Source organism: Streptococcus cristatus (assembly GCF_003944225.1).
Lineage (GTDB): Bacteria > Bacillota > Bacilli > Lactobacillales > Streptococcaceae > Streptococcus > Streptococcus cristatus_K.
Window position 1 is genome coordinate 1 of the sequence record NZ_RJPN01000009.1, and the last position, 57,671, is coordinate 57,671.

At 45.6% G+C, this 57,671-nt stretch carries 48 protein-coding genes, 1 tRNA gene and 1 rRNA gene (1 of these 50 running past the window's edge); 46 read left to right on the plus strand and 4 right to left on the minus strand.

The window, feature by feature from the left end:
* Nucleotides 1-133 precede the first annotated feature (133 nt).
* The 11 genes from rrf to D8797_RS08420 all read left to right on the plus strand — a co-directional run bounded on the left by rrf (nucleotide 134) and on the right by D8797_RS08420 (nucleotide 8,998).
* Nucleotides 134-249, plus strand: a 5S ribosomal RNA gene (rrf, locus tag D8797_RS08370).
* A gap of 5 nt (nucleotides 250-254) precedes the next feature.
* Nucleotides 255-328 (plus strand) — tRNA-Asn (locus D8797_RS08375).
* 168 nt (nucleotides 329-496) lie between these two features.
* A complete protein-coding gene (locus tag D8797_RS08380) occupies nucleotides 497-940 on the plus strand; it encodes a zinc-dependent MarR family transcriptional regulator (RefSeq protein ID WP_125380163.1) in 444 nt (147 codons plus the stop codon).
* A complete protein-coding gene (locus tag D8797_RS08385; protein WP_125380165.1) occupies nucleotides 937-1,647 on the plus strand; it encodes a metal ABC transporter ATP-binding protein in 711 nt (236 codons plus the stop codon). The genes D8797_RS08380 and D8797_RS08385 overlap by 4 nt, the downstream gene beginning before the upstream one ends.
* Nucleotides 1,640-2,446 carry a metal ABC transporter permease gene (locus D8797_RS08390; protein ID WP_125380168.1) on the plus strand — a complete coding sequence of 269 codons (807 nt, stop codon included), beginning with the start codon at nucleotides 1,640-1,642 and terminating at the stop codon, nucleotides 2,444-2,446. Before D8797_RS08385 ends, D8797_RS08390 begins: the two co-directional genes overlap by 8 nt.
* A 9-nt stretch (nucleotides 2,447-2,455) precedes the next feature.
* Entirely contained in the window at nucleotides 2,456-3,958 is a 1,503-nt protein-coding gene (locus tag D8797_RS08395) for a zinc ABC transporter substrate-binding protein AdcA (protein WP_125380171.1), read from the plus strand.
* A 146-nt stretch (nucleotides 3,959-4,104) separates the two neighbouring features.
* Nucleotides 4,105-4,548, plus strand: a complete 444-nt coding sequence (locus D8797_RS08400) for a CopY/TcrY family copper transport repressor (RefSeq protein ID WP_125380173.1) — start codon at nucleotides 4,105-4,107, stop codon at nucleotides 4,546-4,548.
* Complete coding sequence (locus D8797_RS08405) at nucleotides 4,548-6,791, plus strand: heavy metal translocating P-type ATPase (RefSeq protein WP_125380176.1); 2,244 nt, start codon at nucleotides 4,548-4,550, stop codon at nucleotides 6,789-6,791. Before D8797_RS08400 ends, D8797_RS08405 begins: the two co-directional genes overlap by 1 nt.
* 29 nt (nucleotides 6,792-6,820) lie before the next feature.
* On the plus strand, nucleotides 6,821-7,036 hold the full coding sequence (locus tag D8797_RS08410; protein WP_125380179.1) for a heavy-metal-associated domain-containing protein: 216 nt from the start codon (nucleotides 6,821-6,823) through the stop codon (nucleotides 7,034-7,036).
* 68 nt (nucleotides 7,037-7,104) lie between these two features.
* Nucleotides 7,105-7,668 carry a DUF6287 domain-containing protein gene (locus D8797_RS08415; protein ID WP_125380182.1) on the plus strand — a complete coding sequence of 188 codons (564 nt, stop codon included), beginning with the start codon at nucleotides 7,105-7,107 and terminating at the stop codon, nucleotides 7,666-7,668.
* Nucleotides 7,669-7,867: 199 nt separating this feature from the next.
* On the plus strand, nucleotides 7,868-8,998 hold the full coding sequence (locus tag D8797_RS08420) for an ABC transporter ATP-binding protein (RefSeq protein WP_125380183.1): 1,131 nt from the start codon (nucleotides 7,868-7,870) through the stop codon (nucleotides 8,996-8,998).
* Between the two features lie 69 nt (nucleotides 8,999-9,067).
* On the opposite strand, the gene D8797_RS08425 is transcribed toward D8797_RS08420, so the two are convergent.
* Nucleotides 9,068-9,916 carry a methyltransferase domain-containing protein gene (locus D8797_RS08425; RefSeq protein ID WP_125380184.1) on the minus strand — a complete coding sequence of 283 codons (849 nt, stop codon included), beginning with the start codon at nucleotides 9,914-9,916 and terminating at the stop codon, nucleotides 9,068-9,070.
* 151 nt (nucleotides 9,917-10,067) lie between these two features.
* On the opposite strand from D8797_RS08425, the gene D8797_RS08430 reads away from it, so the two are divergent.
* Nucleotides 10,068-10,346, plus strand: coding sequence for a DUF6110 family protein (locus D8797_RS08430; protein ID WP_000910910.1), 279 nt, complete (start codon nucleotides 10,068-10,070; stop codon nucleotides 10,344-10,346).
* Between the two features lies 1 nt (nucleotide 10,347).
* Complete coding sequence (locus tag D8797_RS08435; RefSeq protein ID WP_125380185.1) at nucleotides 10,348-12,411, plus strand: heavy metal translocating P-type ATPase; 2,064 nt, start codon at nucleotides 10,348-10,350, stop codon at nucleotides 12,409-12,411.
* 77 nt (nucleotides 12,412-12,488) lie between these two features.
* Here D8797_RS08435 and tyrS read toward each other — a convergent pair whose 3' ends face one another.
* Nucleotides 12,489-13,745: a tyrosine--tRNA ligase gene (tyrS, locus tag D8797_RS08440; RefSeq protein ID WP_125380188.1), complete on the minus strand. Its 1,257-nt coding sequence runs from the start codon at nucleotides 13,743-13,745 to the stop codon at nucleotides 12,489-12,491.
* A 196-nt stretch (nucleotides 13,746-13,941) separates the two neighbouring features.
* On the opposite strand from tyrS, the gene pbp1b reads away from it, so the two are divergent.
* The 17 genes from pbp1b (at nucleotide 13,942) to D8797_RS08525 (ending at nucleotide 34,637) form a co-directional block, all read left to right on the plus strand.
* Nucleotides 13,942-16,362, plus strand: a complete 2,421-nt coding sequence (pbp1b, locus tag D8797_RS08445) for a penicillin-binding protein PBP1B (protein WP_376739411.1) — start codon at nucleotides 13,942-13,944, stop codon at nucleotides 16,360-16,362.
* Between the two features lie 415 nt (nucleotides 16,363-16,777).
* A complete protein-coding gene (gene rpoB / locus D8797_RS08450; protein ID WP_045498139.1) occupies nucleotides 16,778-20,350 on the plus strand; it encodes a DNA-directed RNA polymerase subunit beta in 3,573 nt (1,190 codons plus the stop codon).
* A gap of 38 nt (nucleotides 20,351-20,388) precedes the next feature.
* A complete protein-coding gene (gene rpoC / locus D8797_RS08455; protein ID WP_015604273.1) occupies nucleotides 20,389-24,033 on the plus strand; it encodes a DNA-directed RNA polymerase subunit beta' in 3,645 nt (1,214 codons plus the stop codon).
* A gap of 254 nt (nucleotides 24,034-24,287) precedes the next feature.
* Nucleotides 24,288-24,959, plus strand: coding sequence for a CPBP family intramembrane glutamic endopeptidase (locus D8797_RS08460; RefSeq protein WP_125380191.1), 672 nt, complete (start codon nucleotides 24,288-24,290; stop codon nucleotides 24,957-24,959).
* Nucleotides 24,960-25,104: 145 nt separating this feature from the next.
* A complete protein-coding gene (locus D8797_RS08465; RefSeq protein ID WP_125380193.1) occupies nucleotides 25,105-25,734 on the plus strand; it encodes a hypothetical protein in 630 nt (209 codons plus the stop codon).
* 186 nt (nucleotides 25,735-25,920) lie between these two features.
* Complete coding sequence (folP, locus tag D8797_RS08470) at nucleotides 25,921-26,871, plus strand: dihydropteroate synthase (protein ID WP_185780861.1); 951 nt, start codon at nucleotides 25,921-25,923, stop codon at nucleotides 26,869-26,871.
* Nucleotides 26,872-26,873: 2 nt separating this feature from the next.
* On the plus strand, nucleotides 26,874-28,217 hold the full coding sequence (locus D8797_RS08475) for a bifunctional folylpolyglutamate synthase/dihydrofolate synthase (protein ID WP_125380197.1): 1,344 nt from the start codon (nucleotides 26,874-26,876) through the stop codon (nucleotides 28,215-28,217).
* Nucleotides 28,198-28,752 carry a GTP cyclohydrolase I FolE gene (gene folE, locus D8797_RS08480; RefSeq protein WP_125380199.1) on the plus strand — a complete coding sequence of 185 codons (555 nt, stop codon included), beginning with the start codon at nucleotides 28,198-28,200 and terminating at the stop codon, nucleotides 28,750-28,752. Before D8797_RS08475 ends, folE begins: the two co-directional genes overlap by 20 nt.
* 87 nt (nucleotides 28,753-28,839) lie before the next feature.
* The gene (gene folK / locus D8797_RS08485) at nucleotides 28,840-29,652 is read left to right on the plus strand and encodes a 2-amino-4-hydroxy-6-hydroxymethyldihydropteridine diphosphokinase (RefSeq protein ID WP_125380201.1); all 813 of its coding nucleotides are present in this window, start codon (nucleotides 28,840-28,842) and stop codon (nucleotides 29,650-29,652) included.
* A 94-nt stretch (nucleotides 29,653-29,746) separates the two neighbouring features.
* Nucleotides 29,747-30,454 carry an ABC transporter ATP-binding protein gene (locus tag D8797_RS08490; protein ID WP_125380203.1) on the plus strand — a complete coding sequence of 236 codons (708 nt, stop codon included), beginning with the start codon at nucleotides 29,747-29,749 and terminating at the stop codon, nucleotides 30,452-30,454.
* Between the two features lies 1 nt (nucleotide 30,455).
* Nucleotides 30,456-31,244 carry a lantibiotic ABC transporter permease gene (locus D8797_RS08495; protein WP_125380205.1) on the plus strand — a complete coding sequence of 263 codons (789 nt, stop codon included), beginning with the start codon at nucleotides 30,456-30,458 and terminating at the stop codon, nucleotides 31,242-31,244.
* The gene (locus D8797_RS08500; protein WP_125380207.1) at nucleotides 31,244-31,966 is read left to right on the plus strand and encodes an ABC transporter permease; all 723 of its coding nucleotides are present in this window, start codon (nucleotides 31,244-31,246) and stop codon (nucleotides 31,964-31,966) included. Before D8797_RS08495 ends, D8797_RS08500 begins: the two co-directional genes overlap by 1 nt.
* Nucleotides 31,967-31,978: 12 nt before the next feature.
* Nucleotides 31,979-32,677: a response regulator transcription factor gene (locus D8797_RS08505; RefSeq protein WP_125380209.1), complete on the plus strand. Its 699-nt coding sequence runs from the start codon at nucleotides 31,979-31,981 to the stop codon at nucleotides 32,675-32,677.
* A complete protein-coding gene (locus D8797_RS08510; protein WP_125380211.1) occupies nucleotides 32,644-33,681 on the plus strand; it encodes a sensor histidine kinase in 1,038 nt (345 codons plus the stop codon). The genes D8797_RS08505 and D8797_RS08510 overlap by 34 nt, the downstream gene beginning before the upstream one ends.
* Nucleotides 33,682-33,829: 148 nt before the next feature.
* Nucleotides 33,830-34,033 (plus strand): type II toxin-antitoxin system RelB family anti-toxin, encoded by a 204-nt coding sequence (relB, locus tag D8797_RS08515; RefSeq protein WP_002927075.1) that lies wholly within the window; start codon nucleotides 33,830-33,832, stop codon nucleotides 34,031-34,033.
* A complete protein-coding gene (locus D8797_RS08520; RefSeq protein ID WP_125380213.1) occupies nucleotides 34,030-34,212 on the plus strand; it encodes a hypothetical protein in 183 nt (60 codons plus the stop codon). Before relB ends, D8797_RS08520 begins: the two co-directional genes overlap by 4 nt.
* Entirely contained in the window at nucleotides 34,203-34,637 is a 435-nt protein-coding gene (locus tag D8797_RS08525; protein WP_125380215.1) for a DUF2178 domain-containing protein, read from the plus strand. Before D8797_RS08520 ends, D8797_RS08525 begins: the two co-directional genes overlap by 10 nt.
* A 54-nt stretch (nucleotides 34,638-34,691) precedes the next feature.
* Here D8797_RS08525 and D8797_RS08530 read toward each other — a convergent pair whose 3' ends face one another.
* Complete coding sequence (locus D8797_RS08530; protein ID WP_005591255.1) at nucleotides 34,692-36,176, minus strand: DUF1846 domain-containing protein; 1,485 nt, start codon at nucleotides 36,174-36,176, stop codon at nucleotides 34,692-34,694.
* Between the two features lie 119 nt (nucleotides 36,177-36,295).
* Nucleotides 36,296-37,360: a glutamyl aminopeptidase gene (pepA, locus tag D8797_RS08535; protein WP_125380217.1), complete on the minus strand. Its 1,065-nt coding sequence runs from the start codon at nucleotides 37,358-37,360 to the stop codon at nucleotides 36,296-36,298.
* A 126-nt stretch (nucleotides 37,361-37,486) separates the two neighbouring features.
* Here pepA and D8797_RS08540 point away from each other — a divergent pair, with 126 nt between their 5' ends.
* From D8797_RS08540 to D8797_RS08610, 16 genes are all read left to right on the plus strand, one after another.
* Nucleotides 37,487-37,771 (plus strand): DUF4651 domain-containing protein, encoded by a 285-nt coding sequence (locus D8797_RS08540; protein ID WP_061423405.1) that lies wholly within the window; start codon nucleotides 37,487-37,489, stop codon nucleotides 37,769-37,771.
* Nucleotides 37,771-38,085 carry a thioredoxin family protein gene (locus D8797_RS08545; RefSeq protein WP_125380218.1) on the plus strand — a complete coding sequence of 105 codons (315 nt, stop codon included), beginning with the start codon at nucleotides 37,771-37,773 and terminating at the stop codon, nucleotides 38,083-38,085. Before D8797_RS08540 ends, D8797_RS08545 begins: the two co-directional genes overlap by 1 nt.
* 29 nt (nucleotides 38,086-38,114) lie before the next feature.
* Nucleotides 38,115-38,741, plus strand: coding sequence for a YtpR family tRNA-binding protein (gene ytpR / locus D8797_RS08550; RefSeq protein WP_125380220.1), 627 nt, complete (start codon nucleotides 38,115-38,117; stop codon nucleotides 38,739-38,741).
* Nucleotides 38,742-38,782: 41 nt separating this feature from the next.
* Nucleotides 38,783-39,544: an SDR family NAD(P)-dependent oxidoreductase gene (locus tag D8797_RS08555; protein WP_037586376.1), complete on the plus strand. Its 762-nt coding sequence runs from the start codon at nucleotides 38,783-38,785 to the stop codon at nucleotides 39,542-39,544.
* A 78-nt stretch (nucleotides 39,545-39,622) separates the two neighbouring features.
* Nucleotides 39,623-40,018 (plus strand): single-stranded DNA-binding protein, encoded by a 396-nt coding sequence (locus D8797_RS08560; RefSeq protein ID WP_125380222.1) that lies wholly within the window; start codon nucleotides 39,623-39,625, stop codon nucleotides 40,016-40,018.
* 293 nt (nucleotides 40,019-40,311) lie between these two features.
* Nucleotides 40,312-40,452, plus strand: a complete 141-nt coding sequence (locus D8797_RS10180; protein ID WP_185780862.1) for a hypothetical protein — start codon at nucleotides 40,312-40,314, stop codon at nucleotides 40,450-40,452.
* A gap of 273 nt (nucleotides 40,453-40,725) precedes the next feature.
* A complete protein-coding gene (locus D8797_RS08565) occupies nucleotides 40,726-42,945 on the plus strand; it encodes a RelA/SpoT family protein (RefSeq protein WP_061423401.1) in 2,220 nt (739 codons plus the stop codon).
* Between the two features lie 47 nt (nucleotides 42,946-42,992).
* Entirely contained in the window at nucleotides 42,993-43,436 is a 444-nt protein-coding gene (gene dtd, locus D8797_RS08570) for a D-aminoacyl-tRNA deacylase (protein WP_125380224.1), read from the plus strand.
* A gap of 358 nt (nucleotides 43,437-43,794) precedes the next feature.
* Nucleotides 43,795-44,385: a CDP-archaeol synthase gene (locus tag D8797_RS08575; protein WP_125380226.1), complete on the plus strand. Its 591-nt coding sequence runs from the start codon at nucleotides 43,795-43,797 to the stop codon at nucleotides 44,383-44,385.
* A 14-nt stretch (nucleotides 44,386-44,399) separates the two neighbouring features.
* Entirely contained in the window at nucleotides 44,400-46,895 is a 2,496-nt protein-coding gene (locus D8797_RS08580) for a PEP/pyruvate-binding domain-containing protein (RefSeq protein WP_125380228.1), read from the plus strand.
* A complete protein-coding gene (locus D8797_RS08585; protein WP_125373431.1) occupies nucleotides 46,882-47,514 on the plus strand; it encodes a CDP-alcohol phosphatidyltransferase family protein in 633 nt (210 codons plus the stop codon). The genes D8797_RS08580 and D8797_RS08585 overlap by 14 nt, the downstream gene beginning before the upstream one ends.
* Nucleotides 47,507-48,379 (plus strand): phosphatidylserine decarboxylase, encoded by an 873-nt coding sequence (locus D8797_RS08590; RefSeq protein WP_125373430.1) that lies wholly within the window; start codon nucleotides 47,507-47,509, stop codon nucleotides 48,377-48,379. Before D8797_RS08585 ends, D8797_RS08590 begins: the two co-directional genes overlap by 8 nt.
* Nucleotides 48,364-49,263 carry a UbiA family prenyltransferase gene (locus tag D8797_RS08595; protein ID WP_125380230.1) on the plus strand — a complete coding sequence of 300 codons (900 nt, stop codon included), beginning with the start codon at nucleotides 48,364-48,366 and terminating at the stop codon, nucleotides 49,261-49,263. Before D8797_RS08590 ends, D8797_RS08595 begins: the two co-directional genes overlap by 16 nt.
* Entirely contained in the window at nucleotides 49,263-51,746 is a 2,484-nt protein-coding gene (locus D8797_RS08600; protein WP_125380232.1) for a phosphoenolpyruvate synthase, read from the plus strand. Before D8797_RS08595 ends, D8797_RS08600 begins: the two co-directional genes overlap by 1 nt.
* The gene (locus D8797_RS08605) at nucleotides 51,733-52,809 is read left to right on the plus strand and encodes a hypothetical protein (RefSeq protein ID WP_125380234.1); all 1,077 of its coding nucleotides are present in this window, start codon (nucleotides 51,733-51,735) and stop codon (nucleotides 52,807-52,809) included. The genes D8797_RS08600 and D8797_RS08605 overlap by 14 nt, the downstream gene beginning before the upstream one ends.
* A gap of 180 nt (nucleotides 52,810-52,989) precedes the next feature.
* Nucleotides 52,990-57,671, plus strand: the 5' portion of a protein-coding gene (locus tag D8797_RS08610; protein ID WP_125380236.1) for an SIALI-17 repeat-containing surface protein. Its footprint extends 3,886 nt past the window's final position; only the first 4,682 of its 8,568 coding nucleotides appear in the window; it begins with the start codon at nucleotides 52,990-52,992; its stop codon lies off the right edge, out of view.

Sequence of the window (57,671 nt, forward strand, 5' to 3'; positions counted from 1 at the left end):
GGACTAATACTAATAGCTCGAGGACTTATCCAATTTTCATTGAGCGCAGCTTTTGGCAAGTATTGTGAGCTTTGAGTAGTTATTCAATTTTGAGTTGACAAGGCAATAAGATATTGTAAGTTAATTCAGTAAGTTAAGTGACGATAGCCTAGGAGATACACCTGTACCCATGCCGAACACAGAAGTTAAGCCCTAGAACGCCGGAAGTAGTTGGGGGTTGCCCCCTGTGAGATATGGTAGTCGCTTAGCTATTATCCGCCATAGCTCAGTTGGTAGTAGCGCATGACTGTTAATCATGATGTCGTAGGTTCGAGTCCTACTGGCGGAGTAAATGAACATATGAGAAAAGAGCAGTTAGCTCTTTTTTCTTTCTCTCTATCGATGCTTTTGCATTGTTTTAGAATCAGAGTGTTACTATAGTTGGAACTTGACTCTTTTCTTTTTTGTGGTATAATTAACCGGTAAAGTTTCAACCAGTTAAGAAAGGGAGCGAAGAATGGGGCATTTAGCAGAAAAAATTAATCATTTTTTGAATGAGGTTATATTGACAGCTGAGAATCAACATGAAATCTTGATCGGCTCTTGTACGAGCGATGTGCGGCTAACGAACACGCAGGAGCACATTTTAATGCTTTTGTCTCAGGAATCTTTGACAAATTCTGATCTAGCTAAAAGGCTGAATGTTAGCCAGGCTGCTGTAACTAAAGCTGTTAAGGCTTTGGTGGAGCAAAAGATGTTGGAGACATTCAAGGATAAGAAGGATGCTCGTGTGACTTTTTATCGATTGACTGATTTGGCACGACCGATTGCGGAAGAGCATCAACATCATCATGTTCATACTTTGGAGACTTACCAGAGATTGGCAGAGCAATTTTCTTCTGATGAGCAGGAAGTGATTGTGAGATTTTTGGATGGTTTGATTGGAGAAATTGGGAAATGAGATATATCACAGTGGAAAATCTGTCCTTTTACTATGACAAGGAACCTGTGTTGGAGCATATTCATTACTTTTTGGATAGTGGCGAGTTTGTAACCTTGACAGGGGAGAATGGGGCTGCTAAGACGACACTTGTCAAGGCTAGTCTGGGGATTCTGCAGCCTAAGCATGGCGAGGTCAAGATTTCCAAGACCAATGAGAAGGGCAAGAAATTGAGAATTGCTTATCTTCCTCAGCAGATTGCTAGTTTTAATGCAGGTTTTCCTAGCACGGTTTACGAGTTTGTTAAGTCGGGACGTTATCCGCGCAAGGGCTGGTTTCGTCGTTTGAATGAACACGATGAGGAGCATATCAAGGCTAGTTTGGAGTCGGTTGGAATGTGGGAACATCGAGATAAGCGGATTGGTTCTCTCTCTGGTGGTCAAAAGCAGCGGGCTGTGATTGCTCGTATGTTTGCTTCGGATCCGGATATTTTTGTCCTAGATGAACCGACAACTGGGATGGATGCAGGCAGTAAGGATGAATTTTACAAGCTCATGCACCATAGTGCTCACAAGCATGGAAAAGCGGTCTTGATGATTACGCACGATCCAGAGGAAGTTCGCAAATATGCTGACCGCAACATTCATTTAGTTCGGAATCAGGACTCACCTTGGCGCTGCTTCAATGTGCATGAAAGTGATAGCGGACAGGAGGTGAGTCATGCTTAATCTATTTTCCTATGATTTTATGCAGCGAGCCTTCTTGGCAGTTATTGCCATGAGCCTCTTCTCACCGATTCTGGGGACCTTCCTGATTTTACGTCGACAGAGCCTTATGAGTGACACGCTCAGCCACGTTTCACTGGCAGGTGTGGCTTTTGGCTTGGTTCTTGGACTATCGCCCACCCTCACAACGGTGCTTGTCGTCATTATCGCAGCAGTCTTCTTAGAGTACCTACGCACAATCTATAAGAATTTCATGGAAATCGGTACAGCTATTCTCATGTCAACTGGCTTAGCAATTTCCCTGATTGTTATGAGTAAGGGTAAGAGTTCTAGCTCGATGAGTCTGGACCAGTATCTATTTGGCTCCATTGTGACTATCAGTAGGGAGCAGGTGATTTCCCTCTTTGTCATTGCTGCTGTGGTGCTTGTCTTGACCTTCCTCTTCATTCGGCCTATGTACATCTTGACCTTTGACGAGGATACGGCCTTTGTGGATGGGTTGCCCGTGCGGACCATGTCTATTCTCTTCAATATCGTGACGGGTGTTGCGATTGCCCTCATGATTCCGGCTGCGGGAGCCTTGCTGGTATCGACCATTATGGTCCTGCCGGCTAGTATTGCCCTGCGGATTGGGAAAAATTTCAAGTCGGTTATTTTGCTGGCAAATGTCATCGGCTTCTTTGGTATGATTGCCGGACTTTATATTTCTTACTATGCAGAGACGCCAGCTAGTGCCAGCATTACGATTATCTTCGTCAGCTTGTTCTTGCTGGTCAATCTGGTCAAAAAATTTATAAAATAGGAGCAGAGAATGAAAAAAATTAGCTTACTATTGGCAGGCTTACTGAGTATTTTCTTAGTAGCTTGTTCCAATCAAAAAAATGCAGATGGCAAGCTCAATATTGTCACGACTTTTTATCCGGTTTATGAGTTTACCAAGCAGGTGGCTGGAGACGAGGCTAATGTTGAACTTCTAATCGGGGCTGGTACAGAGCCGCATGATTATGAGCCTTCAGCTAAGGCAGTTGCGACGATTCAGGATGCAGATGCCTTTGTCTATGAAAATGAAAACATGGAGACTTGGGTTCCAGATACGCTAAAAACTTTGAAAAATAAGGAAGAAAAGGTTATCAAAGCGACTGGAAATATGCTTTTGCTGCCTGGGGGTGAAGAGGAAGAAGACCACGACCATGGGGAAGAGGGGCATCATCACGAGTATGACCCCCATGTTTGGCTGTCTCCGAAGCGAGCTATTAAAATGGTGGAACATATCCGAGATAGTCTGAGCAAGGCCTATCCTGACAAAAAAGCTGCTTTTGAGAAAAATGCAGCGGCTTATATCAAGAAGCTGGAAGCCTTGGACAAAGAATTTGAAGCTGGTTTGGCCAACGCTAAGCAAAAGAGCTTCGTCACTCAGCACGCTGCCTTTAACTATCTGGCATTGGACTATGGTTTGAAGCAGGTGCCAATTTCTGGACTTTCACCAGACAGTGAGCCATCCGCTTCACGCTTGGCTGAATTGACCGAGTATATCAAGAAAAATAAAATCAAGTATATTTACTTTGAAGAGAATGCTTCCCAGGCTTTGGCTTCTACATTAGCTAAGGAAACAGGTGTAGAGCTTGATGTCCTGAATCCGCTGGAAAGCTTGACCGAAGAGCAGACCAAGGACGGAGCAGACTATGTTTCTATCATGCAGGACAATCTAAAGGCTCTCAAGAAGACAACTGACCAAGAGGGAGCGGAGATTGCAGCCGAGAAAGAAGAAGACGATAAGACAGTCCAAAACGGCTACTTTGAAGACAGTGCCGTCAAGGATCGTACTTTGTCGGACTATGCTGGCGAGTGGCAGTCTGTTTACCCTTATCTGAAGGACGGTACCTTGGATCAAGTCTTTGACTACAAGGCTAAGCTGACTGGAAAAATGACGGCAGCTGAATACAAGGACTACTATGACAAGGGCTACAAGACAGATGTTTCCAATATCAATATCACAGACAAGACCATGGAATTTGTGGTAGATGGAAAATCCAAGAAATATACTTATAAATACGTTGGTAAGCACACACTGACTTACTCTAAGGGAAATCGTGGAGTTCGCTTCATGTTTGAAGCGACAGACGAGGATGCTGGGGAGTACAAGTATGTTCAGTTTAGCGACCACAACATTGCACCGACCAAGGCAGCTCACTTCCATATCTTCTATGGCGGTGAGAGCCAGGAAGCGCTCTTTAACGAGCTGGAAAACTGGCCAACCTACTATCCAAGTAAGTTGACAGGTCAAGAAATCGCCCAAGAGATGTTGGCACACTAATAGAATAAAGCAAGAAGACGGGATTATCCCGCCTTCTTTTTTGTATATCGGAAAATGACGATAAAAATACTTGACAAATTACGATTACAATTGTAAACTAATAAAGAATCGAATTACAAATGTAAATATTAAGGAAGTGTTAGACAATGGAACAGCAAAATATGAGCCAAGCAGAATGGCAAGTGATGCGTGTGCTGTGGGCCTATCCACACAGTCGCAGTACAGAGATTATAGCGCGGTTGGAAGCTGATTTTTCCTGGAAACCGGCAACCATCAAGACCCTTCTGAATCGTCTGAAGACCAAAGAATTTATTGCCATGGAAAAAATTGAGGGTAAGTTTTACTACGATGCTCGGATTTTAGAAGCGGATCATCTGGAAAGTACTTGGCAGGCTCTTTTTGACAATATCTGTAATACTAAACACGGAGACCTTTTGATTTCGATGATTGAGAGAAGTCAGTTCAGTCAAGGGGACTTGGAGCGGCTCAGCCAAGTCATTGATAAGAAAAAAGCCTCGGCTCCTATAGAAATCAAATGCGACTGCCCACAAGGCCAGTGTCGTTGCGGTCACGGAAAGGAGGCGCATTGATGAGTGAGAAGAAAGAATATAAGCTCTCAGGCATGACCTGCGCTGCCTGTGCTATGACGGTAGAGATGGCGGTCAAGGACTTAGAAACGGTCGAGGAGGTCAGTGTCAATCTAGCGACAGAACGTCTCAGCTTGCTTCCTAAGGCGGGATTTGACAGCCAGCAAGTGCTGGATGCTGTAGCTGAGGCTGGTTATCAGGCAGAAGAAAAAGGAAAAGACAGACCGTCTGATGTGAGTGAAGAGGCTGCAATGAAAGCTCAAGAATTGCAAAAAAAGAAACAGCAATTACTGATTCTTTTGCTTACGGCTCTGCCCTTGCTTTATATCTCTATGGGAAGTATGATTGGTCTTCCTCTGCCTAGCCTCTTGGACCATATGAAGGATCCCTTAGTCTTCGTTCTTTCACAACTGCTTTTGACTCTGCCTGCTGTGTGGATCGGTCGTGGCTTTTATCAGAGAGGATTTCGCAATCTTATCAAGCGACATCCTAATATGGATAGTTTGATTGCGGTGGGAACCAGTGCAGCATTTCTTTATAGCCTCTACTCGGTCAGTCAGGTTTTTCTAGGTCATCATCCCTTTGTCCATCAGCTCTATTTTGAGTCTGTTGCAGTGATTATTGCCTTGGTTCTTCTAGGCAAATATCTGGAAAGTTCAGCCAAGGGGAGAACGTCTCAGGCGATTCAGTCTCTACTTGAGCTAGTGCCTAGTCAGGCGACAGTGATTCGTTATGGAGAGGCTGTAACCATTGATACGGAGGATATCCGAGTTGGAGACATTATCCGTATCAAACCAGGAGAGCGTATGCCGGTAGATGGTTTTGTGACGGAGGGGCAGACCTTTGTGGATGAGTCCATGATGACTGGTGAAAGTGTCCCGATTGAAAAGAAGGTCGGTGATACCATTACCAGTGCAACAATCAATCAAAATGGTAGTATTGACTACCAAGCAACTAGGGTGGGTTCAGATACGACCTTAGCTCAGATTGTTAGATTGGTGGAGGAAGCACAGGGGTCTAAGGCACCGATAGCGGCTTTGGCCGATAAGATTTCACTCTATTTTGTCCCAATCGTGCTAAGCTTGGCTACTTTGTCTGCTCTGGGCTGGTATTTTCTGGCTGGTGAGAGTCTTAGCTTTTCCCTGTCAATCTTTATCGCAGTTCTGGTCATTGCCTGCCCCTGTGCGCTGGGATTAGCCACTCCGACAGCCATCATGGTTGGGACTGGCAAAGGGGCTGAAAATGGAATTCTAATTAAGTCTGGTCAGGCTTTGGAAGCTGCTTATCAGCTGGATACCATTGTTCTTGACAAGACGGGGACGATTACGGTTGGCAAGCCCAGCCTGACGGATCTGTTGCCATTGAGTGATTTTAATCGGTCTGACTTGCTGCGGCTAATAGCCAGTGCTGAGCAGCATTCTGAGCACCCTTTGGCTCAGGCTATCTTAGAAGCTGCTAAAGAGGAGGGGCTTAAATTACTGCCTGTCAGTCATTTTGAGGCCTTAGTTGGCCGAGGCTTGTCAGCTCAGGTTGAGGACAGACAGCTTCTAGTGGGAAATGAGTCTCTGATGACAGAAAAGAACATTGACAGCAGTGCCTTTCAAGAACAGTTGTTGGAACTATCCCATGAAGGAAAAACAGCCATGTTTGTCGCAATAGATGGACAGCTAGCAGGTATTTTAGCGGTAGCAGATGAGATGAAATCCAGCAGCTTGAAGGCGGTGCAAGAGCTCCAGTCTATGGGGCTGGAAGTTATCATGCTGACAGGAGATCGTGAAGAAACAGCGACAGCTATTGCCCAGAAAGCTGGAATCCAAAAAGTTATCGCAGGAGTATTACCAGATGGTAAGGCCACTGCTATCAAGAACTTGCAAGAAGCTGGCAAAAAACTAGCCATGGTCGGAGACGGTATCAATGATGCACCAGCTTTGGTCCAGGCAGATGTAGGAATTGCCATCGGCTCAGGCGCCGATGTAGCTATCGAGTCGGCAGATGTAGTGCTCATGCATAGTGATTTGCAGGATGTAGTCAAGGCTATCAAGCTCAGCCAGGCGACCATCCGCAATATCAAGGAAAATCTCTTCTGGGCTTTTGCCTACAATACACTAGGCATCCCGATTGCTATGGGGCTATTGCATCTTTTTGGCGGCCCCTTGCTCAATCCGATGCTGGCTGGTCTGGCCATGAGCTTAAGCTCAGTGTCAGTTGTGGCCAATGCCCTGCGTCTAGGACGCTTTAAATTTTAAAATGAAGGAATATACGGAGGAATAAATCTATGAAACAAACAGTTCAATTAGAAAACTTATCTTGTCAAAACTGTGTTAAACACGTTACCCGGCATTTCCTGTCTATGGAGGGAGTGTCAGATGTGACAGTAGATCTGGACAAGCAGACAGCAGCAGTTATTGCGGATAGATCCTTGAGTGCAGAGGATTATCAGGCGGCTTTGAGCAAAACCATCTATAAGGTCTTAGCGGTGCAGGATAGCTGAGCCAACTTGTAAAATATGCTGCAAAAGTCTATAATATTAGTAATTATTTATTGGATAAGGAGAAAGCCATGAAGCAGAAAATAGTCTATCCTTTGTTATGTTGCTTAGCTCTATCGACTTTGGCAGCCTGCTCTAGTAAGGCAGTTAATTCTACTCAGACAAGTTCGAGTACTACTCAGGAATCTTCTCAAGTAGCTTCTAGTCAGAGTGTTGCAGAATCGTCTTCTTCTGCCACAAGCAGTCAAAGCTCAGCAGAAGCTAGTTCAGAAAAGACGCAAGAGGAGAAAAAAGCAATGGATATTTCGGCCTTGGCCAATGGAGACTACTCTAGTGTGAAAGGAACCTGGCAAAATGCTGCTGGTCATCAGCTGGTGTTCAATGACAAAGGGTTGGTTTCCGATAGCTATGAGCTGTACGGAGCATCGTTAACGGATTATGGAACAGCTTCTGGCGGTGTGTACGGTGGTGAGACCGGCGGTTTCTTGCTAGAATTCATTCCAAAAGGNATCAAGCTTGCGAATAAAGAAAATTTCCAAGATAGCTCAGATGCCAGCCAAGATCGTCTGTGGACGGGAGTTGGGATGAATAGCTTTGATGAACAAGGCCAATTTTATTATCGTGTCAATGACTAGTCGTGTAGGATAGAAAATTTTCTATCCTCTTTTTTATTTTGAAAGAAGGATTTTTCAAGAAATGATAAAAAATTGTGCAAACGTTTGAATAAATGCTTGAAATAATAATTAAAAAAGGATATAATATTTTTATGAAAGCGCTTTGAAATTTTTAGGGGTTTCAAAGGCAACTATTTTCACATAAAGTAAAGGGGAACTTATGGTTGAATTAAATCTGAAAAATATTTATAAGAAGTATCCAAATAGTGAGCACTATTCTGTTGAAGACTTTAATTTGGACATTAAGGACAAGGAATTTATCGTTTTCGTTGGTCCGTCAGGATGTGGGAAATCCACAACGTTGCGTATGATTGCAGGTCTTGAGGATATCACAGAAGGAACAGCGTCGATTGACGGCAAAGTTGTCAATGACGTGGCGCCGAAAGACCGCGATATCGCCATGGTCTTCCAGAACTATGCCCTCTACCCACACATGACAGTCTATGACAACATGGCTTTCGGGCTTAAACTGCGCAAGTACAGCAAGGAAGATATCGATAAACGGGTGCAAGAAGCAGCTGCCATCCTTGGTTTGAAAGAATTCTTGGATCGCAAGCCGGCGGACTTGTCAGGTGGTCAACGTCAGCGTGTTGCTATGGGGCGGGCTATCGTACGTGATGCAAAGGTTTTCTTGATGGACGAGCCTTTGTCAAACTTGGATGCGAAGCTGCGTGTTTCCATGCGTGCTGAGATTGCCAAAATCCACCGCCGTATCGGAGCAACAACCATTTACGTTACCCACGACCAGACAGAAGCGATGACGCTTGCAGACCGGATTGTTATCATGTCAGCAACCAAGAACCCTGCTGGAACTGGAACGATTGGTCGAGTAGAGCAGATCGGTAGTCCACAGGAAGTCTACAGAAATCCAGTCAACAAGTTTGTGGCGGGATTCATTGGCAGCCCAGCGATGAACTTTATCACTGTGACACTTGAGGGGAATGAAATCGTTGCCGATGGCTTGCGTTTGACAGTGCCAGAAGGAACGCTGAAAGTTCTGCGTGAGAAGGGTTATGACGGCAAGAAATTGATCTTCGGTATTCGTCCAGAAGACATCAATACAGAACCTGCCTTCTTAGAGACCTTCCCAGACTCTGTGGTTCATGCGACCATCTCTGTCTCTGAGCTTTTGGGTTCTGAGTCTCACCTTTACTGCCAAGTTGGTGATAGCGAGTTTATCGCACGGGTAGATGCTCGTGACTACTCAGAAACAGGTGCAGGAATTGACCTTGGCTTTGACCTAAACAAGGCACATTTCTTTGATTTTGAAACAGAGAAAACAGTTTATTAAAATATGAGTTATAAAAAAGATAGTCAGCAAGCCAAACGGAATACATTTGGTCTGCGGACTATCTTTTCTTTATTTTGCTTTTCCGATAAGAATGGTAGCTGCAATGGTCACTTGGGTGAGGTTAGTCCAGTCGATCTGGTCTTGCTCGACATGAAAGAGCAGCGGTGTCATCGCTAAAAGAGCGGCTCTACTTTCGGCAGTCAAGGAGTGGCTAGACTCAACATTGATTTCAGAGATTATATCGAAGTGCTCTCGGAAATGCTGGATGACTTCTTGGTTAGAGTAATCCTTGTTGCTGAGCTGTCTAGCGGCTTTTTGGCGAATTTCTTGAAGATGGCGCTCGGTGGGGATGACCTTGATGAGGAGGGCATTGTCAGACATGACTCGCCGAAATTCCTGATAATTGGCTGGAGAAAAGATGTCTAAAATGATGTCCATGCTGGCATCTTGTAGCGGTAGCTTGGCCAAATCACCGACGAACCAATTGACTGCGAAAGAGCTGTCGCTCTTGGCCGCCAACTGAATGGAATCTTTTGAAATATCGAAAGCATAGAAGGTTTTTTGGGGATGGGTTTCTTGGAGTTTACGAGAGTAGAAGCCCTCACCGCATCCAATATCTAAGACTGTTTTAGCAGATTCTGAGCTTGCAAGCAAGTTTGAGACAGCCTCTAAGATAGCTTGGTAGAATCCTGCTTCTAAGATCAACTGCCGATTTTGAAAACTGGCCTTATCGTAGTCTTTGGGCTGCTTGATTTGAGGTGCTAGATTTACATAGCCAAACTTAGCCAAGTCATAAGAATGCCGATGTTGGCATTTAAGGCTGCTATCCATCAGCTGCAGCTCTTCCTTGCAGATGGGACAGGCAAAAGCGGTCGCTGTGGCAAAACGCTGGAGTTTGGGTTTGAGGTTTGTATTCATAGTTTAAGTGTATCAAAAGAGACAAGTGAAAGCAACTTTAGGAGTAAGTAGATGGGAGATTCAGTAGAAATAAAACTAATTCTCCAATTTATAAAATGAAATTGCTTTTATATCTAAATTTCTATATAATAATGATAAGGAGGAAATAAGTATGTTAAAAGAAGTATTAACCGTTGCAAAAGTTGCGAAAAAATCTTCACTATTTTTGGGTGGTGTCGCATTTGGTACCCTTGGCTTGAAAATCTTAGCAAGTAAGGAAGCTAAAAAAGGTTATTCTAAAGCTTTGGCTAAGGCTTACAAGTTGAAAGACGGGCTAGATGCATCTGTTTCTGTTGTGAAACAACATGGAGACGATGTCTTGCAAGATGCCAAATATTTGTACGAGCAAGAGAAAAAAGAAGAGCAATTAGATAGCCTTATAGGGGAATAATATGTCTTTTAAAGTGCTACATAGAGGATACCAACATATCCGACTATCATCTTCTTTTTCACTCACCTTGGATATTCAAGACTATCTTCGTTCCTTGGCGAGAGATGAAAAGGGGATTGAGTCCATCCAGTTTTACATGGATCAACAGCACTTTACTCTACGTATAAAAGAAGGCTTCTCTGTATTAGACAATGCAGAAGCCTTTTTAAAAAGAATTGATAAAGGGAAAGTTTCTGAGTTGATGACTCTTCCCATTCGTAGAGAAGAGAGTGCTTATTCTATTGTTTCAGGTGCAGCGATTAAGCGTATACTTTTTCGTAGTTTTGTGCCGTATCCTATTCGCTATATATGGACTTGTTATCAGGCTTTTGGCTATATTAGAGAAGCTTATCAAACACTAGCGCGCAAGGAACTAACGATGGAGGTCCTGGACTGTTCGGCGATTTTATTGTCCTTGTTTATGAACCAATCTAAGACGGCTAGCAATATCATGTTTATGCTTGATTTGGGGAATCATTTAGATCAGTGGTCCTTGAAAAAAACTGCAACAGATTTAGAACAAAGCCTTCTTGCAAAAGAGAGCGATGTATTTCTAGTACAGGGGGATACGGTTGTTAGTATCAAGAGTTCCGATGTTCAAATAGGAGATGTCTTGGTCCTATCTCAAGGAAATGAAATTCTGTTTGATGGACAAGTAGTTTCAGGTTTAGGTATGGTCAACGAAAGCTCCTTGACAGGAGAGAGTTTTCCAGTTGAAAAAAGAGAGTCTGATTTGGTTTGTGCAAATACAGTATTAGAAACTGGAGAGTTACGCATTCGTGTAACCGATAATCAGATGAACAGCCGTATTTTACAGCTAATTGAGTTGATGAAGAAATCTGAAGAAAACAAGAAAACGAAACAACGCTATTTCATCAAGATGGCGGATAAGGTCGTCAAATATAATTTCTTGGGTGCTGGTCTGACTTACCTATTAACAGGTTCTTTTTCTAAGGCTATTTCTTTCTTATTGGTCGATTTCTCCTGCGCTTTGAAAATCTCTACTCCTGTAGCTTATTTAACGGCTATCAAGGAGGGTTTGAATCGTGAAATGGTGATTAAGGATGGGGATGTTCTGGAGAAATATCTGGAAGTCGATACCTTCTTATTTGATAAGACGGGGACAATCACAACTAGCTATCCTATAGTTGAAAAGGTGTTACCTTTTGGAGACTATAGTGAGGAAGATATTCTCAGAATCAGTGCCTGTCTTGAGGAGCACATCTATCATCCTATCGCTAATGCCATTGTCAAGCAAGCTGAGATAGAGGGAATTGAACATGAGGAAATGCATGGGAAACTCCAATATATTGCAAGCAAGGGAATTAAGTCCCATATTGATGGTGAATCGGTTGTCATCGGAAATTTTGTCCTGATGCAAGACGAGCAAATCAATATTAGTCCTGAACAAAATGCCCTGATCGAAGAATATAAGAATCACTACAATCTACTGTTCTTGGGCTATCGCAATGATCTTATTGGGATGTTCTGTATCCATACTCCTTTGAGAAAAGAAGCAAAAGTTGCCTTAGAAAAGCTCAAAGCTCAAGGAAAGAAACTGATTTTAGCAACAGGTGATACCTTGGTTAGAACGGAAGAACTTGTAAAAGATTTGCCGTTTGATCAAGTTTATACAGATTTGAAACCTGATGGAAAATTTGAATTGGTGCAGGAGTTACAGCAATCTGGTCATGCTGTCTTAATGGTCGGAGATGGCCTGAATGACTCGGCAGCTCTAACCCTTGCGGATATTGGTGTTGTGATGAATGAAAGTGCAGATATTTCTAAGCAGATGAGTGATATCTTATTGTTAGATAATCGCTTGGATTTCTTCCAAGAGTTGGATTCGCTATCATCATCTTTGCAAATACTCATCAAGAAGAATATTCAAGATACCATTGTCGTAAATAGTAGTTTGATTGGCTTTGGCTTGTTTAATTGGCTCAGTCCTTCAAATCTCTCTATCTTACATAATCTAACAACCTTGCGCATTGTCTTGCGTAGTCTGTCTATTAAAAATAGATAGATGAGAGTTATTAACAGCAAAAAGGAGTTACCTTTCTCGAGGTTAACTCCTTTGTTTATAGATAAATGTTGAACAGTTTAGTAAGTCAATACAAAGTATTTTTTCTTACCGCGGCGGATAACAGTCAGTTCGTTTTCTAACTTATCTGCGTCACTCAAGATATAGTCAAGGTCTTGGATGCGGTCGCCATTTACGTAGATGGCTCCATTCTGGACATCTTCACGGGCTTGGCGTTTTGAGTTGACCACGCCAGATGACACGAGGATTTCCACGATATTGTGGTTTTCGTCTGCTTGAACTTGGTAGTTTGGCACACCACGAAGTCCTTGCTTGAGTTCTTTGACAGAAAGGTTTTTGATATTTCCTGCAAAGAGTTGCTCGGTAATATTGAGGGCTTCCTTGTAGGCCTCTTCGCCGTGGACAAGAGTTACAACTTCACGAGCGAGGACTTTTTGAGCCAAGCGTTCGTGTGGAGCTGCTTCAAACTGTTTACGGATGTCTTCAATCTCATCGAGTGACAAGAAAGTAAAGATCTTCAAGAAGCGAACAGCGTCAGCGTCCATAACATTCATCCAGAATTGGTACATTTCGTATGGAGAAGTCTTGTCAGCATTGAGCCAAACAGCATTTCCTTCTGATTTACCAAATTTCTTACCAGTCGCATCCGTGATAAGGGGAACAGTGATGACGTGACCTGTCTTGTCAGCCTTACGACGAAGCAATTCGGTACCAGCTGTCATATTTCCCCACTGGTCAGAACCACCGATTTGCAGGGTAACATTGTGGTCTTGGTTAAGGACAAAGAAGTCGTAACCTTGCATGATTTGGTAAGCAAACTCTGTGTAAGAAATCCCTGTTTCAATCCGTTTTTTTACGGATTCCTTGCTCATCATGTAGTTGACAGTGAAGTATTTACCAACATCACGGAGGAAGTCAATGAAGCTGATGCTGCCAAACCAGTCGTAGTTGTTGACCATGACAGCTTTGTTTTCGCCATTTTCAAAGTCAAGAAAGCGTGACAGTTGGCCTTGGATAGACTGAACCCAGCCATCGACAGTTTCCTTGGTTTGCAGGCTACGCTCCGCATCTTTAAAGGATGGGTCACCAATCAGACCCGTTGCACCACCGACGAGGGCATAAGGTTTGTGACCAGCTAACTGTAAGCGGCGACTGGTCAAAATAGCTACCAAGTGACCTAAGTGCAGACTGTCCGCTGTTGGATCGTATCCAGTATAATAAGAGACCTGCCCTTCTTCTAAGGCTTTACGCAAAGCTTCTTCATCAGTCGTTTGAAAAATCAAACCACGCTCTTGCAGCTCATCAAAAATGTGCATAGTTGTCTCTCCTTTTCTAAGATAGCAAAGGATTTTGCCCTTGCTCAAGTATTTTTTTGTTTTATCCCTCTATTGTATCACAAACGCGACAAATAGCAATGAGTAGCCAGAAAATAATTCCTGTAAAAGCGCTAGAATTAGCTCTTTCTTGATATAATCTGCTGATGTTTGCTATAATAGTCGATAAGGAGAATCTATGTTGAAACCATTTATAAAAAAGTTAAAACAGTTTGGTAAGGGGGAACCCTCACCTGCTAAGACGTCTAAGCCAAAAGGAGAGACATGGTCGGTACTTGATATTGTTTCCGTTATTTTTCGGACAGTAAAACTACTCTTAAATGTCGCTTTTGTATTTATCTTTTTTGGAATAGTATTGGGGGCTGGACTCGGATTGGGCTATGCCGCCAGCCTTTTTAGTGATGTCTCCGTGCCGAAGCAGGAGGAGCTGGTAAGTCAGGTCAATAAGATTTCTGGGATTTCGAAGCTGACCTATGCTAACGGAGAGTTGATTTCTGAAATCGATAATGATTTGTTGCGGATCCCAGTTGCCAGCGATGCGATTTCGGATAATGTCAAAAATGCTATCATTGCGACGGAAGATGAAAACTTTGAAACTCACAATGGTGTTGTGCCCAAGGCGGTTCTGCGGGCAACCTTGGGTTCTGTAGTTGGAGTTGGTTCATCCAGCGGGGGCTCGACCTTAACTCAGCAGTTGATCAAGCAGCAGGTTGTGGGAGATGCTCCGACTTTCAAGCGGAAGGCAGTAGAGATTGTTGATGCCTTGGCTTTGGAACGCTATATGTCTAAGGATGACATTCTGACTGCTTATTTGAATGTGGCACCTTTTGGCCGGAATAACAAAGGACAAAATATTGCTGGAGTGGAAGAAGCAGCTCAAGGGATTTTTGGTGTATCAGCCAAGGATTTGAGCATTCCGCAGGCTGCGTTTATTGCAGGATTGCCTCAGAGCCCGATTGTCTATTCGCCCTATGCCTCTGATGGTAGCATGAAGAGTCCAGATGATATGGCTTTAGGTCTAGAGCGGGCTCGGAATGTTTTGTATAATATGTACCGTACAGGTCGACTGAGTGAGGCAGACTATCAGCAGTACAAAGACTATGATCTGACGCAAGATTTTAAGCCGACTGAGAGCCTTCAAAAGAGCTCGCATAGTTACCTCTACCATACAGCTTTTTCAGAAGCACAGACGGCCATGTACCAGTATTTAATTCAGCGGGACAATGTATCCCAGCAAGAATTAAAAAATAATGCAACGGTTGAAGCTTATCAAGAGTTAGCTCGAAAAGAGCTGAGCGAGGGTGGCTATACGGTCACAACAACCATCAATCATTCTATTCATCAGGCGATGCAGAATGCTGTTGCCAACTACGGTGGTCTCTTGGATGATGGGACAGGAATGGTCGAGGTTGGAAATGTCCTTCAGGACAATAAAACAGGAGCCATTATTGGTTTTGTCGGTGGTAGAGACTATAGTTCTAATCAAAACAACCATGCTTTTGATACGGAAAGATCTCCTGGTTCGACTATCAAGCCGATTTTAGCTTATGGGATCGCCATTGACCAAGGGCTGATGGGAAGCGCGAGCGTACTTTCCAATTATCCGACGAACTTCTCTAGCGGTGAGCCGATTATGCACGTGGATAGTCGCGGGACAGGCATGATGGACCTGCAGGAAGCCCTCAATACTTCTTGGAATATTCCAGCTTATTGGACCTATCGTGCACTTCGTGAGAAGGGTGTAAATGTCCGAGGCTATATGGAAAAAATGGGCTACCATATTGACAACTATGACATTGAAAGTCTACCAATGGGTGGGGGAATCGAGGTTTCGGTTGCCCAGCACACCAACGGTTTCCAGACCTTGGCGAATAACGGTTCTTATCAAGAAAAATATATGATTGAAAAGATCACAGCTCCTGACGGCAAGGTGGTTTATGAGCATAAGGCAAAACCAGTTCAGGTGTATTCGCCTGCTACTGCAACGATTATGCAAAGCTTGATGCGAGGTGTGCTCAACTCTGGTGCAACTACGACCTTTAAATCAAGGATTGGTCAAGTCAATGGTACCTTGGCAGGTGCAGACTGGATTGGTAAGACAGGTACAACTAACAGCAATGGTGATATGTGGCTCATGCTTTCTACTCCTCGGATGACCCTTGGAGGCTGGATTGGTCATGACGACAATACTTCTATGGCTGCCCTGACAGGCTACAATAATAATGCGGCCTATATGGCCTATCTAGCCAATGCCATTTATGAGGCGGATCCAAGTGCCTGGGGAATCGGAGAGAAGTTCAATCTTGATTCGAGCGTTATCAAGTCTGATGTTCTCAAGTCTACTGGAGAAAGACCAGGAACCGTCACAATCAATGGCCGTTCCATCAATCTAAGCGGTCCGACTGTTCCTAGCTACTGGGCTAAGAATGGCGCTCCAACGACGAGCTATCGCTTTGGTATCGGCGCATCAGATGCGGATTATCAGAAAGCTTGGGGAGCAATTTTGGGTGGTTATACCTCTAATTCTGGTTCTAACTTTAGCTCTAATCCGAATTCCAATAATGGGACTAATTCCAGCAGTAACCGACAGGGAAACTAGGACATCAAAAACGGCTTTTCAACTTTTCAGAAAGAAGAGGAAAGCCTTGCAATTTCTAGATAAATACGGTATAATAGTATCAATAATTTGTCGTGTGCTTTAATTGAAATATTGTCCGATTAAAGCTTGCAGCAGTTAAATCAAACTTTTTATAAGTCAGATTTAGCTGCTCTTTTTGTGTCTATTTTTCAGAATTCTAGGATTTGTAACGCAAACTTAAAGATTCTAAAAACTTAGCAAAAAGGACTGATTGTAGCTGTTTTGACGAGAGTCAATGGCGTAGAAGGGGTCTCCCCTTGGTAAGAGTGAAGAAGAGTGTGATATGAGAGGCAAATGGTTAGTATTTCAATAATCAGAAAATCTCAATTTTCTCCGATTCCCTCCCTCTGTACTTTATAAAAAAGGAGTTAGAAACTTGGCAGGACATGACGTTCAATACGGGAAACATCGGACCCGTCGTAGTTTTTCAAGAATTAAAGAAGTTCTTGATTTACCAAACTTGATTGAAATTCAAACAGACTCGTTTAAAGATTTCTTGGACCATGGTTTGAAAGAAGTCTTCGAGGATGTGCTTCCTATTTCAAACTTTACCGACACCATGGAATTGGAATTTGTCGGCTATGAAATCCGTGAGCCTAAATATACGCTGGAAGAAGCTCGTATCCACGATGCTAGCTACTCAGCGCCAATCTTTGTGACCTTCCGTCTGATTAACAAGGAAACTGGTGAAATCAAGACTCAGGAAGTCTTCTTTGGTGATTTCCCTATTATGACTGAAATGGGAACCTTCATCATCAACGGTGGTGAGCGGATTATCGTATCCCAGTTGGTGCGTTCGCCAGGGGTCTACTTCAACGATAAAGTTGATAAAAACGGTAAAGTTGGCTACGGCTCAACCGTTATTCCTAACCGCGGAGCTTGGTTGGAGCTAGAAACAGACTCAAAAGATATCGCCTATACTCGTATTGACCGGACTCGTAAAATTCCGTTTACTACTTTGGTTCGTGCGCTTGGTTTCTCAGGTGATGATGAGATCTTGGACATCTTTGGTGACAGCGACTTGGTGCGCAACACCATCGAAAAAGATATCCACAAGAATCCAATGGACTCTCGTACGGATGAAGCTCTGAAAGAAATCTATGAGCGTCTTCGTCCAGGTGAGCCTAAGACGGCTGAAAGTTCTCGTTCTCTGCTTGTGGCTCGTTTCTTTGATCCACATCGTTATGACTTGGCAGCCGTTGGTCGTTACAAGATTAACAAGAAGCTCAACATCAAGAACCGTCTGCTCAATCAAACATTGGCAGAACATCTGGTAGATGCTGAAACAGGTGAAATTCTTGTCGAAGCTGGTACGGTTATGACTCGCAGTGTGATTGACAGCATTGCAGAGCAACTGGACAATGGTTTGAACAAGATCACTTATATTCCAAACGACTCAGCTGTCTTGACGGAGCCTGTAGAATTGCAGAAGTTCAAGGTCGTCGCACCAAGCGATCCAGACCGTGTTGTGACGATCATTGGCAATGCGAATCCATCTGACAAGGTTCGAACTGTAACGCCAGCTGACATCTTGGCTGAAATGAGCTATTTCCTCAACTTGGCAGAAGGTATCGGTCGTGTGGATGATATTGACCACTTGGGGAACCGTCGTATTCGTGCAGTTGGTGAACTTTTGGCCAACCAAGTTCGACTTGGCCTTTCTCGGATGGAGCGTAATGTTCGTGAACGGATGTCTGTTCAAGATAATGAAGTCCTTACACCGCAACAAATCATTAATATTCGTCCAGTAACTGCAGCCATTAAAGAATTCTTTGGTTCTTCACAGTTGTCTCAGTTCATGGACCAACACAATCCGCTGTCTGAGCTTTCTCACAAGCGTCGTCTTTCTGCCTTGGGACCTGGTGGTTTGACACGTGACCGCGCTGGTTATGAAGTGCGGGACGTGCACTATACTCACTATGGTCGTATGTGTCCGATTGAAACGCCTGAAGGACCAAACATCGGTTTGATCAATAACTTGTCTTCTTACGGACACCTTAACAAATACGGATTTATTCAAACACCTTACCGTAAGGTAGACCGTGAAGCTGGTGTGGTAACCAACGAAATCGTTTGGCTGACAGCTGACGAGGAAGATGAATTTATCGTAGCTCAGGCCAACTCTAAACTGAATGAAAAAGGCGGCTTTGCAGAGCCTATCGTTATGGGACGCCACCAAGGTAATAACCAAGAATTCCCTTCAGACCAAGTAGATTACATGGATGTATCGCCTAAGCAGGTAGTTGCCGTAGCGACAGCATGTATTCCTTTCTTGGAAAATGATGACTCCAACCGTGCCCTCATGGGTGCTAACATGCAACGTCAGGCCGTGCCTTTGATTGATCCAAAAGCGCCTTATGTCGGTACTGGTATGGAATACCAAGCTGCCCACGATTCTGGTGCGGCGGTTATTGCTCAGTATGATGGTAAGGTTACCTATGCGGATGCGGATAAGGTAGAAGTTCGTCGCGAAGACGGTTCACTAGATGTGTACCACATCCAAAAATTCCGCCGTTCAAACTCAGGAACTGCCTACAACCAACGCACCCTTGTAAAAGTTGGCGATGTCGTTGAAAAAGGCGACTTTATCGCTGACGGACCTTCTATGGAAAATGGAGAAATGGCTCTGGGACAAAACCCAATCGTTGCCTACATGACATGGGAAGGTTACAACTTCGAGGATGCGGTTATCATGAGTGAGCGTCTGGTCAAGGATGATGTCTATACATCTGTCCACCTCGAAGAATACGAATCAGAAACACGCGATACAAAGCTTGGGCCTGAAGAAATCACTCGCGAAATTCCGAATGTCGGTGAAGATGCCCTTAAAGACCTTGACGAAATGGGGATTATCCGTATCGGTGCGGAAGTTAAGGAAGGCGACATCCTTGTAGGTAAAGTCACACCTAAAGGTGAAAAAGACCTTTCAGCTGAAGAACGTCTCTTGCACGCTATCTTTGGTGATAAGTCTCGTGAAGTACGTGACACTTCTCTTCGTGTACCTCACGGTGCCGATGGTGTCGTTCGCGATGTTAAGATCTTTACTCGTGCAAACGGTGATGAGTTGCAATCAGGTGTTAACATGCTGGTTCGCGTCTACATCGCTCAAAAACGGAAGATCAAGGTCGGAGATAAGATGGCCGGACGTCACGGAAACAAAGGGGTTGTATCCCGTATCGTTCCTGTGGAAGACATGCCATACTTGCCAGACGGAACACCAGTTGATATCATGTTGAACCCACTTGGGGTGCCATCCCGTATGAATATCGGTCAGGTTATGGAACTCCACCTTGGTATGGCAGCTCGTAACTTGGGCATCCACATTGCAACACCGGTCTTTGACGGAGCAAGCTCAGAAGATCTCTGGTCTACAGTTCGTGAAGCTGGTATGGATAGCGATGCTAAGACGATTCTTTATGATGGACGTACTGGTGAGCCATTTGATAACCGCGTTTCTGTCGGTGTCATGTACATGATCAAGCTCCACCACATGGTTGACGATAAGCTCCACGCCCGCTCAGTTGGTCCATACTCAACCGTTACCCAACAGCCACTCGGAGGTAAAGCTCAGTTTGGTGGACAACGTTTCGGTGAGATGGAAGTTTGGGCCTTAGAGGCTTACGGTGCGTCAAACGTACTTCAAGAAATCTTGACTTACAAGTCTGACGATATCAACGGACGTTTGAAAGCTTATGAAGCGATTACTAAAGGGAAACCAATTCCAAAACCAGGTGTGCCAGAATCCTTCCGAGTTCTTGTGAAAGAATTGCAATCTCTTGGTCTTGACATGCGTGTCCTTGACGAAGATGACCAAGAAGTAGAACTTCGTGACTTGGATGAAGACATGGATGAAGATGTGATCCATGTGGACGATCTGGAAAAAGCACGTCAAAAACAGGCTCAAGAAGCTAAAGCAGCTTTTGATGCTGAAGGAAATGAAGAAAAATAATTCGTCGCTGATTAGATAAATAAGAAAGGTAAGAAATAGTGGTTGATGTAAATCGATTTAAAAGTATGCAAATCACCCTAGCTTCTCCAAGTAAGGTCCGTTCATGGTCTTACGGAGAAGTGAAGAAGCCTGAGACAATCAATTACCGGACCTTGAAGCCAGAACGTGAAGGCCTCTTTGACGAGGTGATCTTCGGGCCAACCAAGGATTGGGAGTGTGCCTGCGGTAAATACAAACGGATTCGTTACAAAGGGATTATTTGTGACCGCTGTGGTGTTGAAGTAACACGGACCAAGGTTCGCCGTGAACGTATGGGCCACATTGAGCTCAAAGCACCAGTTTCTCATATCTGGTATTTTAAGGGAATCCCAAGCCGAATGGGCTTGACTCTGGATATGAGCCCGCGCGCCTTGGAAGAAGTCATTTATTTCGCGGCTTATGTGGTGATTGATCCTAAGGAAACACCACTGGAGCATAAGTCTATCATGACAGAGCGTGAGTACCGCGAGCGTCTCCGTGAATATGGTGCAGGTTCATTCGTCGCTAAAATGGGAGCAGAAGCGATCCAAGACTTGTTGAAACAAGTGGATCTAGAAACAGAAATTGCGGCTCTCAAGGAAGAATTGAAAACAGCTTCTGGCCAAAAACGAATCAAGGCTATTCGTCGTTTGGACGTTTTGGATGCCTTCTACCGCTCTGGCAATAAGCCAGAATGGATGATTCTCAACATCCTGCCAGTCATTCCGCCAGATTTGCGTCCAATGTTGCAGCTGGATGGTGGGCGCTTTGCCTCATCTGACTTGAACGACCTTTACCGCCGTGTTATCAACCGGAACAACCGTTTGGCTCGTTTGCTTGAGTTGAATGCACCAGGTATCATCGTTCAAAATGAGAAACGGATGCTGCAAGAAGCGGTGGATGCTTTGATTGACAACGGTCGCCGTGGTCGTCCGATTACAGGTCCAGGTAGCCGTCCGCTTAAATCTTTGAGCCACATGCTCAAAGGTAAACAAGGTCGCTTCCGTCAAAACTTGCTGGGTAAACGGGTTGACTTCTCAGGACGTTCCGTTATCGCCGTTGGTCCGACATTGAAAATGTATCAATGTGGTGTGCCACGCGAGATGGCCATCGAGCTCTTCAAGCCATTTGTCATGCGGGAAATTGTTGCCCGTGATTATGCACAGAATGTGAAAGCTGCCAAGCGCATGGTAGAGCGTGGCGATGAGCGCATCTGGGATGTCTTGGAAGATGTTATCAAAGAACACCCAGTGCTCCTTAACCGCGCACCGACCCTTCACCGTTTGGGGATCCAAGCCTTTGAGCCAGTTCTAATCGACGGTAAAGCTCTTCGCTTGCACCCACTGGTCTGTGAAGCCTACAATGCCGACTTTGACGGTGACCAAATGGCCATTCACGTTCCATTGTCTGAAGAAGCACAGGCTGAAGCTCGTATCCTCATGCTGGCTGCTGAGCACATCTTGAATCCGAAAGACGGAAAACCGGTTGTAACACCATCTCAGGATATGGTCTTGGGTAACTACTACCTGACCATGGAAGAAGCAGGTCGCGAAGGCGAAGGTATGGTCTTTAAGGACCGTGATGAAGCCGTGATGGCCTTGCGTAATGGCTATGTCCACTTGCACACTCGTGTGGGTATCGCGACAGATAGCCTCAACAAACCTTGGACAGAAGATCAAAAACACAAGATCCTCATGACCACAGTAGGTAAGATTCTCTTCAACGATATCATGCCAGAAGAGCTGCCTTACCTGCAAGAGCCAACGAATGCTAACTTGACAGAAGGTGTTCCAGCTAAATACTTCTTGGAGCCAGGTAAAGACATCAAGTCTGCCATTGAAGCCCTAGAGCTAAATATTCCGTTTAAGAAGAAAAATCTAGGAAATATCATCGCTGAAATCTTCAAACGCTTCCGCACTACAGAAACATCTGCCCTGCTGGACCGCTTGAAAGACCTAGGTTACCACCATTCTACGCTGGCTGGTTTGACAGTGGGTATTGCTGACATTCCAGTTGTGGAAGACAAGGCAGAGATCATTGAAGAGTCTCACAAGCGTGTAGAACAAATCACCAAGCAATTCCGTCGTGGTATGATTACTGACGATGAGCGCTACAATGCAGTTACTGCTGAGTGGCGTGCTGCCCGTGAAAAACTGGAGAAACGCTTGGTTGCCAACCAAGATCCGAAGAATCCAATCGTTATGATGATGGACTCTGGAGCCCGTGGTAACATCTCGAACTTCTCACAGCTTGCCGGTATGCGTGGTCTGATGGCGGCTCCGAACGGACGTATCATGGAATTGCCAATTCTTTCAAACTTCCGCGAAGGTTTGTCTGTATTGGAAATGTTCTTCTCAACTCACGGTGCCCGTAAAGGTATGACCGATACGGCCCTCAAGACAGCCGACTCAGGTTACTTGACTCGCCGTCTGGTTGACGTTGCCCAAGATGTGATTATCCGTGAGGATGACTGTGGTACAGATCGTGGACTTCTTATCACTTCTATCACAGAAGGCAAGGAAATGATCGAGTCTCTGGAAGAGCGTCTCAATGGCCGTTACACTAAGAAGACGGTTAAACACCCAGAAACTGGCGCAGTTATCATCGGTCCAAATGAATTGATTACCGAAGATAAGGCGCGAGAGATTGTCAATGCTGGTGTTGAAGAAGTGACGATTCGTTCCGTCTTTACATGTAACACTCGCCACGGTGTCTGCCGTCACTGTTACGGTATCAATTTGGCGACTGGTGATGCGGTTGAAGTCGGTGAAGCAGTCGGAACCATCGCTGCCCAATCTATCGGGGAACCTGGTACACAGCTTACAATGCGTACCTTCCACACGGGTGGGGTTGCCTCAAATACCGATATCACTCAGGGTCTTCCTCGTGTCCAAGAAATCTTTGAAGCCCGCAATCCGAAAGGGGAAGCGGTCATCACTGAAGTCAAGGGTGAAGTTACTGCTATCGAAGAAGATGCATCTACTCGGACTAAGAAAGTCTTTGTCAAAGGTGCAACTGGCGAAGGTGAATACGTGGTGCCATTTACAGCCCGCATGAAGGTAGAAGTGGGTGACCAAGTTTCCCGCGGTGCTGCCTTGACCGAAGGTTCTATCCAACCTAAGCACTTGTTGGCTGTCCGCGATGTCTTGTCTGTTGAAACTTACCTGCTTGCTGAGGTACAAAAAGTTTACCGTAGCCAAGGGGTAGAAATCGGTGACAAACACATCGAGGTAATGGTTCGTCAAATGATTCGCAAGGTGCGCGTCATGGATCCAGGTGATACAGATCTCCTCATGGGAACTCTTATGGATATCACAGACTTTACAGATGCTAACCGGGATGTGGTTATCTCAGGCGGAGTGCCTGCGACAGCTCGTCCAGTCCTCATGGGAATCACCAAAGCTTCCCTTGAAACTAACAGCTTCCTGTCTGCAGCTTCCTTCCAAGAAACAACTCGTGTCCTGACAGATGCGGCTATCCGTGGTAAGAAGGATCACCTGCTCGGACTCAAGGAAAATGTTATCATCGGTAAAATTATCCCAGCCGGTACTGGTATGGCTCGTTACCGTAACTTGGAACCACAAGCAATCAATGAAGTTGAAATCATTGACGAAGTTGTGGAAACAGCAGAGACTGAAGAAGTTGAAACAAGCGTAGAATCATAAGAACTTGCTTGAGTTTACATATAAAAGTCTATCAGGAAGAGAATCTTGTATTCTCTTCTTTTTTGTTAGCTTGGACGGAGGGGCACAGTTAGAATACAACTGGAGGTTTCAGAGACCCATTTTGTTGTTATATCGAATCAACAGCTTAGGGAAGGAGTTTCCTAGTGAGCATGATGGCGCATTTTTTGATTTTACAGGGCTCTTAGCTGTACAGGAAGGGAAAAATTCGATATACTAAGTAAAAGGAGGAAGAAATGAAAATTTTTTTGCAAAAAGTAGAATATAGTTTACTGGCTTTGTTTTTAGCCGTACAGACTCAAGTTCCTTTTGTACTGATCCAGTTTTACAAAGGTCGAGATCAAAGTTTCTCACTGGGAAACACTTTACTTGTTCTGATGATTTATTTTGTGATCATTTTTTATGCCCTGCGAATGGCTAAAAAAGAAGGCTTACTGACCCTTGATTTTAGTTTTTTTAATTTAAAATCAGTGATCTGGCTAGTATTATCCTATCTGATAACTTTCGGAGTTAGTATTTTTGCTGCGATTATTATGGTTCTAGAGGGCCAACTTTCAGGAACGACAGCCAATCAAACTGCTTTGCAAAACTTGTTTCAGAGTACGCCCGTTGTTTTGCTTATTGTGGGAGCTGTTTTTTCAGCGCCAATTTTGGAAGAGATTATTTTCCGTGGTTTGATTCCCCAAAAGCTGTTTCCAAAGCATGAGTTGATTGGTCTGATAGTTGGTTCTATCCTTTTTGGTTTTTTCCACGGTCCGACCAACATCGGTAGTTTTGTCCTTTATGCTGGTATGGGGGGCGTTCTAGCTTTGGTGGTTCACCAGACTAAGCGTTTGGAAATGGGAATTTTAGCCCATATGTTACGGAATGCCATTGCTATTTTGGTGATGATTATTTCACAAAGTTAACTAGATATCATTCATGGATGAAGAGGTCAGATTGACCTCTTTTTGACATTTCAGGGATAAAAAGTGACTTTTGAGGACATGGAGCTAGCAAAGCGAATCTTTTGTTCTATAATGAGAATTGTATCTTAGCTTTAGGGAGTAAAAAATGAGGCTCACATTTCAAAAATCTATCCAAATATTATTAGTAGTTATGCTAATGCAATCGGTCTTGCTGCTTTTGGTTCATCCGATGACCAATCGTTTCGCTTTATCAAGGCCTAACTTGCTTTTTATCTCTCTGTTTTTGCTCATTCTTTTAGGGTATGTCTCTTACTTTTCTCGTGAGTGGCGGGATTTTAAGATAGAGCTACGGGCTTCCAAGCGGTTTCAGCACTTACGTTGCCTTTATTTTTTAATGATTGCAAGCAACGCAGCGAGTCTCGTTCTACTTTGTGGGCAGTCGGGTTCGGAGCTAACATCTTTGCAGCAGCTTATCTCAAACAGTTTTTCCACCTCCTCCTTGCTATTGCTTGGCATGGATTTATTTGGGATGTCATCACAGGCTAAGCAAAACAGACAGATGAAATACAGAAAGAGTTGGTGTATTGCCTTGGGAATCACTCTCTTTGCTTTCCTGAGAAATCCCGGAGAATCATCTTGTTTTCTAATTTATCTAAGCTTAGGCATGGCTTTTGTCCGGCTCTTAAAAGCTTGGGTTGGATCTCTGGAATTGTCCTTACTGGCTCATCTTCTTCGGAATTTACTTCTGATTCTCCTTTTGCCTTTCTGTTTGTAAAAAGTGTTTTCTTAAATAGCGGAATTGTGGTAAAATGATAAATGAAACAAGAGTCTGAGAGGACTGCTTGTAGGATCAAGTGCAGTTTGTAAAACTGATGCTGCATCTGCTGTTGGCTTTGCGGTACACTAGATGGGTGTGCCTTTTTTGTTGAAAGGCAGTAGTAGCAAGGGGAAAGGAAATACGATGAATCTAAGACAACTTGCTCCAGAGGGCAAGACAGCTCTTTGTGGGATCCTTAATGTTACCCCAGATTCCTTTTCGGATGGGGGCAAATATAATACGGTGGAAAAGGCTCTGGAGCAAGCACGCAAGATGATAGCTCAGGGAGCTCATCTGCTGGATATCGGTGGTGAGTCGACTCGTCCGGGCAGCCATTTTGTGGACATCGAAGCGGAGATAGGTCGTGTGGTACCAGTCATTGAGGCTCTTCGTCGGGAGACTGATATTCTCATTTCTGTAGATACTTGGAAGGCACCAGTTGCCGAAGCAGCTTTGGCCGCTGGAGCCAATATCATCAATGATATCACGGGACTCTTGGGTGATGAGAGAATGGTAGTTGTGGCTGCCAAGGCTGGAGCGCCAGTTATTGCCATGTTCAATCCAGTCATGGCCCGGCCCCAACACACCAGTTCGAAAATCTTTCCGACTTTCGGCTTTGAGCCAGCTTTTACCGAGTCAGAATTAGCAAATTTTGAGCAGCTGGATATTCAGGCGCTCATGTGGGCATTTTTTGAAAAGACACTGGCAAGAGCTGAGCAAGCTGGGCTGGAGCGGGAGCAAATCATGCTAGATCCAGGGATTGGCTTTGGTTTAACAAAGCGGGAAAATCTCTTGCTCTTACAGGAGTTGGATAGCATTCATCAGGCTGGCTTTCCCATTTTTCTGGGTGTCTCTCGCAAGCGATTTTTGGTCAATATCTTGGAGGAAAATGGTTTTGAGACTGACCCAGAGACGGCAGCTGGTTTTCAAAACAGAGACCTAGCTTCAGCTCATTTGACCAGCATTGCAGCTAGTCAGGGTGTCGAGGCTGTCCGAGTGCATGATGTGGGAGCCCACCGGATGGCAGCCGAGATTGGCGATGCTATTCGACTGGCTCAGAAAATGGAAGATCTAAATTTACGGCAGTATAAGTGACTATGATAAAAGAAGAATTGCCAGATTTAAGCTGGCTGGAAGCCTATCGAACGGATAGTCCCAACTTTGGACTTGAACGAATGGAGCGGATGCTGGCGCTGCGGGGAAATCCTCATTTGCAGCTGTCAGTGATTCATATAGGGGGGACCAACGGGAAGGGCTCAACCATTGCCCACCTGCGTCAACTCTTGGAAATGCGGGGTCTGCGTGTAGGAACCTTTACCTCCCCCTATTTGATCAGCTACAATGAACAAATCGCCATCAATGGTCGGTCTATTCCCAATCAAGATTTGTCGCACCTGCTAGAGATCTATCGAGCTCTCTTTGAAGAGCAAGCGAACGATGAGGTTTTGCAGGGAGTGACTGAGTTTGAAATCATGACGGCGTTAGCCTATGATTATTTGGCTCAGGAGCGGGTCGATGTGGCCATTATGGAGGTTGGCATGGGTGGCCTTTTAGACAGTACCAATGTCTGCCGATCTGATCTGACCGCCATTACGACTATTGGCTTAGATCATGTGGCTCTGCTGGGGCATTCGCTGGCAGCAATTGCCGAGCAGAAGGCTGGGATTGTCAAGCCAAATGTGCCCTTGGTGACTGGACGAATTGAGCCAGAAGCTCTAGTGGTCATTGAGGACAAGGCTCATCAAATGCAAGCTCCCCACTATGTTTATGGGCAGTCTTATCAAGTTCAGAGCTTGGGCGGGACTGACTCAGGAGAACATTTTAGCTTTTCCAATGCCTATCGGGAGGCGGAGCCTTACCAGACGCCTCTATTGGGACAGCATCAGGTAGACAACGCTGGTTTGGCGATTGAGCTCTGTGACCTCTATTGTCAAATCAAGCAGCTACCGCTTTTAACAAAAGAACAAGTTGGCGCCGCTTTACTGGCGACAAACTGGCCGGGTCGGATGGAGCAGATTTCGCACCAGCCTCGGATCTTACTTGATGGCGCCCACAATCCACATGCCATGGAGAGATTGACGAGGACCTTGAGCCAGCATTATCCAGACTTGGATAAGAAAATCCTTTTTAGCTGTATCCAGACCAAGTCTCTGGAGGAAATGGTGGATCAGCTCAAGCAGGTACCCAAGAGTCAACTGATTTTGACCAGTTTTGCGGATCTACGGAGCTTTTCCAAAGAAAAAATGGAGGAGCTGGCTGGTGAGCAGGGTTTGGACTATGCTGATTGGCAGGGATTTTTAGAGGCTTATTTGAAAGCTGAGCATGGGACCGATGAGCTCTTGCTGATTACGGGCTCCCTTTATTTTTTGGCTCAGGTCAGGGCCTATATCATTGACAAAGAAAAAGAATCTAGGAGTGAATATGGACACGAAGAAAATTGAAGCAGCAGTTGCCCAGATTATTGAGGCGGTTGGCGAAGACGGAAATCGCGAAGGCTTGCAGGAGACGCCAAAGCGCATTGCCAAGATGTATCAGGAAATTTTTGCTGGGCTGGGCGAGACGGCTGAGGAGCATCTATCCAAGTCTTTTGAAATCATTGACAATAATATGGTGGTGGAGAAGGATATTTTCTTTCATTCCATGTGTGAGCACCACTTCCTGCCATTTTACGGGAAGGTTCACATCGCCTATGTGCCTAATGGTCGGGTAGCAGGCTTGTCCAAGCTGGCTCGAACGGTAGAAGTCTATGCTAAGAAACCGCAGATTCAAGAGCGATTGACCGTAGAGATTGCTGAGGCCTTGATGGACTATCTGGGTGCTCAAGGGGCTCTGGTCTGGGTGGAAGCTGAGCATATGTGCATGAATATGCGGGGAGTCAGGAAGCCTGGGACTGCAACGGTTACTACAGCGGCGCGTGGCGTTTTAGCGACGGATAAGGACCTAAAAAATGAAGCTTACAAACTGATGGGACATTGATCTTATCAGTAGTGGAGCGTGTCGGGAAAGGCTAGATAGTTTTATCAAGGATGAAATGCAGAAACTTGAATCAGAAAGGATAAAAGAATGGATCAGCTGCGCATTAAGGATTTGGAAGTGTATGCCTATCACGGTCTGTTTGGAGCGGAGAAGGAATTGGGCCAGCGTTTTGTGCTGGATTTGATTTTGGACTATGATATGACACGGGCTGCCAAAACAGGCGACCTGACAGCTTCTATCCACTATGGAGAATTGGCTCAGGATTTGACCCGCTGGTGTCAGGAAAGCAAGGAAGACTTGATTGAGACGCTGGCTTACAAGCTGATTGATCGGATTTTTCTGACTCACCCTTTAGTGCAGAAGGTCAGCTTGGAGGTCAAGAAGCCTTGGGCACCGGTGCCGCTGCCTTTAGAGACCTGCTCAGTCAAGCTAGTGCGTCAAAAGCGGAAGGCCTTTATCGCTCTGGGAAGCAATCAAGGCAGCCCAGCTGCCAATCTAGATGCAGCTCTGGAAAAAATGGCAGAGCAAAATATAAGAATTTTGCAGGCATCAAGTCGTATCGAGACAGAGCCTTGGGGTGGCGTTGAGCAGGATCCGTTTCTCAATCAAGTTGTTGAAGTTGAGACTTGGCTCAATCCTGAGGAATTAATGCAGACGCTCTTAGCTATCGAAGCGGATTTAGGGCGCGTGCGGGAGATCAAATGGGGACCTCGTGTGATTGATCTGGATATTCTTTACATAGGACAAGAAGAGTTATACAGTCCAGATTTGATTGTTCCTCATCCTTATGTGGCTGAGCGAGCTTTTGTCTTGCAATCTTTGGTGGAAATCGCCCCACACTTTGTCGACCCCGTGCAGAAAAAAAGCATCCGCCAGCTCTGGGATGCGGTTGAAAAATAAGAAAAGAAACTTGTCGCGAGGCAAGTTTTTTTATTGTCTGAACTTTCTCTGAACTTGTCCTTGTATACTAAAGAAAAAACAAAAGGAGTTCAGTATGGAACATATAGTGAAAATAGAAGGAGTCTGCAAAAAGCATGGCAGTAAGCAGATTTTAAAAGATATTTCTTTTACAGCTAGAAGTGGTCGGATTACAGCTTTTTTGGGTCCTAATGGTGCAGGGAAAAGTTCGACCTTGAGGATTCTCTTGGGGTTAGATCGGGCGACGTCTGGGACTGCGACTTTTGATGGGCAAACCTATCAGTCAATGACCTATCCGCTCAGAACGGTAGGTGCAGCCTTTGACGGCATTGGCGGTCTGCCAAATCGAAAGGTCTATGACCACCTGCGGATTATTGCGGCGAGTAATGCTATTTTCAAGTCTCGGATCGATGAGGTTTTGGAGATGACTGGAATCGCTCATAAGAGGAAGGACCTCTTGTCAAGCCTGTCTCTGGGGGAAGGTCAACGCTTGGGTTTAGCAGCAGCTTTGCTGGGTGATCCTCAGTTTCTTATATTAGATGAGCCGACCAATGGACTGGATCCAAGTGGGATCAAGTGGTTTAGAAAGTTTATCCGTCAGCAGGCTGATTTAGGGAAAACGGTACTTCTATCTTCTCATATCCTGTCAGAGGTGCAAATGGTGACAGATGATGTCGTCTTGATTCATCATGGGCGCATTATTGAGCAGGGACGATTGGAAGAGGTGCTGCAAGATTCAGACAGCCTAGAAGATCTCTTCTTTGACTTGACAGAGGAGGTTTAAGATGAAAGAAACGATGTCTTTATTGTATTCAGAATGGTTGAAAATCCGTTCAACCAAGGCTTTCAAAGTGAGTATGGCCTTCATGCTGCTATTGGTGCCTGCCGTATCCTGGCTAGAGGGCCGACAGTATTTATCTGTCGGCTTAGATGCCACGCCTGAGACGGTTCCCGGTCTGGCAGAAGCCATTGACCCGTTGGAATATCTAGGTCTCAATGGTGCCTCTATGGCAGGCATGGTTTTGGTCATCTTAGCTGGAATTTTGGGAGCTATGGAATTTCAGTCTCATAGCTTGAGAACCAGTCTTTTGACCTGTAATAACCGCCTGAAGTTGCTTGTAGGGAAACTCATGACCTTTGCTTGCTTTTCTCTTGCCAGTAGCTTCTTATCAATCTACTTTAGTTATATGGTCATGCATATGGCTTTAGGAAAGGAAGGGCTTGATCCGATTCTGTTCAATCAGGCAACTTGGAGTTTGATTTTGTGGAAAACCTTATCTCTAACCTTATTAGGAATCCTTTCATTTTTGTTAGGTTTATTGGCTCGGACCATGCTAGTTCCTCTGCTTTTTCTCGTGCCACAGATCTATAATCTGGGAAACTACCTGGCAGCTCACACGAGTTGGGGGGCTTATTTGCCACAGCCAGCAGGAGAGTTGTTTGCTGCAACGCCAACTTCCCAATATGCTAACAATCCCTTGCAAGGACTCTTGATACTTGGTGCATGGTTACTAGTCATCGGCGGTATGACTTCTCTGCGCTTTTTGAAGACGGATTTAGGAGGACGCTACTGATGATCAAAGCTCTGCTTAGAAGTGAATGGATTAAGTTCCGTTCTTACTATCTCGCTCTTGGTGCAGCCTTGGTGGCTCTGGTAATCGTTCCATTTTTTCTGATGAATCTTGACTACAGTCAGACAGCAGTTGGCCAGATGAAGGCCCTGAGCGAGGCTTTGCATGCTCTCTATCTGGCGCAGCCTATCATTGTCATCTTTACTTCCCTCTATTTTGCCCAGGAGTTTGTCAAGTCTGGGATGCGAACGAATTTTCTAACTGTATCAAATAGAAGGGCTTGGTTGGCTGGGAAAATCCTTTTTCTGTTCTTGCTGCTCTTGGTTCTCTATAGTGTCATTATAAGTAGCTGTTTCTTTGTTATGCTGGCTCGATTTGACCTAGACTTTAGCTGGTCCTTGCTGGGGAAATTTCTCTACTACAGCTCTTTTGGTCTTCTCAGCAATCTTTTTCTGGCTCTTTTAGCTGCCGGTCTCGCCCTGCTCTTTCAATCTTGGGTTGTGCCGGTGTCGGTGCTCTTTCCTCTCCTGATTGGTCTCAGCCGTTTATTGGCAACGTTCATCAAGGAAGCAAAATACCTGCCCGATCTGGCTACCCTAAATCTTTTTGAGTATGAAGGGCTTCAGCATTCAATAGATCTATCAGGGCTGGGAATACAGCTGTTCTGGTTAGCCTTGGTTTGGAGCTCTGCTATATTATTAACCTTGAAACGAGATGTTCGCTAGAGGTATGCTATAATGGAAATTATGAGACAGTATCGTATTTTGGTGGTTGATGACGACCGGAGCATTTTGAAGCTGGTGAAAAATGTCCTAGAGCTCGATGCTTATGATGTGACGACGCTTGATCGGATAGAAGAGCTGGAGCTGACGCATTTTGTCGGGTATGACTTGATTCTACTAGATGTGATGATGGAGCCTGTAAATGGTTTTGAGCTGTGTTCCTACATTCGTCCTCATCTTTCGTGTCCAATCATCTTTCTGACGGCCAAGGAGTTGGAGGCGGACAAGGTGGAAGGACTCTTTCGCGGAGCAGATGACTATATTGTCAAACCTTTTGGGACAAAAGAATTGCTGGCGCGTGTCAGAGCTCATCTTCGGCGGGAGGAAAGACGGGAGGAGCGCTATTCTGAAATTTCTTCTTGTCAATTTTATCCAGAGCGCTATGAAGTGGCCTGTTTTGGTAAAGTTTTGAAATTTTCAGAGCGAGAGTTCAAGTTGCTGCATTTACTAGCTAGCAATCCCAAGCAGACCTTTTCAGCTGAACGCCTGCATACCTTGCTTTACCCAGAAAGTTCAGAAACACAGCTTCGCTCCATCTCAGAATACGTGTATCAGATTCGTCAAAAATGCAAACAAGAAGGGCTGCAAGCAATCGCAACAGTGAGAGGAGTAGGCTATAGATGGCAATTAGAACCCGAAATTTCAAAAGCCTAGTCTGGACATCCAGTTTAAAAATCGTCTTTTTTCATGTTTTGATTTTTGTGCTTATAGGTTATGAATTTACACAAGGCAGCGATTATGCCCTTTTCACCTTGTTCTTCTGGGCAGGAAGCTTGCTGCTGATTACTTTTTATCATATTTTGAAATTGCTCCGAAAAATCGACAGGGAAATAAAAATGCTAAAGAGCGAGAAGCTTTTAGAGGAAAATCAAAGCAAGCTTTTTCGGATTGAGGAAATGCTCGAAGTCTATAGGGATTTACGGAGCAGCCACCAAGAAAATGCTCGTCTTCTAGAAAGAGAGCAGCAGCATAATCAGGAGTTGATTTTACAGCTATCAGCGACATCGCACGATTTGAAGACGCCCCTAACTGTGATTAAGGGGAATGCTGAGCTCTTGGAATTGGCGCAGTTAGGCCAGCCACAGGCAGACTATGCTGCTGAGATTTTGCAGGCCAGTCACAAGATGGAAGAGTATTGTGGCTCTTTGATTGATTACGCTAAGACTTTTCAGATTGATGCTAATCAGTTCAGTCAGCTTTCCTTAGGGGACTTTTTGGCTTATCTCCAGGACGATTGGGCACTGTTCAGCAAACAGGAAAGCTATCGTTTTTATCTCCAAGAAGATTGCGATCTTAGTCTGATTTTGTCGATTCATTTGGACTATCTCAAGCGGGCTTTACTCAATATCTTACTAAATGCGCTTGAACATGCTAATCAGGACCAAAAGGAAGTCAAGCTAACGGTATCAGTGCAGCAGGACCAGTTGGTTTTTGCTATCTGGAACAATGGCCCTGCATTTTCAGAGGAGATGCTGCTGGGAGCGGAACAGCTCTTTTATCAGAGTGACCAAAGCCGCAATTCAGCTAATCCCCATCATGGTATCGGCTTAGCCTTTTCTAAGCAGGTAGCTCTCTTGCACGGTGGTCGTCTGACCCTGCTCAATCCAGAGCAAGGAGGAGCCTGTGTCGAATTGACTGTAGCTTTAAAAGACAAATAACAAAGGAAGTCAATAAAAATACTAAACGGACTAAAATGTTTAAAGTTTCAGTCCGTTTTTGCCGCTTTCTTCTTGACAAAATATGTAAAGGAGACTATACTATGTTTGAAAAGTAAAGGTCGTTTTACATCATAAAAAGGGGGAAGCCTTGGAAAATCGAATTCAAGAATTGCGAAAAAGAAAAAAGCTCAGCCAGGAGGAGCTGGCTGAGAAGCTAGAGGTCACGAGACAAACGATTATTTCTTTGGAAAAGGGCCGCTACAATGCCTCATTACTTTTGGCTCATAGAATTGCATCCTTTTTCAATTTAAGGATTGAAGAAGTGTTTCTCTTTGAGGAGGATGAATCATGAAATGGACTTATTTGTGTAGATGGCTATTGGCTATTTTGGTGGTTGTTGGCTTGTCTTATCTCCATTTGCAAGCCAATTTTATACCTAAGGAAATCCTGCTTTTTGTGGGAATGTTCTTGATTGTGGCGATGTTGAAATTTCCCAAGCGTATGAAAAATAGGAGGCTGACATGGAAATAGTAACTAAACAAGAATTTCGGAAAAAACTACAAAAGAAAGTGATCATCGGCCGCATCCTAATCCTAGTCCTCTGGCTGGGACTGGGATGGAGCTACATCCATTCTCTGGATGATTTACAGGAAGGGGTCATGGTTGGTCTGCTTCTGGGGCTTTCCTTGATGGTTCTGCGTTATAACCTTGCCTTGAAACGGGAGGAAGCCTTTAATAGGCTCTACATTCAGGTGACGGATGAGCGCAATCGGATGATTGACGAAAAGACTCGCACCCTGCTGTTTGATATCCTTTTGCTGCTGGCAGCAGGACTGAGCCTTCTGTCTATGATTTTTCCTATCATTTTAAATCTCAATCAGTTTCTGACCTTGACCATTATCCTAGTTTTGGCCCTTTACTATCTCTTGCGTTTTCTCCTGTCTAAGCGCTATTAACAAAAAAAGCTGGCAGGGCCAGCTTTCTCAACAAGCTTTTAACAGAGCTTGTTTTTATTTTCTATAAAGTCGATCATACTGATGAACAGGATCCATGGTTACATGGATGCCGAGTTTGCGCAGAACATTTTTGTCTTCATCTGTCAGCATTACGGTTGAATGAGCTTCGCTGCCCTTGAGATTTCCAAGCTCTTGCATGGCTTGGGCAGCATCTTGATTTTCCATGGCTGTGATTGCCAGAGCCATCAAGATTTCATTTGAATGGAGGCGCGGATTACGGCTGCCCAAATGATTGATTTTCAGACCTTGGATTGGTTTAACGTACTCGGGTTCAATCAGCTTGGTTTCTTTGGCAATGTTGGCTAATTTTTTAATGGCATTAATCAATACAGCAGCCGTAGGACCAAAGAGTTCAGAGGTTTTACCGGTTACGATTTCGCCATTTGGCAATTCCAAAGCAAGAGCTGGTTCGCCAGTGCTTTCAGCCTTGGCACGCGCAGCAACGGTTACTTTACGATCCAGCGGTGTGATGCCCAAGTCGTTCATCAAGAGTTCGATTTTCTTGATAGCAGATTCAGAAACGCGCTCCGCCTTGAAGTCCAGAATCGTCTGGTAGTAGCGGCGGATGATTTCCTGTTGGGAAGCCTCGATAGCTGCATCATTATCTACAATGGCAAAGCCGACCATGTTGACGCCCATGTCTGTTGGAGAAGCATAAGGTGATTTTCCAAGGATGCGCTCCAGCATACGCTTGAGGACTGGGAAAATTTCGATATCACGGTTGTAGTTGACAGTGGTTTCGCCGTAGGTTTGCAGGTGGAAAGGGTCAATCATGTTGACATCGTCCAGGTCTGCCGTCGCTGCCTCATAAGCTAGATTGACCGGATGGTGCAGGGGCAGATTCCAAACTGGGAAGGTTTCAAATTTAGCGTAGCCTGATTTGATGCCATTGATTTGGTCGTGGTACATATTGGACAAGCAAGTAGCTAATTTACCAGAACCAGGACCAGGCGCAGTCACTACGACCAGATTTCGACTGGTCTTGATGTAGTCGTTTTTCCCCATTCCCTCAGGTGAGATAATATGATCCATGTCGGTCGGGTAGCCCTTGATTGGATAGTGGATGTAGGAGTCAATTCCGTTCTTTTCTAGCTGAGCGCGGAAGAGATCAGCTGCTGGCTGGCCAGAATACTGGGTAATGACCACTGAGCCCACATAAATATCCAGCTCATTAAAGGTATCGATTAGGCGCAGAACTTCTTGGTCATAGGAAATACCCAAGTCCCCACGCGCTTTCGAGTGTTCGATGTTATTGGCATTGATGGCAATGACAATCTCCACTTGGTCCTTTAGCTCTTTGAGCAGTCTGATTTTATTGTCCGGCTCATAACCTGGTAGGACGCGGGCAGCATGGAAGTCTTCCAGCATTTTTCCGCCGAATTCCATGTACAATTTGCCCTCAAATTGATTAATGCGCTCCAAGATATGGTCGCGCTGCAGGTTTAAGTATTTTTCTGAATCAAAAGCAATTTTTTTCATGTATAGTTTCACCTCTGCTAAGCATTATAACAAAATTTTCTTCAAATTGGAAAATTAAAAGAGATTATATTAGATAAAATAGATAGCAGCCCGAATGAAGAACGGGCTGCTTCTCGAAATTAGTAGTTGGTAATCGTGTCCACGGTTGAGCGATCCAGTTTTTTGACCAGCGCTTGCAGGAAGGCTTGGGCCTGCAGGAAATCGTCCATGGCATAGAGAGTTTGGTGGGAATGAATGTAGCGGGCGCAGACACCAATGGTGGTAGATGGTACGCCACCGCTTTGGAGATGGGCAGCACCAGCATCCGTTCCGCCCTTGCCGCAGTAGTATTGATACTTGATGCCAGCTTCCTCAGCAGTTGTCAAGAGGAAGTCCTTCATAGCTGGCAGCATGAGATGACCAGGATCAAAGAAGCGAATCAGCGTTCCATCACCGATGGCTCCTTGGCCGCCATAGATGTCACCTGCTGGGGAGCAGTCCACAGCCAGGAAGACCTCGGGAGCAAATTTTGTCGTTGAAGCATGGGCGCCACGCAGGCCAACCTCTTCTTGAACATTGGCGCCGACATAGAGTTGGTTGTCTAGTGGTTGACCAGACAAGGCTTGAGCCAATTCGCCGACCATAAGGACGCCGTAGCGGTTGTCCCAGGCTTTAGAGATGACATTTTTACCGTTAGCTGTGAGAATGGCAGAACTGTCTGGAACGATCGTGTCTCCTGGACGGATGCCGTAGCTTTCAGCTTCTGCCTTATCTGCAAAGCCCCCGTCAAAGACAATGTCCGCAATCTGTGGCATGACTGGTCCGCCAGAACCACGTGTCAGATGAGGAGGGACAGAGCCTGAGATGACAGGGATTTCTCGGCCTTCGCGGGTAAAGAGTTTGAAGCGTTGGCTGCTCACGACTAGCGGATTCCAGCCACCGATTTCTACTACACGGAAAGTCCCGTCGGGCTTGATCTCGCTGACCATGAAGCCAACCTCGTCCATGTGAGCCGCAACTAGAACGCGGGGAGCATTTTCAGCTTGAGAATGCCGAACTCCAAAGATACCGCCTAGGCCGTCGGTAACGACTTCATCGACGTGAGGAGTGATTTTTTCGCGCAGATAGCTGCGGACAGGTGCCTCGTGACCGGAGATTGCTGAGAGCTCAGTCACTTCCTTGATTTTTGAAAATAAATCAGACATAAGTTTACCTTCTTTCTGATTCTATTTTATCACTTTTTTAGAGGGAATAACAGGATGAACTAAAAGAAGCTGAGAAATCTGTAATATTGTTTGTCGCCTCTGCGCTTTTGTGTTAAAATATTCTACATGAAAGCTAAAAAAATCATTTTAACGACAACCGCTCTCTTGGGAGCGGGAGCCGTGGCCTTTGGAGCTGCCAAGCTTGTGCAGGAGCAGAAAAGACTGCGTAATAGAGAAGAAATTGTTCAGGTCGTGCGGGAATTTTTTGCCAGCCGAGGACCGATTGCAACAGTCTATGTGGAACTTTATGAATCAACTGACAGCCGCACAGTTGGAGGGGTTGTCCTAGAAGACGACCGCCATTTCACCTTCGTCTATGAGAATGGTCAGCTGACCTATGAGGAAGAGTGATGATTCGGCCGCAAAGTATGGAGGAGCTAGCTTCTTATGTAGATCATAAGGGGAAGACTGTCTTCTTTTTCACGGCAGATTGGTGCGGAGATTGCCGTTTCATCAAGCCCTTTCTGCCAGAGATAGAAGCTGAAAATCCTGACTTCATCTTTGTCGAGGTGGATCGGGATCAGTATATGGCTGTGGCCCAAAAATGGGACGTTTACGGGATTCCTAGTCTGATTGTCGTGGAAGATGGCCGAGAGATTGGTCGCTATGTCAATCGCGACCGCAAGACCAAGAGTCAAATCAATGATTTTTTAGCAAATTTGTAAGAAGATTTAAAGTATTTTTGGAGGAAGAAATGATTTTTACATATAACAAAGAGCATGTTGGAGATGTTCTCATGGTCATCGCTGCCGATGATCAGGGAGCTAAACTAAGCGCTGAGCGCAAGGGAAATATTGCGCGTGTTTACCGCGAAGATAATGGACAAACAGTAGCTTGGAACATTTTTGAATTGTCAAACCTTTTTGAAATTGCAGAGCGCGGACAAGTTCAGCTGACGGATGAGCAAGTTGCGACTCTCAACCAAGAATTGACCAAAGAAGGCTTCCAAGCGGAGCTGGTTAACGACCGTGATCCTAAGTTTGTTGTGGGGGAAATCCTTGAAATGGTAGCTCACCCTGACAGTGACCACCTGAATATCTGTCAAGTGCAGGTGTCAGCTGATCAGACCGTTCAAATCGTGGCTGGCGCTCCGAATGCTCGTGTTGGTCTCAAGACGATCGTGGCTTTGCCTGGTGCTATGATGCCGAAGGGCAATCTCATCTTCCCAGGAGAACTCCGTGGCGAAAAGAGTTTTGGTATGATGTGCAGCCCACGGGAACTCCAGTTGCCAAATGCGCCGCAAAAACGTGGTATCATTGAATTGGCGGATAGCGAAACGGTCGGAACTCCATTTGACCCAGCCAAACACTGGACTGCCTAGGAAATTGTCAGTATTTGATAGACCAGATAGAGGGGGATAAGATGGCAAAAAATGTAGTGATTACAGGAGCGACATCTGGAATCGGTGAAGCCATTGCGCGAGCTTATCTGGAGCAGGGGGAGAATGTCGTTCTAACAGGGCGACGGACAGACAGACTGGAAGCCCTCAAATCAGAGTTTGCAGTAACCTATCCAAATCAAACAGTTTGGACTTTTCCACTGGATGTCACGGATATGGCTATGGTCAAGACTGTCTGCTCCGATATTTTGGAAACGATAAGGCAGATTGATATTTTGGTCAATAACGCTGGACTAGCTCTTGGCTTGGCTCCCTATCAAGACTATGAAGAATTGGATATGCTGACCATGTTGGATACCAATGTCAAAGGTTTGATGGCAGTCACTCGCTGTTTCTTGCCTTCTATGGTAGCAGCCAATCAAGGTCATATTATCAACATGGGATCAACCGCAGGAATCTATGCCTATGCAGGTGCAGCTGTCTATTCAGCCACCAAGGCAGCAGTTAAGACTTTTTCAGATGGACTGCGAATTGATACCATCGCAACGGACATCAAGGTGACAACTATTCAGCCTGGAATTGTCGAAACAGATTTTTCTAGAGTACGTTTCCACGGTGATAAAGAGAGGGCGGCGACGGTCTATCAGGGAATTGAGGCCTTGCAAGCTCAGGATATCGCAGACACGGTTGTTTATGTGACCAGTCAGCCCCGTCGTGTTCAGATTACAGATATGACCATTATGGCCAATCAACAGGCGACAGGTTTCATGGTTCATAAAAAGTAAAAAATTTCTGAGAAAAGTTACAAATTTCTGTAACTTTTTTTTGATTCCCTGCGAATAGATAAGTAGGAGGAAGAAAATATGTATAATAAAGTCATCATCATTGGCCGGTTGACGGCTACACCAGAGCTACACAAGACAGCAAATGATAAGTCGGTCGCGCGCGCGACAGTGGCGGTGAATCGCCGTTACAAGAGCCAAAACGGAGAACGTGAAGCGGATTTTGTCAACCTTGTTGTCTGGGGACGCTTGGCTGAAACCTTGGCAAGTTACGCTAGTAAGGGGAGTCTGATTTCTCTGGATGGAGAATTGCGGAGCCGCCGCTATGAAAAGGATGGAACCACTCATTATGTGACAGAAGTTCTTTGCAGTGGTTTTCAGCTTTTAGAAAGCCGAGCTCAGAGAGCACTCCGTGAGAATAATACTGGGGCAGATCTAGCGGATTTGGTGCTGGAAGAGGAGGAACTCCCTTTTTAAAAGTGATTTTTCTGGTCTCAAGTGTTCATGATAAAAGAGAAGAAAGTTAGGAAAGTGTTCCTAACTTTTTTGGTTAAAGGGTAGGTGGAGAAATAGACAACTGACGCAAGTCATTTGCTTCATCAGGCCTGAAAAAGTATTTTTATAATGGAATTTTTATTGTTTTCCTATCTTAAATTTGGTATAATAAAGGTGAATCCAGAGGCAGGCTAGAAAGGAAAAAATCGGAAACGAAACAGCCGCTGATGGTCGCTTTGCACATTGTAGTTTGAAATAAGGAGAGGAGGTTTATCATGTCTTTGTCTGCCTTATTTGAAGTATCAATAGCTATTTTGGGTGTGGCCTCTGCTGGTTACCTCATCTATGCCTATTATGAGTTTCTAAAAGATATAGCTCATATGGAGAAAGTACATCATTTTCATCACGGAGGTTGAGACAAAAGTGTCTCGGCCTCGCTTTTTATTAGAAAGAGATCCTTGAGGTTGCAGCTGCTTGCTCAATAGCCCTCAATTGTTGTGCAGCCTCGTGGGGCTGGAACTGTTTATAACTCTAGGAAAGTTTTTAAACCTTAGCTCGGAAACAAGGTTGACAAGCTAAAACTTTGAAAACGTAGTTCTATTCTGCTACCTTACTTTTATTCTAGTCCTCTTGGTTTTCATATTGATTTAAAAATGTTAAAATAGTAGGCAAGAAAGCGGAGAGAATGCATGCCAAAAGAAGAAAATTTAACGGGGAATCAGGTTGTAGCCCTAACAAAAAAATATTTAGCTGCAGAGGATGTGGCTTTTGTTCAAAAAGCGTTGATCTATGCGATGGAATGTCATAGCGGGCAAACTCGTCAGTCGGGAGAGCCCTATATCGTCCATCCGATTCAGGTGGCGGGAATTTTAGCCAAGCTCAAGTTGGATGCTGTTTCAGTAGCCTGTGGTTTTTTGCATGATGTCGTAGAGGATACGGCGGCGACCTTGGACGATCTGGAGCGGGAATTCGGCCATGATGTGCGTGTGATTGTGGATGGTGTGACCAAGCTTGGGAAAGTCAAATACAAGTCTCACGAAGAACAGTTGGCGGAAAATCATCGCAAGATGCTCATGGCCATGTCAGAAGACCTTCGAGTGATCTTGGTCAAGTTGGCTGACCGTCTGCATAATATGCGTACTCTGAATCATTTGCGACCAGACAAGCAAGAGCGAATCTCGCAGGAAACGATGGAAATCTATGCTCCTCTGGCCCATCGTTTGGGGATTTCCAGTGTCAAATGGGAATTGGAAGACTTATCTTTCCGTTATCTCAATCCGACGGAATTTTATAAAATTTCCCATATGATGAAGGAGAAGCGTCGAGAGCGGGAAGCTCTAGTAGAGGAAGTTGTCCATAAGATTGAAACCTACGCGGGAGAGCGTAATCTTCATGGGAAGATCTATGGTCGTCCCAAGCATATTTACTCCATCTACCGCAAAATGCAGGACAAGAAGAAGCGGTTTGATGAGATCTACGATCTGATTGCCATTCGTTGCATTTTGAGCACTCACAGTGATGTCTATGCCATGCTGGGCTACATCCATGAGCTTTGGAAACCCATGCCGGGGCGTTTCAAAGATTATATTGCCAATCGCAAGGCCAACGGCTACCAGTCTATCCATACGACCGTTTATGGTCCTAAAGGTCCGATTGAGTTCCAGATTCGAACCAAGGAAATGCATGAAGTCGCAGAATACGGGGTCGCTGCTCACTGGGCCTATAAAAAAGGAATTAAGGGTCAGGTTGACGGCAAAGAATCTGCCATCGGGATGAATTGGATCAAGGAATTGATGGAATTGCAGAATCAGTCTGGTGATGCTAAGGAATTTGTTGATTCGGTTAAGGAAAGCTACCTGGCTGAGGAAATCTATGTCTTCACACCGGATGGAGCAGTGCGTTCTTTGCCTAAGGACTCAGGACCCATTGATTTTGCCTATGAGATCCATACTAAGGTTGGGGAGAAGGCGACAGGAGCCAAGGTCAATGGTCGCATGGTGCCGCTCAATACCAAGCTGAAGACTGGGGATCAGGTGGAAATTATCACCAATGCCAATTCCTTTGGACCTAGTCGTGACTGGCTTAATCTTGTCAAGACCAGCAAAGCCAGAAATAAAATCCGTCAGTTCTTTAAAAATCAAGACAAGGAGCTGTCTATTTCTAAAGGACGGGAGCTCTTGCAGGCTCAATTTCAGGAGAATGGTTATGTAGCCAATAAGTACATGGACAAGAAGCACATGGAAGATGTGCTCCAAAAGACCAGCTATAAGACTGAAGAAGCGCTTTTTGCGGCAATTGGTTTCGGTGAGATCGGTGCCATTAGTATTTTCAATCGTTTGACAGAAAAAGAGCGCCGTGAGGAGGAGCGGGCCAAGGCAAAAGCAGAGGCAGAGGAATTGGTCAAGGGCGGTGAAGTTAAGGTTGAAAATAAAAAAGACACCCTTAAGGTCAAGCACGAAGGCGGTGTGGTTATTCAGGGAGCGTCTGGCCTCCTCATTCGGATTGCAAAGTGCTGTAATCCTGTGCCTGGTGACGATATTGTTGGTTACATTACCAAAGGACGCGGCGTAGCTATTCACCGGCAAGACTGTATGAATCTTAAGGCTCAGGAAAATTACGAACAGCGCTTGCTTGATGTGGAATGGGAAGAAAATAATTCGACTAAAGAGTACACGGCTCACATTGACATTTATGGTCTCAATCGGTCTGGCCTCCTTAACGATGTGTTGCAGGTGCTGTCTAATACCACCAAAAACATCTCAACGGTTAATGCCCAGCCAACTAAGGATATGAAATTTGCTAATATCCATGTTTCTTTTGGCATTGCTAATCTGTCCATGCTGACGACGGTGGTGGATAAGATTAAGAGTGTGCCAGAGGTGTATTCGGTCAAACGGACCAATGGCTAAGCGCGAGCTTGTCAGAGTGGATGTTAGTCAGAAATAAAGGAAAAGATATGAAAGTTGTCATTCAGCGCGTCAAACGTGCTCAGGTCAGTATTGAGCAGCAGCTACACAACAGCATTGGACAAGGTCTCCTGCTCTTGGTAGGTGTCGGGCCTGATGATAGTCAGGAAGATATGGAGTACGCGGTCAGGAAGATTGTCAATATGCGGATTTTTTCCGATGCTGAGGATAAGATGAATCTGTCTATCAAGGATATTGGCGGAGAAATTCTTTCCATTTCCCAATTTACGCTTCATGCAGATACCAAAAAGGGAAATCGGCCAGCCTTTACAGGAGCGGCTAAACCGGACATGGCTAGTCCCTTTTATGACAAGTTTAACCAGCTGTTAGCTGAGCAAGTGCCAGTCAAGACGGGCGTGTTCGGAGCAGATATGCAGGTAGAATTGGTAAATGATGGCCCAGTGACTATTTTGCTTGACACCAAAAATCGGTGAAGGAATTGCGCGCCTTTTGAAGGTTAGTGGTTTAAGACCAAGCAAAAATAGTTTGTTTCTTTTCTAGAGAAAACTCATATTTATAGGCTTCATAAGTGACTTCTAATAGACCAGTGCTGGTCTCCTTAGAAGTTCTTATGAGGCTTTTTGTGTGGTTTAAAGGCGATATTATTCTAGCAGGCGGCTTTGGAGTTGATAGAGCGGAAGGGCAGTCAAGCGTTGCTCCTTGTCAGATGCGACAGATGTGTAGGGGGTATTAGAAAAGGGCTTTACGACTTATGGTATAATGATATATATAAGTTTGAGGAGTCTCTTGATTTTCTCAGACTGATCTTCATAAAAAGAATAGGAAATAAGTATGCGCTCGATTCTTGCCTTATATATCACCTTGATGCCGGTCATTCTGGCTGGAGTTATGAATATGATTTTTTGCAAGTCTTCACTGCTAGAGGCGGCTTATCGACCAATGGATGCTGGCCTGATTTTAAAAGATGGGAAGAGGCTTTTTGGGGCTAACAAGACCTGGAAAGGTTTCTTTGGTATGATTGTCTGGGGAGCCTTGGCTCAGATCCTTTGGGGTTTGCTCTTAAAGAGTATTCCTACCCTAGAGAAGCTGCACTTGGTCTATGCTTTCTACAAAAATACGGTGCTGTTTAATCTGGTGCTTGGGGCTCTTTTGGGGCTGGCTTATGTTTTGTTTGAGCTGCCCAATAGCTTTATCAAGCGCCGGTTGGAAATCAGAGAGGGCAAGACGGCGGAGAATGGCTGGAAATGGACCTTTATCTGGATAGACCAGATTGATTCCTTGATTGGCTGTATTATTTTCTTGCTTTTCTATATCCCTCTGTCCTGGCAGCAGATGCTGGGCATTCTAATCCTAGGGGCGGGTACGCATCTGGGAGTCAATCGTCTGCTCTACTGGGCTAAGCTTAGAAAAAATCGTATGTGAGATGGGAGTTTTTGATGAAAGAACTATGGCTGGAAAAAGAGCCTTCGGTCGTCTATGGCGGTAAAATCAATCAGTTAATCAACCTCTGTCAACTGGGGCATTCGGTTCCTAAGGGTTTGATTTTGCCTGCGGACCAAGTAATGGCTTGGCTAAGAGCGGCTCTGCCAGAATACTCAAAACAGGGACTTAAAGAATTAATCGAACTGGGCAAGGAGGAAATTGCGGAGCGTTTGCTGCAATATCCCTTGGAGTCAGCTTGGTTACAGGAGTTAGCAGACTTTCGCCAGGAAAATCAAGCCTATATCGTTCGCAGCAGTGCCCTCTTAGAAGACGGACAGGCCATGTCATTTGCAGGCCAGTATGACTCGATTGGCAACTGCCAATCGCTGTCAGAAATTGAGCAGGGGATTCGTTCCTGTCTGCTTTCTCTCTTTAATCCAGAAGCCTTGGCCTACTGGCAGCGCCAGGGTTTGCCTGAGCAGGATTTTGCCATGGCTGTGCTAATTCAGGAACAAATAGAGCCTGATTTTAGCGGTGTCTGCTTTTCCCTTGATGTGGCGACTAATCAGGACCAGACCATGCTGCTAGAGTATGTAAAAGGATCGGCTGAGAGCTTGGTTAGCGGTCAAGTCAATCCTAAGCAGCTGACTCTTTCTTGGTACAAGCCGGACTGGATCCAGTTTGAAAAGGCTGAAATCTCTCTTACAGTCTTGCAGAAGCTACACGAGCAAGTTTTGCAGATTGTGGCGTATTTTGGTCAGCCCATGGATATTGAGTGGTGCGCTGTCCAAGAGCAAGTCTATCTGCTGCAGGCTCGGCCCATCACGACAGTACCAACTAAAATCGACAGTGGTCGCTGGACAACGGCGAATTTTCGGGATGGAGGCGTGGCGGCTCAGCCCTGTCCAGACCTGATGTGGAGCCTTTACCGTCATTCTTGGCAAGAGGCACTCTCCAGCTTTTTGCTGGCAATTGGACTAGAGCCTGAAGGTGTGATGCCGCCACTGATGCGCCTGCACTATGCACGGCCTTTCTGGAACTTAGGCGTGGTCAAGCAAGGTATGGAGCAGATTCCGGGTTATATTGAGCGAGACTTTGATGATGAGCTGGGAGTCAATAAAGATTACCAAGGTCAAGGTTTTACTAGTAAATTAAGTCCAGCCTTGCTCTTGAATTTCCTGCGCGTAGCTTTAAAAACACAAAAAGTAACTAAAACCTTTCTGCATCAGGCACCAGATAAGCTGCAAGAGCTGCATCAGCAATTTACCCGCCTGAATCAGGAAATACGAGAACTGAACGACCAAAGCCCGCTGCAGCAGGTCGAGAGTCTTTGGCAGTTAGTGCTAAATCAGGCTTATTTAGACAGTGAGGGAACTTATTTCTGGCAGGCCTACATCAATACGGTCCAGTTGTCTATGAAAAAGACAAGTTTGCTCAAATGGCTGACGGTCGATGAATTTTTTCAACTAATTGCTAAATTGGGAAATGTTTCGCATACCAAGCCTTTGGCTGGAATGCTGGAAGCTGCGGATCTTGTTTTGGCAGACGAGAAACTGACAAACGATTGGCTGAAGCTATCGGTAGAAGAGTTGCAGGGACTGGCTGCACAATATCCTGAGCGAGCAGATTTTATCAAAATTCAGGATTTTCAAAAGGATTTTGGCTACCACTCGGCTCGGGAGCTGGACTTGCGAGTAGCTAGTTACGAAGAAGATGCTCATCAGGTCCTGACAGCAGTCCAGCAGTTGGTTGCTGATTCAGCGTATTACCAAGCGGCCAAAGCTTCGCTCAGTTCTGGCTCTGAGTCTGAGCTGGATTTGGCTCATCTATCTCGAGCCAAGCGGAAAAAGATAGAAAAAATCAGTCAAGACTTGCGGAACTTGCTCTGGTGGCGGGAGGAGTTCAAGGATATTTCTACGCGCTATTACCACCTCATTCGCCAGATTAGCCTTAAACTCGGCCGAGCCTATGAAAAGCGAGGCTTTCTGAAAGTTTCTCAAGATATTTTTTACATTAAGAAAGAAAGCCTGACTGCCTTTATGAAAGGGCAAAAGACTGCCGACCAGCTTCAAGAAGAGGCTGCTGATAATCAGCATTATTGCCAGGCCTATCGAAATTTTGAGCCAGTGGGTGATTTGACCGACAAAGAGATGAGCTTGGAAGAGGTAGCTCATGCCAGTCGGGCTCTGCTGACAGGAATGCCAGCCAGCAGCGGTCAGGTGACCGGTCGGGTTCGAGTCCTCTTGGATTTGGCTGATATTGAGACGATTGAGCCGGGAGAAATCCTTGTCACTCGCTATACAGATACGGGCTGGAGTTATGTTTTCGGTATTCTAGGCGGTCTTGTGACAGAGTATGGCGGGGTTCTTTGCCATGCCTCCATTGTCGCTCGGGAATGCGGGATTCCAGCTCTGGTTTGCGCTAAGAATGCAACTCGGCTGTTAGAAACTGGCATGCTGGTAACCTTAGATGGAAGAAGAGGAGAAATAAGAATTCATGAAGAAGAATGAACCTTTGTTTATCGGTGAATACGACAAATCTGTTATCCTGACCTATATGGGCGCTGCTTTTGCACTGTTGGCAGTCTATGCCGTCATTCAGTCCCAGCTGCGACTAGCCATGATGGCCTTTATCGTTAGCGGTATCTGTGACCTCTTTGATGGTGTGGTTGCGCGGCGGATGAAGCGGACTGAAAGTCAGAAGCGCTTCGGCATTGAGATTGATTCGCTCTGTGACATGATTAGCTTTGCGGCACTTCCAGCTGTGCTCCTCATGACTCAGCTACCTTTGGGAGCAGCTAATATTATTTTGGCTGTCCTCTATGTCTTAGCTGCGGTTACGCGCTTGGCTCATTTTAATCGCTTGGCTAAGCATGATGAGGGATCGGGTTCATATTTTACCGGCTTGCCCGTGACTTACAGCGCCCTCTTTTTCCCGTTGACCTATCTGGTCTGTCAATGGCTGGCGCCTGCTCTCTTTGCTTGGGTATGGCTGGGCCTGTCTCTTTTGCTGCCCTTCCTATTTGTCTACAACTGCCGGATTCCCAAGCCAAATAAACTGGCTTATCTGGTCTTTGCGATTCTAGCTGTTGCAAGTCTGATTGGTCTGGGGGTTCTCCCGCATGGTTAAGGTCTATCAAAGAAGGACTGGCCAAGTAGTTGAACCGACAGAATACAAGGCGGGTCTGTTAGACAAGCTTTATGGGACTACTTGGGGTCGCTTCTTGTTGCCTATCTTGACCCGACCTAGCCTGTCTTATCTTCTGACTTTGAAAGACTACACTCCTTGTTCTCGCAAGAAAATAGCAGCTTTTGTAGAAAATTATCAGCTGAATCTGGCTGACTATGAAGATGGCGCCTATCCTAGCTTCGCGGCTTTCTTCCAGCGAAAAATCAAGCCCGATCTGCGTCCAGTCTGTCCTGACAGTCAAGTACTGGCTGTGGCGGATGCCAAGCTAGAGGCTTTTACCATTAGTCAGGACTTGCAGCTGACGATAAAGGGGCAGACATACAGGTTAGCTGACTTACTGCTGGATGATGACTTAGCTCAGCTGTTTATTGGTGGAACAGTGCTAGTTTATCGCTTGGGAGTGGAAGACCTGCACCGCTATCTGGCTGCTGAATCCGGCAGAATTACCCAAAGACGAAAAATCAAGGGCCGCCTGCATACGGTCAGGCAGGTAGCCCAGAAGCGGCGCTTGATTTACAAGGAAAATAAAAGAGAATACTGTCTTTTAGATACCGATCTAGGACCTGTCCTGCAGATGGAAGTAGGGGCTCTCTTGGTCGGAAGAATATACAATCACAGTCAGGACAGTTTGGTCAGAGGACAGGAGAAGGGCTGCTTTGGTCTGGGTGGATCAACCATTCTTGTCCTCTATCCAGCAGGCACGATTCGCTTGGATCAGGATATCCTGACTTACTCAGACCTCGGAATAGAAACCCAGATTCAAATGGGTGAAAAGATTGGAGAGAAGCTATGTTTAAACGATTAGCTATTTATTATAAGGAAATGTTTCCTTTGCTGCCACGTTTTTTTGTGGCTGCCATCATGTTTTTTGAGATTTATTTTGTCCTTCTGCTCAATGACGGAGTGACCACCTTTCACTTTGACCATCAGGAGTTGATCGGAATTTTTACCATTTTCGTCTTTCTGATGATTCTGCGAATCGCAGATGATTTCAAGGACTACGAGACCGATAGACGGCTCTTTCCTCATCGGGCTCTGCCATCTGGCCGGGTGAAAAAGAAGGACTTGGCTATTGCTCTCAGCTTTATCGTAGCTGTGTCTGTACTTCTCAATGTTCTCTTTATGAACAATATCGGCTGGTTCCTCTTTCTCTATATCTACGGAACTCTCATGTCCTTCTGGTTCTTCAAGCGTGACAAGATTCAAAATTCTCTGCCACTGGCTCTAGTGACCCATAATCCGGTCATGATGATTTTGAATCTCTATACCATCTCTTTTGTCTGCTACAAGTACAATCTGCCTCTCTTGTCCTTGCCGACTGTTTTGCTGGCCTTTACCATGTATTTCCCAAGTCTGATCTGGGAAGTCTGCCGCAAGATTCGGGCACCAAAAGACGAGACTGAGTATGTGACCTATTCTATGCTTTTTGGCTACAAAAAAGCCACTCGCTTTATCGAGGTGGTGACTCTGCTGGATATCTTGACCAATTTCGCTCTGCTCTGGAATATTTCCCATGTCGGAGTGGTGGTCTTGGTGCTGAATGTCATCTGGATGACCGTCCAGTTTGAGCAGTTTATCAAGGATCCGACTCGCTTTAATATACGGGAACGGGTGGAGCGTTATACTTATATCACGGAGACGACCATGGTTCTGTCCGTTGCTGTTTATCTCTTGATGGGGGTACTTTGATGAAAAGAATCAAGCAGACAGGGCTTGACCAGGTTGGAGGCAAGGCCTATCATTTGCTGAAAATGCAGGCTGCTGGATTGCCGATTCCTGACTTTGCAGTGTTTGCTTTTGACTTTTTTCAAGAATCTGCCAGCTCTGCTGACTTGGAGCGGATGGAAGAAGCTTATCGGTCTGGAGAGTTGGACTTGTCCCAACTCAGTCAGCAATTGCAGGATTGGGCTAAAGAGCAGTTTGCGCAAGAAGATTTGACAGCAGCAGAAAACTGGATTCGGCAGGAGTTTTCTCAGAAAGACTGTCGCTTTGCAGTTCGCTCATCAGCAACCATTGAGGATGGGAAGGCTTCATCATTTGCCGGTCAGTTTGAGAGCCAGCTCAATGTGAAGCCAGAAGGACTTAAAGAAGCTATCCAAGCGACCTTGCTCTCTCTTTATCAGGAGTCAGCTCTTAGTTATCTATTTGAGCAAGGCCTATCTTTGAAGCAGGCACAGATGATTTGCCTTGTTCAGGTTATGCAGGAGGGAGATTTGTCTGGGATTTACTTCACAGCTAATCCCAAGGGAATTTTGAACGAGCACATCATTGTCATCGGTCGGGGCTTGGGCAATAAGGTTGTTGAGGATAAGATTCCTACAACCATGGTGACGCTTCATCCCAAGGACCAGCTCTTTTATACAGAGCAGACGGAGGACTCACCAGACGTATCACAGGAACAACTCGCGGAGCTACAAGTTTTGGCTAGTCAGGTAAGTCAGCTTTTCGGACCTTACATGGATATGGAGTTTACCTTCGCAAATGGCCAGCTCTATCTCTTGCAGGCACGACCTATTACTACCTTGCCAGAGGGACAGCGGATTATTCTGGATAACAGCAACATTGTCGAGAGCTATCCGGGCGTTTCTAGTCCTTTGACCATTAGCTTTATCCAGGAGGCTTATGCCAGCATTTTCCGAAGTCTGGCTCAACGCTTGGTTGGCAAGGATGCTCCTGAGTTGGCTGCCTATGAAGCTACTTTTCAAAATATGCTGCAGTCGGTCAACAGCCGGGTTTATTACCAGATTCAGAGCTGGTATCAGCTCTTGCAGCTTCTGCCTTTTTCGAAGAAAATCATTCCTATCTGGCAGGATATGCTGGGAGTAAGAGAGACAGAGGTACCTCAGATGCCGGTGCACCTGTCTGCTTTCAAACGCCTGCAAATCATGCTTCGCATTATTCGAGAGTTTTGGACGGCACCCAAGCAAATGCGGAAATTGGAAGAGCAGTTTGCCCAGATTCAGCTAGAATACGAAGCGGGCTTTTCTCCCGACGCAGATGCGGAGACCTTGATTGCCTTGGTAAGCAAGCTAAAAGAGGATATTCTGGCTCACTGGGACATTACGCTGGTCAATGACCTTTATGCTTTTGTCTATACTGGTCTCTTGAAGAAGTCGCGTCGCGGCGGGGCTGTTCAGGCTGAGATTGCGGGAATTGAGCAGATTGAAAGTATGAGGCCAGCTTTGGCTCTGCAGGCTTTAACAGCTCAGTTGAAAGCAGAAGAAAATGCAGAGATTAGACAGGCCATGGCAAGTGAAAGTCCAGAAGTCTTTCTAAGTAGCCAGTACCCTTTGGTCCAAGAAATTGCCCATTTTATCCATGAATTTGGTGATCGAGCTCCAGAAGAGTTGAAGTTAGAAACTCCAACATTTCGAACGCACCCAGAGCGTCTGCTCAAGCTCCTGTTGCAAATGTGCCAGCAAGAGGAGAAGAAGCTGGCTCCTCGGAAATTTGAAGAAGCTGAGCAAAAATCAGACTGGTGGACGAATTTTCTTCGTAAGCGAGCCATGACGGGTGTTAAATATCGGGAAAGCTCCCGCTTAAACCGCACACGGATCTACGGTATGATGCGGCAGATTTTCAGAACATTGGGTCAGCAATTAGCCGATCAAGGGCTGCTGGCTACGCCTGACGATGTTTTTTATCTGACAAAGGAAGAATTGTTTGAGCTGACCAGAAAGCCCAGAGATGTTAGTGGATTGATAGCCGAACGTCGGGAGAAGTTGGAGGCTGATAAGGAACTACCAACCTTTAGTCGCTATGTTTTTGCTGGACAGGTCTTTGAGAAATATCTGAAACCGCAAAACCGTACCAGCAGTCATAATACGGGCAATCAAGCCTTACAAGGGATTGGCTGTTCACCTGGCTGCGTTAAGGCTCAGGTTTTGGTCGTGGAGGATGTACAGGAGATTGAGTCTGCTCAGGACCGGATTATCGTGACCAAGATGACCGATCCGGGCTGGGTCTATCTTTTGACCCAAGCCACGGGTGTCATTGCAGAGCAGGGGTCTCTGCTCTCTCACACAGCTATTATTTCCCGCGAGTTAGGTATTCCTTCAATTGTCAATGTCAGAGGTGCCTGCAGTCAGCTGCGAAATGGCGACTGGATTGAGATGGATGGCCTTACTGGCAAGATTCGACTGATCAAGGAGGAAGACCATGCTGGAAATTAAACCAGTTGAACCCAATACTGCAGAGATGGACGATTTTCTGGCCCTGCCCAAGAAGATTTACCGGCCAGACCACCTCATGCAGTCGGAGGAGGAAGAGCTGGCTTTGATTGAGGGCAGTCACCCGCTGAGTTCTGACTTAGAAACCTATGCTTTTATTGGGTATGTGGACAGTCGGCCTTGTATTCGCGGCCTTCTGACCTTTTATTCAGGTGATGAGGCTGCTTACTTGGGATTTTTCGAGTCAATCAATGACCAACAGATTGTATCTGCTTTTATCGAGCATTTAGCTGGATTTGCCCGCAGTCTCGGAGCGATTAAGATAATCGGTCCCGTACAGGCAAGTTTTTGGCTGGGCTATCGAATGCAGCTGACTGGAACAGAGGAGCTCCCTTTTACAGGGGAGCCTCATAATCCAGCCTATTATCCCCAGCTGTGGCAGGCTGCTGGTTTTGAGCTCAAGGAGCGCTATCTGTCCAATTTTTATCCCAAAGTCAGCAATCAAACTCATCAGAACAAGCTGGCTCATCGCTTTGAGTCTTTTGAAGAAGCGGGTTTCATCATTTGCTCGCCCAAAAAGAAGGACTGGGAAGAAGCTTCGTTGCAGGTTTTTGAGCTCCTCAATCGCCTTTATCAGGATTTTCCGATTTATCGGTCAATTTCTAGTCAGCAGTTCAGTCAGATTTTTCAAAAATACCAGTATATTCTTGATTTTTCAATGGTTAAGCTGGCCTATAAGGAGGGCAAGCTAGCAGGTTTTCTGATTGCCATGCCAGACTATGGCTCTCTGGTTTATCAAAGGCTGACTCCTTTTAACCTAGCCAAGCTTTTTTGGACCAAGCGCTTTGCCAAACGTTACACGATTATGTATCTGGGAGTGGATGAAGAATTCCTGGGCTTGGGCTCTGCCTTGGCCTATCCGATTTTTAAAGAAGTGCAGAAGCGACAAGCTTCAGCTATTGGAGCCTTGATTCACCAAAATACCGTCACGCGCCACTATGCAGCAGAATTGCAAGGAGACAAGCATGAGTACGGCCTCTTTGAGTTGGATTTGGGGCTTGGATGACCTGTAAACAGTAGATTCTCTCCTAGGGAATCTGCTTTTTTTGTTTTCGCTAAAAATAAGAGCCTTTCTCTCCCTGTCGACAGCTGAAAGAAAAGTATTTTATAAGGCTAAGGGATTGCAATTTTGAGTAAAATTCAGTAAAATTTTTATTAGCTTATTATATGAAGAAAAGGGAATTTTATGAAAAAAAGAGTCACTGGTGACATATACCAGCGCTATTCTTTTAGAAAGCTGTCTGTAGGTCTAGTTTCCGCTACTATCGGAAGCTTCTTTTTGTGTACGACAATGGGAGGAGTTGTCAGCTCTGTTGAGGCAGCGGAAGTGTCTGCCAATCATTCTACCCTTGTTCAGTATCACTATGTAGTGGAGAGCGATCTGACTGAGGCTGAAAAAGCTGCTATTGTAAAGGAACTACCCAAATTTGCGGAAGAAAATTCGGACGCTTATTATTTGGTTTACCGTCCGACAAGTCAGGAAAGCTTGTTAGGAAAGCTCCCTAAGACAGGCGAGTCAGGTCTTTTGGGAGCGGCTTTTGCGACTACAGGACTGGCTTTGGTTGTTTTAGTGCTGGCGCGAGGGAAACATGGCAAGAGATACCTGTCTTCTATTTTGCTGGTGACAGGCTTAGGTTCTGTGCTTCTGCCAGCTTCTGTTTTGGCAGTCAGCAGTACGGATTTGGCTGCCTATAATCAAAGTCTGACTTTGGCCGTTGGCGATCAGTTGCCAGAACCATTGAAAATTGCTGGCTACCAGTATATTGGTTACCTTAAAAAAGAAGCGCAGCATCAACTGGATCAAACGGGAAATTCTCAGCTTCCAGCTCTTCAAAAGGAAGCCTCAGCTAGTCAGCTTGATCAGGATTTGAAAGAGTTAGCAAGTCGCCCTAAGAATACTGAAGCTCCGAAAGAGCCCCTGCTAGCTGAAGGAGCCTATCTTTCCGAGAAGGAGAGGGAGGAGATTGCTGCTAAAGAAGGACAGTTTGCTCGTCAAACGCCAGTTCATGAGCGACCAGAACTGCAATTTATAAGTCAAGCAGCGACCCAGATCCAAGAAATCCCCTATAAAACGGAGTATCAGTATTCAGATGACTTAGCCGAAGGACAATCTCGAGTGATCCGCGCGGGAATTCCAGGGATTCGCAAGATCGTAACACGTCACTATAGTGTTGAAGGAAAAGTCGTAGAGAGCAAGCAGGTTTCCGATCAAGTAACCACTGAGCCTGTTTCAGAAGTTGTTTTAGTCGGGACTGCAGCAAATAAGGCTGTTCCTAAAGAAGCTCCAATCCATGAAGTACATGAGCTCACTAGTTATGGCACGGTTCCCGCTAGTGCTCCCGTGCATGATAAGCCTGAGCTATCTAGTTATGGCACGGTCCCCGATACTGCTCCCGTGCGCGATAAGCCTGAGTTAGCTGATTATGGCACCGTTCCAGATACAGCCCCTGTGCACGAGAAGTCTCAGTTCATTGATTATGGCACCGTTCCAGATAGTGCCCCCGTGCACGAGAAACCAGAATTAACTGATTATGGTACAGTTCCCGCTAGTGCCCCCGTGCACGAGAAGCCTGAGTTAGCTGATTATGGCACCGTTCCTGCTAATGCCCCTGTATACGAAGTTCCCGAGTTAAATGAGTATGGTATAGTTTCCGCTAGTGCCCCTGTACACGAAGTTCCCGAGCTCACGAGTTATGGTACAGCCCCCACTACAGCTCCCGTGCACAAGAAGCCTGAGTTAACTGATTATGGTACTGTTCCTGCTAATGCTCCTGTGCACGAAGTTCCCGAGTTAACTGACTATGGTACAGTACCTGCTAGCGCTCCCGTGCACGAAGTTCCAGAGTTGCCTGGATATGGCACAGTTCCCGCTAGCGCTCCCGTGCACGAGGTCCCCGAGTTAACTGTTTATGGCACGGTTCCCGCTTCTGCTCCTGTATATGATAAGCCAGAGTTGTCTGTTTATGGCACAGTTCCCGCTAGCGCTCCTGTATATGATAAGCCTGAGTTAACTGATTATGGTACAGTTCCCGCTAGTGCTCCTGTGCATGAAGTCCCTGAGTTAACTGATTATGGTACAGTTCCCGCTAGTGCCCCCGTGCATGAGGTTCCTGAGTTAGCTGATTATGGCACGGTTCCAGATACCGCCCCCGTGCACGAGAAGCCTGAGTTAGCTGATTATGGCATCGTTCCAAATAGTGCTCCCGTGCACGAAGTTCCCGATCTTACTAGTTATGGCACAGTTCCCGATACTGCTCCCGTGCATGAAGTCCCTGAGTTAACTGGCTATGGCACAGTTCCCGCTAGTGCTCCCGTGCACGAGGTTCCTGAGTTAACTGGCTATGGCACCGTTCCAAATAGTGCCCCCGTGCACGAGAAGCCTGAGTTAGCTGATTATGGAACCGTTCCAAATAGTGCTCCCGTGCACGAGGTCCCCGAGCTTACTAGTTATGGCACAGTCCCTGATACCGCTCCAGTCCATGAAATTCCTGAGTTAGAGTTGGTTGCAAAGGATGAAACTCGCGTAGAGAAGATTGCTTTTAACATTGAGGAACAGTATACTGATGAGTTGCCTCAGGACGCCCGCCACATCGTCATTCCAGGTGTTCAGGGCGAACGGACTATCAAGACTCGTATCTATAGTTCCAACGGCCAAGAGATTGCCCGTCAAGAACTGTCCAATGAGGAAACGCTAGCCCCAGTTACGCAAGTTGTCAAAGTCGGCACAGCCAAGCCACATATGGTACCGAGCATTGCGCCGCAAAAGCCCGCTTTACCAGAATATCCGCTGACTTATAAGGATGAAACGCGAGTAGAGAAAATCGCCTTCACTACGCGAGAGGAAGAAACGGATGAGCTTGTACAAGGTGCCCGCCACATCGTCATTCCAGGTGTTCATGGCGAACGGACCATCAAGACTCGTATCTATAGTTCCAACGGTCAAGAGATTGCCCGTCAAGAACTGTCCAATGAGGAAACGCTAGCCCCAGTTACGCAAGTTGTCAAAGTCGGCACAGCCAAGCCACATATGGTACCGAGCATTGCGCCGCAAAAGCCCGCTTTACCAGAATATCCGCTGACTTATAAGGATGAAACGCGAGTAGAGAAAATCGCCTTCACTACGCGAGAGGAAGAAACGGATGAACTTGTCCAAGGTGCTCGTCAAATCGTCATTCCAGGTGTTCATGGCGAACGTACCATCAAGACTAGAGTTTATACCTCCAACGGTCAAGAGATTGCCCGTCAAGAGCTGTCCAATGAGGAAACGCTAGTCCCAGTTACGCAAGTTGTCAAAATTGGCACAGCCAAGCCACATATGGTACCGAGCATTGCGCCGCAAAAGCCCGCTTTACCAGAATATCCGCTGACTTATAAGGATGAAACGCGAGTAGAGAAAATCGCCTTCACTACGCGAGAGGAAGAAACGGATGAACTTGTCCAAGGTGCTCGTCAAATCGTCATTCCAGGTGTTCATGGCGAACGTACCATCAAGACTAGAGTTTATATATCCAACGGACAAGAGATTGCCCGCCAAGAATTGTCCAACGAGGAAACTTTAGCTCCAGTCACACAAGTTGTCAAAGTTGGCACCGCCAAGTCCTATATGTTACCAAGCACCGCTCCGCAAGAATCTGCCCTTCCAGAATATCCGCTGACTTATAAGGATGAAACGCGAGTAGAGAAAATCGCCTTCACTACGCGAGAGGAAGAAACGGATGAACTTGTCCAAGGTGCTCGTCAAATCGTCATTCCAGGTGTTCATGGCGAACGGACCATCAAGACTCGTATCTATACCTCCAACGGTCAAGAGATTGCCCGCCAAGAATTGTTCAACGAGGAAACTTTAGCTCCAGTCACACAAGTTGTCAAAATTGGTACTGCCAAGCCACATACGGTACCGAGCACCGCACCGCAAGAGTCTGCTTTACCAGAATATCCGCTGACTTATAAGGATGAAACGCGAGTAGAGAAAATCGATTTCACCACGCGAGAGGAAGAAACGGATGAACTTGTCCAAGGCGCTCGTCACATCGTCACTCCAGGTGTTCAGGGCGAACGGACCATCAAGACTCGTATCTATAGTTCCAACGCTCAGGAAATTGACCGTCAAGAGTTGTCCAATGAGGAAACGCGGGCAGCAGTTGCTCAGCTTGTCAAAGTTGGCACAATAAAACCGCACATGGTACCAAGCGATGCCCCGCAAGTGGAAGCCTTGAAAGAGTTCGATTTGATTTCGCTTCACAATCTGCTAACAGAAGCGGAGCAAATCAAGGCTCAGGCTCGTTATTTCAACGATAGTCAAAGTCGCCAAGCAGCCTATGATACCGCTTTGACTGCAGGCCATGCACTTCTCAATCAGTCACAAGCCAGCCAAGCGGAAGTCAATCAGCTGGTGGAGCAAATTAATCAAGCTAAAGCTCAGTTACAGGGGCTTGAAGTGGACAAAACGCGTTTGCGGAATGAACATGATTTGGGGAGAACTGTGCAGACGACTGTTCAATACAAGAATGCGGATGCAGATAAGAAAGCAGCCTATACAAACGAATTGGCCAAGACAGAGGGAATTCTGAATAATCAAACCGCCACACAAGTGCAGGTCAATCAAGCTTTTGCCAGCCTGACAGCAAGCAAGGCCGCTCTAAATGGTGTGCCTAAGGTTAAGCCGACAGTTTCGATCTTAAGTCTGACAGAAAATCCAGAGGACAAGTCGGTCACGGTTCAATACAGCTTGGAAGACAAGACAAAATCCTTGCGCTCAGCGACAGCTGAATTGTACAAGGGAGACCAGCTTGTTCGCTCGCTTCCGATTGACAATGTGACAGGAAGTCTGAAGATTGACGACTTAGACTACTACACAGGCTATACCCT

Bases quoted from the DNA above. Each gene is read 5' to 3' on its own strand.
- D8797_RS08520 (WP_125380213.1), top strand. From the start codon at position 34,030: ATGAAATGGACTTATTTGTGTAGATGGCTATTGGCTATTTTGGTGGTT.
- pbp1b (WP_376739411.1), top strand. From the start codon at position 13,942: ATGTTGAAACCATTTATAAAAAAGTTAAAACAGTTTGGTAAGGGGGAA.
- D8797_RS08395 (WP_125380171.1), top strand. From the start codon at position 2,456: ATGAAAAAAATTAGCTTACTATTGGCAGGCTTACTGAGTATTTTCTTA.
- D8797_RS08590 (WP_125373430.1), top strand. From the start codon at position 47,507: ATGGTTAAGGTCTATCAAAGAAGGACTGGCCAAGTAGTTGAACCGACA.
- D8797_RS08380 (WP_125380163.1), top strand. From the start codon at position 497: ATGGGGCATTTAGCAGAAAAAATTAATCATTTTTTGAATGAGGTTATA.
- folE (WP_125380199.1), top strand. From the start codon at position 28,198: ATGGACACGAAGAAAATTGAAGCAGCAGTTGCCCAGATTATTGAGGCG.
- D8797_RS08500 (WP_125380207.1), top strand. From the start codon at position 31,244: ATGATCAAAGCTCTGCTTAGAAGTGAATGGATTAAGTTCCGTTCTTAC.
- D8797_RS08510 (WP_125380211.1), top strand. From the start codon at position 32,644: ATGGCAATTAGAACCCGAAATTTCAAAAGCCTAGTCTGGACATCCAGT.
- D8797_RS08430 (WP_000910910.1), top strand. From the start codon at position 10,068: ATGTTAAAAGAAGTATTAACCGTTGCAAAAGTTGCGAAAAAATCTTCA.
- D8797_RS08545 (WP_125380218.1), top strand. From the start codon at position 37,771: ATGATTCGGCCGCAAAGTATGGAGGAGCTAGCTTCTTATGTAGATCAT.
- D8797_RS08400 (WP_125380173.1), top strand. From the start codon at position 4,105: ATGGAACAGCAAAATATGAGCCAAGCAGAATGGCAAGTGATGCGTGTG.
- ytpR (WP_125380220.1), top strand. From the start codon at position 38,115: ATGATTTTTACATATAACAAAGAGCATGTTGGAGATGTTCTCATGGTC.
- D8797_RS08575 (WP_125380226.1), top strand. From the start codon at position 43,795: ATGCGCTCGATTCTTGCCTTATATATCACCTTGATGCCGGTCATTCTG.
- D8797_RS08460 (WP_125380191.1), top strand. From the start codon at position 24,288: ATGAAAATTTTTTTGCAAAAAGTAGAATATAGTTTACTGGCTTTGTTT.
- D8797_RS08565 (WP_061423401.1), top strand. From the start codon at position 40,726: ATGCCAAAAGAAGAAAATTTAACGGGGAATCAGGTTGTAGCCCTAACA.
- D8797_RS08405 (WP_125380176.1), top strand. From the start codon at position 4,548: ATGAGTGAGAAGAAAGAATATAAGCTCTCAGGCATGACCTGCGCTGCC.
- dtd (WP_125380224.1), top strand. From the start codon at position 42,993: ATGAAAGTTGTCATTCAGCGCGTCAAACGTGCTCAGGTCAGTATTGAG.
- D8797_RS08425 (WP_125380184.1), bottom strand. From the start codon at position 9,916: ATGAATACAAACCTCAAACCCAAACTCCAGCGTTTTGCCACAGCGACC.
- D8797_RS08555 (WP_037586376.1), top strand. From the start codon at position 38,783: ATGGCAAAAAATGTAGTGATTACAGGAGCGACATCTGGAATCGGTGAA.
- D8797_RS08465 (WP_125380193.1), top strand. From the start codon at position 25,105: ATGAGGCTCACATTTCAAAAATCTATCCAAATATTATTAGTAGTTATG.
- D8797_RS08420 (WP_125380183.1), top strand. From the start codon at position 7,868: ATGGTTGAATTAAATCTGAAAAATATTTATAAGAAGTATCCAAATAGT.
- D8797_RS08580 (WP_125380228.1), top strand. From the start codon at position 44,400: ATGAAAGAACTATGGCTGGAAAAAGAGCCTTCGGTCGTCTATGGCGGT.
- D8797_RS08605 (WP_125380234.1), top strand. From the start codon at position 51,733: ATGCTGGAAATTAAACCAGTTGAACCCAATACTGCAGAGATGGACGAT.
- D8797_RS10180 (WP_185780862.1), top strand. From the start codon at position 40,312: ATGTCTTTGTCTGCCTTATTTGAAGTATCAATAGCTATTTTGGGTGTG.
- D8797_RS08530 (WP_005591255.1), bottom strand. From the start codon at position 36,176: ATGAAAAAAATTGCTTTTGATTCAGAAAAATACTTAAACCTGCAGCGC.
- D8797_RS08540 (WP_061423405.1), top strand. From the start codon at position 37,487: ATGAAAGCTAAAAAAATCATTTTAACGACAACCGCTCTCTTGGGAGCG.
- D8797_RS08600 (WP_125380232.1), top strand. From the start codon at position 49,263: ATGAAAAGAATCAAGCAGACAGGGCTTGACCAGGTTGGAGGCAAGGCC.
- D8797_RS08560 (WP_125380222.1), top strand. From the start codon at position 39,623: ATGTATAATAAAGTCATCATCATTGGCCGGTTGACGGCTACACCAGAG.
- D8797_RS08385 (WP_125380165.1), top strand. From the start codon at position 937: ATGAGATATATCACAGTGGAAAATCTGTCCTTTTACTATGACAAGGAA.
- D8797_RS08410 (WP_125380179.1), top strand. From the start codon at position 6,821: ATGAAACAAACAGTTCAATTAGAAAACTTATCTTGTCAAAACTGTGTT.
- D8797_RS08595 (WP_125380230.1), top strand. From the start codon at position 48,364: ATGTTTAAACGATTAGCTATTTATTATAAGGAAATGTTTCCTTTGCTG.
- D8797_RS08475 (WP_125380197.1), top strand. From the start codon at position 26,874: ATGATAAAAGAAGAATTGCCAGATTTAAGCTGGCTGGAAGCCTATCGA.
- folK (WP_125380201.1), top strand. From the start codon at position 28,840: ATGGATCAGCTGCGCATTAAGGATTTGGAAGTGTATGCCTATCACGGT.
- folP (WP_185780861.1), top strand. From the start codon at position 25,921: ATGAATCTAAGACAACTTGCTCCAGAGGGCAAGACAGCTCTTTGTGGG.
- pepA (WP_125380217.1), bottom strand. From the start codon at position 37,360: ATGTCTGATTTATTTTCAAAAATCAAGGAAGTGACTGAGCTCTCAGCA.
- D8797_RS08390 (WP_125380168.1), top strand. From the start codon at position 1,640: ATGCTTAATCTATTTTCCTATGATTTTATGCAGCGAGCCTTCTTGGCA.
- D8797_RS08490 (WP_125380203.1), top strand. From the start codon at position 29,747: ATGGAACATATAGTGAAAATAGAAGGAGTCTGCAAAAAGCATGGCAGT.
- D8797_RS08585 (WP_125373431.1), top strand. From the start codon at position 46,882: ATGAAGAAGAATGAACCTTTGTTTATCGGTGAATACGACAAATCTGTT.
- tyrS (WP_125380188.1), bottom strand. From the start codon at position 13,745: ATGCACATTTTTGATGAGCTGCAAGAGCGTGGTTTGATTTTTCAAACG.
- D8797_RS08495 (WP_125380205.1), top strand. From the start codon at position 30,456: ATGAAAGAAACGATGTCTTTATTGTATTCAGAATGGTTGAAAATCCGT.
- D8797_RS08435 (WP_125380185.1), top strand. From the start codon at position 10,348: ATGTCTTTTAAAGTGCTACATAGAGGATACCAACATATCCGACTATCA.
- D8797_RS08525 (WP_125380215.1), top strand. From the start codon at position 34,203: ATGGAAATAGTAACTAAACAAGAATTTCGGAAAAAACTACAAAAGAAA.
- D8797_RS08505 (WP_125380209.1), top strand. From the start codon at position 31,979: ATGGAAATTATGAGACAGTATCGTATTTTGGTGGTTGATGACGACCGG.